This is a genomic window from Fodinibius sp. GM21 (assembly GCF_058386955.1).
The window spans coordinates 115,344-173,014 of sequence record NZ_JBYEIQ010000003.1; the positions used below are offsets into that span (position 1 = coordinate 115,344).

Below are 57,671 nucleotides of genomic sequence, written 5' to 3' on the forward strand. Positions count from 1 at the left end.
TGGGATCGATATAGCTGATTTCGGCTTCAAATGCTTCCCCGGGATAAGCTTCCACTGTAAACGTAACTACATCACCTTCTGCCAAACTGGCCAGATCATGTTCATACGCCTCAAAAGTCACCCAAACCTTCGAAAGATTCCCAATTTCATACATCACGGTTCCCTCCATCACATGATCCTGCTCCGAGATATTCCGTTCCAACACATAACCCTCGGCAGGTGATACAATATCGAGCTCATTTATAACCTCTCCGCTTTCCTCTATTTTCTGAATCTCCTCCTCGGGCAGCTCCCATAATTCCAGCTTTCGTCGCGTAGACTGATATAAAGCAGGATTGCTTTTCTTATGCTTTTGAGTTTCAAGAAGTTCACGCTGGGCAGACAAGAGTTGTGGAGAATAGATCGAAGCCAATCGTTCTCCTTTCTGGATCCGTGCGCCCGTATAATCCACATAAAGTTGGGTAATACGACCGGGAAAATGTGCTGTCACATTTGAAACGCGGCGCTCATCCACCGCAATTTTTCCGGGTATGCGCACTTTCTTCACGGCCACATCTATAACGACTTCTGTCGTTTGAACTTGTGCCAGACGCGCTGCTGCTTCAGTCATTTTTAACTCGTAATTATTTGCCTCAGCGCCACGCTTGGAACCCTCTTCATTTACCGGAATAAGCTCCATCCCACAAATGGGACAATTGCCCGGTTCTGATTGTCTTACGCTGGGGTGCATGCTGCAGGTATATAGCACTTCACCCTGCTCGTTGGTATGTGTTTCTTCAACATGTTCATCCGTACTTTGCGACTGATCGGCAGATGATCCGCCAAAGAAGAGCCAGCCTAATAGCAGTCCGACAACTAATATTCCTGCTGGCTTTCCAATTTGTTTTATGTTCATCAAACTTTTCATCTTTTTATTGTTTTCATGTCATCCTGAACTCGTTTCAGAATCTCATATTTTAAATACTACCGGTTTTCTCAGATCCCGGATCAGGTCCGGGATGACACGTGGTTATTATTTTTTTATTTAAATTTCTTCAGGGTTTGCATTGTGCTTACCATATAAATATTCAACGCATGCTACCGCCGTATTCAGATCCACCAATGCCTGCTGCTGGGCAAGTTCATAATCCAGCAATTTGCGCTGGAGCCGCAACAACTCTTCAAAATCTGTTGCAGATGTTGAATACTGCTCGGTCAATATATCGATGGTCTGCTGGGTGCGCTGAATCTGAATATTCTTGTATAGATTCAATCGGCGTTTGCCGTCGCGGTAATCCCGAAGTGCCTGACCGAGCTGCGTTAACAGCTTATTTTCTGTTGCCTGTTGATGATCTTGTACCGAACGCAACTGGATTTGGGCCTGCTTTTCCTTCGCCCGATATTTTTTTCGATATAGCGGAATCTGAACACCCACGCGAGCAAGAATCGCATCCTGTCCGTTATCCGTGAGCGCCATATCGCGTTCGCCGGTTATCATGTAATCGATGCCAAGCCCAAACTTGGGCATTCCTTCTTTTTGAGCAGCTTTAATAGCATTCCTTGCCGACGACGCTTCAAAATCAATTTTTAACAACTGAGGATTTTGTCGCATGGCCACCTGCTCGAGTTCACTTTTTGATCTCTCCAGAAGCTTCCCTTCCAAACTATCCGGGATTACTACCTTCGAATCGGCCTGACGATTGAGCAGTTCATTAAATTGCTGCGCTGCCACCTCTCTATTATCTTTTTGCAATTCCAACCTTGACTTTAGGTCTTCCTTCTCAATTTGTACCCGCAACACATCAGCCTGACCAACCTGGTTGGTCTCGTACTTCTGGATAGCCAGGGACTCAAAAATTCCCAAGAGCTCTATATTCTCCTCCAGTATTCGGATCGATTGCTCAATCTGATAAAGATGATACCAGCTTTTCTGCACCTCATAGAACAATTTATTTCGGGCATTCTGGAATGCCTCAAACTCAGCCTTTGCTTTCTTTGTCGCTGCATTACCACGAGCATTGAGCGTTCCAAACCAAGGGAACATCTGTGTGATGCCAAAACGAGCTTGCTGTGGACCGACTCGCGTCTCAATTGGATTGACAAAATATCCGAATGCTAATTCAGGATCCGGTAGCATACTAACCTGGGGCGATCGCTGCAAGGCTGACAAATATTGCCGGTATTGTGCTTTTAGATCCGGATTGTTTTGAGCGGCCTGTTGTAGGTACAGCTCTATTTGGGTGGCTTCGCCTTCTAAATGATTCTGCTGTCCCCATGACAGTGAGATCCAACTCATCAAAAAGATTAAGCATAACCACACACCTCGAGTCAGCATTGCTTTATTGATCCATGCTGACTCCCCCCTCTCGAGAGGGAGATTTTGGGTTGTTTGAAATTTCATTGTTCTGAATATCCTAGGAGTTATCATATTAAACCTCATTTCTTTCTGCCTGATGTTTCAGCTTCCGCTCTTGCCACATGGCATAGAGTACCGGCACTACAAATAGCGTAATAATCTGCAGGAACATCCCACCCACACTGGGGATTGCCATTGGCACCATAATATCGGCACCTCGTCCAGTGGAGGTAAGTACGGGTATCAGTGCCAATATGGTTGTGGCGGTGGTCATCATAGTGGGACGAATTCGTCGGCCGGCCGCTTCCTCCACGGCAGATTTAATCTCCTGCAGTGTTCCGGGATTATCGCGGTCAAATACCTGATCCAGATAGGTAGCCATCACTACTCCTCCCTCGGCGGCAATACCAAATAGCGCAATAAAGCCCACCCATACGGCAATACTAAGATTTACAGTTCCCATCTGGAACAACTCACGCATATTGGTTCCAAACATGCTGAAATCCATAAACCAGCCCTGCCCATATAACCAAACGAGAATAAATCCACCGGCCCAGGCCACAAAAATGCTGCTGAATATCATCATGGAGGTCGGCACCGACTTAAACTGGAAGTAGATGATCAAGAAAATTAGCAGCAGAGCAATAGGCAGAATAACAGCCAGACGCTCGGTAGCCCGTACCTGATTTTCGTAATTGCCGGCGAACTCGTAGCTGATACCCGGTGGGATGGTTAGATTTCCGGCCTCGATCTGTTCACTTAGATAATTCTGTGCATTCTCAACGGCATCGACCTCCGCTACCGAATCCTTGCTGTCAAAAATTACATATCCCACCAAAAAGGTATCTTCGCTTTTAATCGCTTGGGGACCCTGACGGTAACGTATTTCTGCCAACTGCCCCAGCGGCACCTGTGATCCCATGGCTGTTGGTACTAACATACGCTTAATTTTCTCCGGATCGTCGCGCTGCTCACGGGCATAACGCACCCGCACCGGATACCGCTCTCGTCCCTCTACTGTGTTCGTGAGCTGAATACCGCCCAACGCCACCTCCAGGTAATGCTGCACATCCTGCATCGACAACCCATAGCGTGCTATCTTTTCTCTTTTCACATCGATTTCCAAGTACGGTTTACCCACAATGCGATCCGCAAACACTGACGACGGCTTGATGCCCAGAACTTGCTTAAGCTGATCCTCCAGCCGTAATCCAAAGTCTTCGATTGTCTGCAAATCCGGTCCCTTCACCTTTATCCCCATCGGTGCGCGCATACCCGACTGTAACATTATTTGTCGCGTTTGAATAGGCTGCAACTTAGGCGCCGAGGTCGTCCCCGGAATATCAGCAGCTTTGACAATTTCATCCCAGATATCATCGGGTGATTGAATGTGATCGCGCCACTGCCGGTAATACTGTCCGTCAGAATCGGGAATAAGTTCACCCTTATCATCACGGGCAAAGTTACCTTGGGAGTCTGTACGAAATCGCATACGATGCCCGTTTTCGTCGGTTTTGTACTCTGTTTTATAGGTGATAATGTTCTCAAACATAGAGATGGGAGCCGGGTCTAAGGCGGATTCGGTACGTCCCATTTTGCCCACGACGATTTCTACCTCGGGGATCGAAGAAACACGCATGTCCAGCTTCTGCATTACATCTTTGGCCTCTTCCATACCGGCATGGGGCATCGTCGTCGGCATCAACAAAAACGAGCCCTCATCCAGTGGCGGCATAAACTCTTCACCCAATCCCGGAAAAGTAGACTCGGCCGCCTGCCACGCTGACGTTTCTTCGACATCGAGACCAACGGAGTTGAATCCACTGGCTACAAAACCAAATACCCCAGAAAATCCAAGCCAGATAACCATAGACAACACCACAAGCGATATGGGGATAGAGAGAAAGAGTTTTTTATTGGTCAGACACCAATCAAGAATAGGTCGATAATAATAAATGACCAGCCAGAAACTTCCCATGACAACCGTGAGTAACAGTGCTACCGTGATAAAGTTGCCGGCAAAAGAAACACCCGGTCCCAAGGGCAACCATTCACTGGTGAGTAACCATGCAACTCCTACGACAATCAGACTCATATTGAGCGTAGGCAACCACTCCTTATATCGATCATCGCGCATGAACAGCGCCAGACCATTTATCAATCCAAAACCAACGAGAACAACCCCTGCCCAAGTCATCACATTCACGGCCACAAACAGTCCGCCGATAATCAACAGCGCATTCCAGGCTATTTTAAACGGACGCTTTTTAATTTTGATAGAGAAAAACCAGTGGGCGAACGGAGGGATAAGCGTAATCACAATGATGATTGCCGCCACCAGCGCAAAAGTTTTGGTGAAAGCCAGCGGTCGAAACAGCTTTCCCTCAGCGGCCACCATCGTAAAGACAGGGAGAAAGCTGACAATCGTCATGGTAATGGCTGTTATTATCGCATGCGCCACCTCACTCGATGCCCTATAAATAACTTCAAGCAGCGACTCCTCCGGGTCGGCCCGATCCATGTGCTGCAGGATATTCTCTGAGAGCACGATCCCCATATCCACAATAGTACCGATGGCAATAGCAATTCCCGAAAGGGATACAATATTGGCATCCACTCCGGCCAGCTTCATGGCGATAAAGGTCATAAGTACGGCAACGGGAAGCATTCCCGATATAAGGATGGACGTCCGAAGATTTAGCACCATCACCACAATCACGATAATGGTGATTAGCACCTCCAGCGAAAGCGCTTCTTCGAGTGTACCGAGCGTTTCCTGGATCAGTGTGCTGCGATCATAAAAAGGAACAATAGAAACTTTCGATTCTGTGCCGTCATCCAGTGTTTTAGAGGGCAATCCCGGCTCAATTTCCTTGATCTTGGCTTTTACATTTTCGATCACCTGCATGGGATTGGCACCCTCACGAGCCGTAACGACTGCTCCCACCACTTCGGCCCCGCCCTTGTCAAGAGCCCCGCGCCGCAGTGACGGACCGTGACTGACTTTCGCAATTTCGCTGATGCGCACGGGTGTATTTTCGACTACTTTCACCACCGCCTGCTCGATGTCTTCCATATTCTCTATATAACCGAGTCCCCGCACCAGGTACTCCACGTTATTCATCTCGATGGTTCGGGCACCAACCTCGGCGTTACTTTCTTTCACGGCCTTAAACACTTCCGTCATTGAAATGCCGTATTCCTGCATCTTCTCGGGATCTACATCAACCTGGTACTCGCTGACATAACCGCCGATGGGTGCTACTTCTGCCACACCTTCAACGGCAGACAATCCGTACCCCACGTAAAAATCCTGAATACTCCTTAACTCCTGCAGATCCCAACCGCCGGTGGCATTGCCTCCACTGTCGCGCCCTTCGAGCGTATACCAGAAAATCTGTCCCAGCCCTGTGGCATCGGGACCCAGCGATGGCTGCACACCCTGTGGCAATGTTCCCGATGGCAGAGAGTTCAGCTTTTCGAGAATGCGCGAACGGCTCCAGTAAAAATCGACATCCTCTTCAAAAATGACGTAGATGCTTGACGTACCCATCATGGAACTACTCCGTACCGTTTTGACCCCGGGCACCGTCAGCAATTGCGTGGTAAGCGGATAGGTGATCTGATCTTCCACGTCCTGCGGCGACCGTCCCGGCCAGGAGGTATAGACAATTTGCTGATTTTGTCCCAGATTCGGGATAGCATCTACGGCTACGGGGGCCTGGGGCAGCATATCGATATCCCAGGAAAAAGGGGCCACGGCAATTCCCCAAACAACCATCCCCAGTAGGAGCAGAACAGCGATTAATTTATTTTCAAGAAAAAAGCGTATGGTTTTGTCGAGCATTGAATTAGCGATGAATTAATTGACCGGTAAAAATGAATACGAAACATGCAATACGTGGCAATACAGATATAATCGTATTTCGTAATGCGAAGGTTTGCCTGAAAAGTGATTCAGGCTAAAAAAGAGTGGTCAATCGCTAATTCAGAAAAGCGCTGTTCATCAAAAAGAGAGGGGACGCATTATTGTCAGTTGTGGATTTATCCCTATGTGGGACGGAATAATTGGTTTCCAGTGGTAGGGATTCAATGTCATCAGTCAGCTCTGCAACAACAAGACTTTTGACGTGCTGCATAACGGCCGGCGTATCCGACTGCGGACTGTCAACAACCTGCTCGCAGAATGATAGCATCACACAATCAGCAGCATCCGCCTGTTCATGATGATCCATCTCGGAGCCATCACAACATTCGTGGACGCCCTGCTCTTCCATATCCATATCGCAATACAGATTCACGGCCGATGCTCCCACAGGCAACAGAACATTGCTTGCAAGCAACAACAGCGTAAACACTGCTGCAAACCGATATATCTTTTTTAGAGTAGGCAAACTGTTATTAACTGATAGTTTCAAAAATCGAAATTAATATAGTCAAATTATTGACTATAGTTCAATGCATAAAATATTCGATTGATTAAACCTTTTTGCCCAAGGAAGCGTTTGGAATAACTAAAATTCCCTATTTTATTTTGTGAGAAGAATCTACAACAGCACTAAAAATAACTACTGAAATATGCGAATCGTTTCCCTTTTGCCCAGCACTACCGAAATTGTCGCAGCTCTCGACAAAAAGGATGAGCTTGTAGGCCGATCCCACGAGTGTAATTATCCCGAGGGAATAGAGAAGCTTCCCTCTTGTACCGAGCCTAAATTTAATCCCGACGGCAGTAGTTATGAAATTGACCAACGGGTCAAAGCACTACTTCAGGAGGGGCTTTCGGTGTATCGGGTGGATGAAGAACAGCTGAAAGCCTTACAGCCGGATGTCATTCTAACCCAGGATCACTGCGCAGTGTGCGCGGCTTCGTTTGATGAGGTGGAAGAAGCCGTGCAAACCACCCTGGGTGCTAATGTTGAAGTAATTTCGGTGTCTCCCACAGATTTATCAAGCTGGGTCCAGTCCATTCGAACGATCGCAGAAGCTATTGATGCTGAAGGAGCTGCCAACGAACTTACCGGCCGCATGAAGTCAGAACTGCAGGAGATCCAGCAAAGAACCATTGAGCTTACTCCGCCTAAAGTGCTTTCTATCGAGTGGATGGAGCCGCTGATGACGGCCGGCAACTGGATTCCCGAGCTGGTACAAGTTGCGGGCGGTATTCCCGTGGGCGCTGAGGCGGGAGATCATTCTCCTAAGATATCATGGAATACCGTTCAGCAACTCAATCCTGATATCATCACAATCATCCCCTGCGGATATTCTATCGATGAAACGCTTTCAGAAATTTCGGCGCTTACTTCTCGCAATGGATGGAGTCAACTCCGCGCCGTCAAAAACAAACAGGTTTTTATCGCTGACGGTGATCACTATTTCAATAGGCCGGGACCTCGCCTTGTAGATTCAGCTCGCATACTGGCCGAAATCATTCATCCATCGTTATTCCGAGAAGAAGAACACCCCGAGTGGATCAACCTGGCCACTCATCAATTTCGACAAACCATTAGCTCATTAGCATGAAGAAAAAAGTTGCGATCATTGGAGCTACGTCCGGTATCGGTCGAGCGCTGGCAGTAGAAATGCACAATCGTGGATATTCGGTTGGAGCCACGGGGCGCCGACTCGAACGACTCCAAGAATTAGAACAGCAACTCGAAACCCGCATTCATACGCAATTCATGGATGTTGTGGAATTAGAAGATGCCATTACCCAGCTCGATCAACTTAAAAAAGAAATGGGCGGAATCGATGTCATTGTGCTCAATGCCGGGGTTTCAAACTATCAAAAAGAGTCGGTAGGGCGTCAGACTGATCTACACGTAGTCGATGTCAACGTCCGCGGTTTTGCCAACCTGGCCAGCTACAGCTTTAATTTGTTTGAGGAACAGGGACACGGTCACATCGTGGGCATCTCATCGGTGGCCGGGCTTTTCGGATGGGGATTAAACATCCCTTATAACGCCTCCAAGTCATTTGTAAATACCTATCTACAAGGATACCGGCAAAAAGGAAATCACTCAGAGGCAGATATTTCTGTATCCACTATATTGCCCGGCTTTGTAGAATCCGAGATGACTGAGGGTAAAAAGGACCTGTTCTGGGTACAGCCCACAGAAAAAGCGGCAACACAGATTGGCGATGCCATTGAACATAAAAAGAATGAAGTCTATATCACGAAGCGCTGGCGGCTGGTGGGATGGTTCGTAAAACTGATACCTAATTGGGTTTGGAATCGGATGTAAACTATACGTACTAAAATAATTATTAGAAGAAGTGTCAAACATCAGCGCCGGCATACTGCTCTTTAATCGTAAACCAAGCTTAGAACTGCTACTGGCCCATCCCGGTGGACCCTACTGGTGGGATAAAGACGAGGGGGCATGGTCAATCCCAAAAGGAGAAGTGGAAGATGATGAAGATTTGCTGGATGCCGCAAAAAGGGAATTCAAGGAAGAACTTGGGTTTATCCCAGAAGGTGAATTTATTGATCTGGATTCGGTCAAACAGAAAGGCGGCAAAAGTGTTTACTGTTGGGCAGTGGAATATCAAATTCCCGATGATTTTATCTTTGCCCCCAATGAATTCGAGATCGAATGGCCGCCCAATTCGGGGAACACTGAACTATTCCCCGAGATTGATCGAATCGAATATTTTGGACCTTTTGAAGCCCGCAAGAAAATCAATCCTGCGCAACGTGAGTTTATCAGCCGGCTTATTGATTACTGCAGTCGAAACCAATAATTGCTTTATCCATCTCAATTAATAAGCCCAAAGGCGCAGTCCCATCCAATCCCAGTAGATTAAAAACAAGGTAAACCCTATTAATATGACTGAAATTAGGGAGAAGTACATTTTCATGGCAGGATGAATCTCTTTTGTCCAGCTACGCAGACTTGTCCACAATGCACCAATAGAACTTATCCCAAATAGATAAGTGGCGACGGTAATTGCCATCGCTTCGGCAGTGCGTTCACCAATCGTCAACAACTCAAGCTGTGAGGCTCCTAATACCAGCAACCCAACGCTGCACAATGCAACAAACGGCCACCAGAAAAGTGACTGATATGAAAAGGGAGTATGCTTAGAGCTGTATTTGCGATAAATCTCAAACGGTATCCAGAACAGGCTGAATAACAATAACGTTGCCAACACACCCAGACCGCCAAAAAACGCTCCACGGTAAAGATATATCTTCCAGCTTTCAGTTTTGACATAGAACGTACCATCATGCTCCATTACTTGTCCATACTCTTCCGTATCCATAAAAAAGACAGAGGCCGTTTTTTTATCTTTTCGGCGAAATTTCTTTTCCGAAACAGGCAACAGTGGCTCGGGAGATTCCATAAATTCTTGGGTATGCAGCGTATCATCCAATACTTCAAGTGTTTGTCCGGCCGATAATTTATTTAGCGGCATAAACAGTTGATTGCGCGGACTCCGATAGGCATAATATCCCTCGTACTGTTCTAAATATTCGCCGGATAAATCAACAATGGGTTGTGGCTCCGGCTTTTTAACATTTTGCAGTAAAAATTTTGTAATCGCTTCCCGGATATTTCCAAAACCATTAGAGCTATTCAACAGCAGTACGTAGCCTAACTCATATTGCGGAAAATACATGTATTGAGAAAGAAATCCGTCAATACCGCCATTATGATTTAAATTAGGATATCCGGCCATTTCAGAATGCTTAATCCCCAATCCATAGCCCTTAGTAAATCCATGTTTGGCAGCCAGTGTAGTTTCGGTTGTTTCCATCCTGCTAAGCAAACTGTCAGCAATTATTTTTTGTCCATCAAGCGAACCATCATTTAGTAACAGCTGCACAAATTTCCCCATATCAGCGGGGGAAGAATGCAACATACCGGCCGGACGCAAATAGATATGCTGATATTCCACCGGATTATATTTTCCTTTATAGCCCGTAACCATTCCTTGCTTCACCGAGTCACTGTAAACAAATGAAGACTGCATCATATCCAGTGGCTTTAAAATACTTCTTCGCAAATATTCTTCGTACGACTGGCCGGTTATTTTTTCAATGATATAACCCGCCACCGCATAACCGGGATTGGAATAAGAAAACCGCGTGCCCGGCCGCCAGCGCACTTCTCTAGATTTAGGATTAATACTCAGTGCTTTTTTAAGAGATATTTTAGGGTCATGCTGCGTATTATAAAACTCACTGAAGTGCATATCATCAAATCCCGAAGTATGCTCTAGCAGATGTTTTACCCGAACCGGATCTGATTCTTTCCAAGGATTTTTAATTTCAACACCAGGCACTAACTCCTGTACCTTGTCATTGAGGCTTAGTTTGCCCTCTTCCACAAGCTGCATAATACCCATAGCCACGAATGTTTTTGAGATAGATCCAACCCGAAACAGGTGATCAGCCATTACCGGTTTCTTATCTTCATAATCTGCATAGCCTATACCGCTAGACCAAATAACAGAATCTTTATGCACCAAGGCTATTCCCGCTCCCGGTATATTATTTTCCTGCAAAAGTGAATCAACGGTCGCTTCCAAGGAATCAATATCGGAAACTATTGATTCTTCCTGTGTTTGTTGGGCAACAATATTACCGAAAGAAAAGCCAAAAAATACCAACAGAAATGCGATCGAAAACCAACATTTTTTAAACATAATCTATTTTATCTGCATCCTATTCCTTATTCAGTTATAGTTACGTCCATCTAATTTCATTGTTACAATTAGAATTTGGAATACAGAACGCTGGTTATCAATCTAAAGTTAATACAATAGCTACCGAGAATAAGCGACGATAACACTATTAATCTTAACAAATCAGAGATTTATTATGGATGGTAAAAAATTATTGATGCTTGTAGGAGATTTTGGAGAAGATTATGAAATTATGGTGCCATTTCAGGCATTACAAATGGTAGGTCATACCGTGCATGCGGTTTGTCCCGGCAAAAAGAAAGGGGACACCGTAAAAACGGCTATTCACGATTTTGAAGGCGACCAAACCTACACCGAAAAGCCGGGTCATAATTTTGCCCTCAATGCTACATTTGATAAGGCTGATCCCGCCGATTATGACGGTCTCATTGTTGCCGGCGGACGCGCTCCCGAATACCTGCGTCGCGAAGATGGCGTGTTGGATATGGTGCGTCACTTCTTTGAGGAGGATAAACCCGTTGCCGCTATTTGTCACGGGCTTCAGATTCTATCTGCTGCCGATGTGATAACCGGCAAAACCTTAACAGCCTATCCCGCATGTGGTCCGGAGATGGAGGCCGCCGGAGCCAACTACAAAGATGTAGAAGCAACCGAGGTGGTGATCGATGGCAACTTAGTTACTTCTCCAGCCTGGCCGGGGCATCCCAAATGGCTCAGTGCTTTTCTTGATGTACTTGGGACAAAAATTTCACATTAAAACTATTCACAATAAAAAAAGCGAGGAGTTCAACACTCCTCGCTTTTCATTTTCAGGTAATTGCAATACTAGTAACCTGACTCCATATCTTCTTTCTCCTCATTATCAGATGGCATAATCACTGCATCAATAATATGCACAATGCCGTTTGAAGCTTCAACATCAGCCTTCACAACATTGGCACCATTAACCATCGCTCCGTCAGATAAGGAAACCTTGATTTTGTTTCCTTGAACGGTTTCGACCATTTGCCCATCCTTAAGATCAGAAGACATAATTTTACCGGAAACCACGTGGTAAGTTAAAATACCCTGCAGCTGTCCTTTGTTTTCTTCTTTCAGTAGCATATCCAACGTACCGTCGGGCAGGTTACTGAATGCCTGATTGGTAGGCGCAAAAACCGTGAAAGGTCCTTCCCCATTCAATGTTTCTACCAGATCAGCTGCTTTTACAGCAGTTACCAGAGTAGACAACTGATCGGTACCCTGTGCAATAGATACAATCTTATTGTGGTGATCAACCTTCTTATTCTTGTCAGGATTTTGTGTAAACGCCAGCAACACAACGGATGCCAGCATAATGGTTAAGATTCTTGTAAGCTTCATAATTACATTGTATTTTTATTTAGGATTGTGATAGCACAAAACATTCTTACCAATGTTTTGTGATGTGATGGTCTAACGCTATTAGGCAATATACCATTCACGAAGGCCGAAGTTTTCTTCGGCCTTTTTTATTTCTTGCTATTTCAACCTGACAAAAACGAAAGACAAATCATCTCAATAGTTTCTTTAATCTTTCTCTACAGCCCCAAGAACTTCCTGACCGGAGGGCATAACCACACCATCAATAATGTGAATGACACCATTTGATACTTCTATATCAGCATCTGTAACAAAAGCATTATTAACCATTATATTATTCATCGCTTCCGACTCATCGCCCATATAATCATCGGTTGTTTTTTGGCTTAATACTTTAAGTTCGGATCCTTCCAGCGTTTCGACCATTTGCTCCTCATTAATATCAGAAGCGAAAATTTTCCCTGCTACTACGTGATACTTGAGAATTCGGGCCAGTTCTTCCTTATTCTCAGGTTTCAGGAGATCTTCGAGTTTTCCTTCAGGAAGCTTGTCAAATGCTTTATTTGTTGGTGCAAAGACCGTATAGGGGCCTTCTCCTTTGAGGATCTCTACCAAATCAGCAGCTTGTAAAGCTGTTAACAATGTTGAAAGATCTTGCTTTTCGGCTACCTTTTCTGATATCGTTTTATCAGGATTTAATAGGGAGGCGAATCCTAATATCATAAGTGATACTACCAATAACAGTATAATTTTTAAAGCTTTCATAGTGTTTAACCATAGGTTAATTATTTAATATAATACTACTGATACTGTTCTTGAGTTTAGTATCAATAGCTGTTTATCATTTAACCAGCTATTTCTCATACGGTTCCAGAGGGACAATGCATATTATACTTTCCCTGTCACGATCATAAGAGATGACATTACAGTGGATTGGTATTTATCACTATCTGAATGTATCGATGTACCAATATTGACGTTAAATTCATTTCCTAGTCTCGATTTTTTATCTCTTCGTACGAGGCCTCCAAATCAATCATAGGTTTCGGATAATCTTTTCCTAGTTCTATTCCCGCCAATTTCTGTTGCTCCACTGCCATGCGATGCGGTTCATGGATAAATTCCTGCGGTACATCAGCCAATTCGGGTAGCCAGTGACGTACATATTCCCCTTTTGTATCATACTTTTCAGCCTGATTAACAATATTGAAATAGCGATTACGCGGATCTTGACCAACGGTTGAATTATACATCCAGTTGCCGTAATTGCTACAAACATCATAATCGATCAGTTTCGATTCGAAATACTCCGCTCCCATCCGCCAATCAATATTCAGATTTTGCGCTAAGAAACTCGCTACATTCTGCCGGCCTCGGTTCGACATATATCCCGTTTTATTCAGCTCACGCATGTTTGCGTCTATAAACGGGACACCTGTTCGTCCATCAGCCCAACGTCTAAAATCTTTTTTATCGCGCCGCCAGTTGCGGTCTTTTTGCTGAATACCTCCCTGCTTAAAAATAGCATCGCCGTACTTCATGGCCGAATAGCGGAAAAAGTCACGCCAGATCAGCTCAAAAATCATCCAGTACGTGGAAACGTTTTTCTTACGTTCCTCCTCATATTTTTTTACCTCCCAGTAAATTCGGCGCGGAGAGAGCGAGCCGTTGGCCAGCCAAGGCGAGAATTTTGAAGAATAGTTCGATCCCAACAAACCGTTGCGGGTAAATTTATAATTTTTGAGCTGATCTTCTTTCCAGAAATACCGCTTAAGTCTTTTTAGCGCCTTCTCTTCACCACCTTTAAATGGCAAAACAGAACGATTATCCGAAGGAGGTAGAGAAACGACAAACGCCTCAATCGAAGGCAGATCACCCGGTTCATCCACTGTGGGTTCAGGCAAAACTTCAGGCGTGGGAAACTGCTGACGCACCGAGCTCTTTTTTTCAAGCTGTTTGCGAAAATTAGTAAATACCTTCGGAATATTGGCCGGATCGTACGGGATATCATCCGGGTGAAAAAGCGTTCGCCCGTGGGTGTATTCAACCTCCGCATGTACACGATTTGCAACAGCTTCTTCTATGCCAACTTCCTCTGAGGCAACTTCTTTTTCCGAAAAAATAATGGAAGCCTCATGTGCAGCAGCCAATTCAGCTAAAATCTCGTCCGTTTTGCCCTGTCGCACAATTAGATCTGATCCCCGATTCTGCAAATTTTCTCTCAGGTTCTGCAGCGTTTCCAATAAAAACCGAGCACGTTGAGCCCCTGTTTTTGGAAATCCGAATGCCGTTTCTCCAAACCATTGGGGATCAAATACATAAACCGGTATAACTATATTATAATCCAAAGCTCGATACAGCGCCTCGTTATCGTGGAGTCGCAAGTTATTTCGAAACCAAACTATTGCCGTTGCCATCTGATATTTTTGTATTCATATTTACAATTACTAAACAACAAAACGGCCAAACCGTTCGATATTAATAGCAAAGCATTGTATAATGCCAAAGTCTTACGGTAGCGGCATCTATTAACATTGGTAACGAGTTGAAAATGTCCTTTATATGTAAAACCTCCATACAATGGGTGCTTCTCTTAACGTTCCTATCAGCAATTATCGGGGGTTGTGAGATATCACCTAGAGACGGCAACCAAATTATATCCAAACTACAGCTCCCGGGTGGCTTTAAAGCTGAAGTTTTCGCAGACAACGTACCCAATGCACGTCAGCTTGCCATGGGAGAAAACGGAATCATTTATGCAGGGAGCCGAGAAGCGGGAAACGTTTATGCTGTCGTAGACGAAAATAATGATTACAAAGCAGACACCGTTTATAGCATTGCCAAAGATTTGCGCATGCCCAGCGGCATTGCCTACCGTAACGGATCGTTATATGTAGCTGCCGTAAGTACCGTTTATCGGTATGATGATATCGGAGCCAACCTTACCAATCCGACCGACCCTGTTGCTATCACCGAAAGCTATCCTGAGGATGGCCATCACGGCTGGAAATTCATTGACTTTGGCCCCGATGGCAAACTTTATATTCCGGTAGGGGCACCCTGCAATATCTGTAATCCTGCTGATGAAATTTTTGCCACCATCACTCGCATCAACCCCGATGGAACCAATCGCGAAATTATTGCTAAAGGTGTTCGCAATTCGGTAGGCTTCGACTGGCATCCAAAAACAAACAACCTGTGGTTTACAGATAACGGTCGCGATTGGCTGGGAGATAACCAACCGCCCTGCGAGCTGAATCATCTATCCCAAACGGGGCAACATTTTGGCTATCCCTACAAGCATGGTCATGATATAAGGGATCCAGAATTTGGTAAAAAAGGCAAGGCAATGGATAAAGATTTTAAAGATCCCGCCCAGGCTTTAGATCCACATGTAGCACCCCTGGGTATGATTTTTTATACCGGGGACATGTTTCCGGAGGCCTATCACAACCAAATATTGATTGCAGAACACGGAAGTTGGAACAGAACTGAAAAAATCGGGTATCGTATAACAAAGGTTACGCTTAAAGACGGTGAAATCATTTCGTATGAACCGTTCATTGAAGGTTGGCTTCAGGATAATGAATCGGTATGGGGACGTCCCGTCGATTTACTGCAACTGCCGGATGGATCAGTTCTTATCTCTGACGACCACAGCGGCGTAATTTATCGCATTAGTTATCAAAAAGATTAAATAAACATCTATACTCCACGAATGTCACCACTCCGAAAACGAGGTATCTATCGCAATGTTGGACTTTTAATTATTCGAATGGGATTAGGTATCATGTTTATTTTACATGGTTTCCCAAAAATGTTCGGCGGACCCGATACCTGGGTTGAAGTGGGGTCGGCCATGCAGTATCTGGGCATCGATTTTGCGCCTATGTTTTTTGGTTTTATGGCCGGAGTTACCGAATTTTTTGGAGGTATATTTTTACTAGGCGGCCTGTTCTTTATGCCGAGTGTTGTATTTCTTTTTATTGTAATGCTGGTAGCTACTGTCCAACATATTGGAGCCGGGGATGGCTTTGTAAGCTATTCTCACAGCATTGAAATGGCCATCGTTATGATTGGATTGTTATTCATCGGTCCCGGGAAATACAGCCTGGATCGAAAACTCCAAAAAAGAAACAGACGACGCTACTAACTCTTGTTGATATGAGATTGTTATTGACCATATTTTCGTTGTTGCTGGTGGGCAGCCAACCCGATCAGGCTAGCAAATCACAAAGTAGCAACCGCATAATTGTACTCAACAAATCATCCCATTCGGCTTGGCTACTTGATGCCCAAAACGGAAATAAATTAACGGAATTCCCAACAGGCGTAGCTCCGCACGAAGTGGCCATCTCTCCTGATCAGTCCAAAGCTGTTATCACAAATTATGGAGACCAACATCCGGGTAATTCCCTGACGGTTATTGATTTAGATAATCAAAAAGTCCACAAAACAATATCACTTGGACAATATACCCGCCCACATGGCGTAGAGTGGTTTTCTGATAATGAAAAAGTAATTATTACGGTTGAAGATCAAAAAACTGTTATCACTGTTAATATTGATAGCGGAGAAATCCTTAAATCTATCAGAACAAACGAGAACGTTTCCCACATGGTTGCTCTGGGACCAGATGAAACCAAGGCTTATGTAACAAATCTGGGTTCCGGCTCGGTAAGCATACTTGACCTTAGAAAAGAACAGGTTTCTACCACCCTTGAAACCGGAAATGGAACCGAGGGCGTAGTAGTGATTCCAAAAAGCAATGAAGTCTGGATAACCAACCGTAGTGCCAATTCCATATCCGTTTTAGATATTGCATCCCAAAAAATTATTCAAAGTTTTAAGAGTGCAGAATTTCCCATTCGTACCGAAGTATCAAACCATCAGAAATGGGTAGCCGTATCCAATGCACGGTCGAGCGAAGTATCTATTTTTGATGTAGCCTCGCACAGCCAAATCCAAAAAATATCTACCGTAGAAAACGCTAACCCGGGAATGCCCATTGGCTTAACATTTTCGGATGACGACCGTCGCCTTTATGTAAGCAACAGTGAGGGTAACAATATTTCCGTCATTGATACACAAAGCTGGCAGGTAATAAATATGTTTGAAACCGACCAAACACCTGACGGTATTGCGTTCATTTCAACTGAGGAGTGATCATCTATGAAAGCAATGGTATTACATACCGCCGGCAAACCGCTGGAATTACGGGATATTCCGACTCCCAGCCCCGATAAAAATCAGCTACTGTTAAAAGTACTAACCTGCGGCGTTTGCCGGACAGATCTTCATATTGTTGATGGTGAGCTGGAACATCCCAACTTACCGCTTGTATTGGGACATCAAATAGTAGGAATAATAGAAAAAGTGGGTGAAAATGTAACCGGGTTTAAAAAAGGCGATAAAGTGGGGGTACCATGGCTGGGCTACACTTGTGGAAATTGTGAATTTTGTCATAAAAATCAGGAAAACCTCTGTGACAATGCCGAATTTACCGGATATGATATCAACGGGGGATTTGCTGAATATACTGTGGCCGATGCCCGTTTTTGCTTTCCCATTCCTGAAAATTATCCTGCCGTACAAGCAGCACCGCTACTGTGCGCCGGGCTTATCGGCTATCGATCGTTACGTAAAACCAACAATGCGCGGCGGTTGGGATTTTATGGCTTTGGTTCGGCGGCTCATATCCTTACACAGGTTGCCCTACATCAAAACAAGGAGGTATACGCTTTTACTCGTCCGGACGATAAAAAAGGCCAAGAGTTTGCTGAACGTTTAGGAGCCAGGTGGGCCGGAGGATCTAATACACTGCCTCCCGATAAATTAGACGCCGCTATCATCTTTGCACCTGTTGGTCCGCTTGTCCCACAAGCACTAAAAGCAGTTAAAAAAGGAGGTAATGTCGTCTGTGCAGGCATTCATATGAGTGATATCCCAAGTTTTCCATATAGCGATCTGTGGGAAGAGCGATCTATCGAGTCCGTAGCTAACCTTACGCGTCGCGATGGAACAGAGTTCATGCAGCTGGCTCCCGAAGTCCCGATTGAATCCCAAGTTACCACCTATTCCCTTACAGAAGCCAATCAGGCACTTGATGATTTACGAGCCGGTAACTTCGAAGGATCGGCTGTACTTTTGATCAGCGATGAGTAACATTGCTTGCCCAGATAAGTTATGACATAAACTCCTATTATTTGTATCTTTGCGGGCTGTTATAGCAGATAAAAAATAATCCGAGTTCTTCTAAATACATTTATTCTCATGCATGATATTGTTTTAATCCCAGGCGATGGAATTGGCCCCGAAATCACTAAATCTGTAACTACCATTTTGGATGAAGCCGGTGCAGATATTAATTGGATTGAATGCACCGCCGGACTTACAGCACAGGAAGAGCTTGGTAATCCCCTGCCCGATGAAACCCTGGATGCCATTGATCAGTATCGGCTTGCACTTAAGGGGCCTCTGACGACTCCTGTAGGAGCTGGATTCCGTTCCGTAAATGTTGCCATGCGCAAAAAGTTTAACCTCCACAGTAACATTCGTCCGGCCAAAACACTGCCTCATATCCACAGCCGATACGAAGATGTTAACCTGGTAATGTTCCGTGAAAACACGGAAGGACTTTACATAGGCAAAGAACAATGGGTTAAAGAAAACAGTCATGCCGAAAGCATCGCCGTTGTTACCCGTGAAGCCAGTGAAAAAGTAATACGTTCAGCTTTTGAATACGCTAAAAAGAAAGGACGCAAAAAAGTTACCTTGGTACACAAAGCGAATATTCTAAAATTTACCTGCGGCCTTTTTATGGAAGTGGGAGAAGAAGTTTCCAAGGATTATCCAAACATTGGATATGAAGATCTGATTGTCGATAACATGGCCATGCAGATGGTCCTGGATCCGAAACAGTTTGATGTCATAGTTACCACAAATTTATTTGGAGATATCCTTTCTGATCTTGCCTCGGGACTTGTAGGTGGACTCGGACTTACCGGCGCCGCCAACATTGGTGATGATGCCGCTATGTTTGAAGCTGTTCACGGCTCAGCTCCTGACATTGCAGGACAAAATAAAGCCAATCCTATCGCATTCTTACTCTCTGCCTTGATGATGCTTGAGCATATTGGAGAAGATGATTTAGCTGATAGAATTAGGCAAGCAGTATATTATACACTGGAAAATAAAGAAGTTTGCACACCCGATATTGGTGGAAGTGGTACCACCACTTCCTTTACCAAGGCCGTATGCCACAATCTGCGCAAGTAGTTGCTGGCTTTATCCCTATTAGGTTTTCAGCTATTACGTAATCAAAGATTGATAAACTGCACATCCATAGCCTTGGTATTTAGCAGGGCTATGGTGGCTTCTTCGTCAAATCCATGAGCCGTTCCTGGATTAACCGCTAAGGTGTTGTCGACAAATTCGACCTTCTTTTTGTGGGTATGCCCGGATACCACTACATCATACTTGCCGCAATGTTCTAACGCATCAGTAATAGGTACATCAGTCCCGTGATACAATGCAATACTTTTATTACCAACCGTTACTTCGCCAAAAGTTCCCAAATGCCTCGCTCCTATCTCGCTGAATTTTTGCAAGATCAAATAATGATCTCCATCGTTATTACCAAAAACGCCTTTTAGCGATAGTCCTTTGAAAGGAGGAATGGTAAAAGGACTACAGAAATCACCGGCATGTAATACAAGCGCTACGTTGCGTTCTTCGAATATTGTGACTGCTTTTTCGATATTGCGAACATGATCATGAGAGTCTGAAATAAGTCCAATCAACATAGTTTTTTCACTTTTTTGTTTTGTAATTAGTTATAAGATTTATGACGAGATTTCAAATCATTGGAACTGACTAATATTATTGGCTTTAAAAAAAGTAATTTCTATTATTATCACTCTAATTGACTAATAACTTTAAACAGAGGCGCTATCATTATGAAAAAACAATCACTGTTTTTATTGGCTTTATCCATTATCTGTTTCGTTGGGATGCCAACCAACACAACAGCCCAAGATTTTGAAGGTATTATTTATTTTGAGATGGCAGACTTAGCCAAACAGGGCATGGGCGAAATGCCGTATATGGTAAAGGGAAATAAAGGCCGCATGGAGATAAACCATCAAGGTCAAAAAAATGCCATGCTTATGCTGCCCGGGGAGTCTAAAATGGTGATGATTATTGAACAGATGAATGGCTATATAGAAATGGATCTCAATAATGATGACATCGGCAAATCAGAAATGGATAACGCTTCTGAGCCGGACATGACTAATACCGGCGAAACCAAGACCATTGCCGGCAGAACCTGCGAAGTTTGGAGAATGCAATCGGAAGACGGCACTTTTGAAACCTGTATGGCCAAAGGTATGGGTACGTTTATGATGCCTCAAAACCAAATGCAAAAACGAAACGCGCCGGCCTGGGCTAAAAAGTTTGCAGAAGATGGATCTATGCCACTTGAAATTGTTGAAATAAAGAACGGAAATCGCACTGTTCAGATGAAGGCAACAAAGATTGTAGAAAAATCACTTTCTGATGACCTGTTTGAAGTCCCGGAAGGATATCGCGATATGAGCAGTATGATTAAGGGAATGCAAAACCGGAACTAAACCTCTGCATATTTGACCTATTTTATTAAAAGCGATACCTAAAATGAGGGTGTCGCTTTTTTTATTCGTTACTCTAACTCTGCAAGCAACTCCTCAGCTTGTCGGCGATAATCTTTTTCGGTCTCCGCTTCTATGACATTATTTAAGATGTCTTTCGCTTTATCCTTACTTCCATTTTTAGCTAACAACTTTCCGGCTAAGTAACCTGAAACAACGTAAAAGGAGCGATTTTTTGTATCCGGCAACTCATGCCCTAATGCAAAAGCTCTGGTATAACAATCGATGGCCTCGTCGGTACGTCCTCTCTTTTCCAAAATGCGCCCCTTCCACGTCAGCAACTCTTCCTGCACTACCTTCAGGTCCGCAAGGTCTTTATCCCTCCATCGCTGCAGGTTGCTTTCAATTAATGCTAAGGCTTTATCAAAACGAGATTGTTTATAATAGCTCTTTATCAAAATCCGGATATAATAACTGTTATTGGGATATTGATGATGTAGCTTTTCAAAATTGCGAACAGCCACTCCAAAATTATTTTCATAGTTGTAATGAATATTACCCAGAAAATAAGTGGCTTCTGCTCGTGCGAAAATTGCGTTTTGTGATGCTTCCTCGATCGCTTCCAGCCCTTTTTGTTTATCACCGTCCGGCAGTGCCCAGCTAACGGTCTTTACTGCGGGATATGCATCAGGAATATAGTCCAAATAATAGAGCTTTAGCCCCTCTGCAAGTTTTAAATCATTTAATTCGGGCTGGACATCAATAAGATAGTTATAGGCCTGTATTGCCTTGCGACCATAATTAAGGCTGGTTATCCACTGCTCACGGTTTGCATATTGACGCGCCATGTAACCATTACTTATTGCTCGAATCAACAGTCCGTCGACATGTTTAGGCTGGCGATGCAGTAATTTGCCCGCTTGATAATCAGTCTTTTTCATCATCTCAAAAAATTGGTCATCGTGCGAGCGATCATGGAGATCAGTCAACACTGTCCACCAGAGTTGCATACCTTCAAAAAGAGTCCAAAGGGGATGATTTGGAAATTTTTCTTGCCATACAGCCAGCTGTTCTTCAGCACCCTCAAAATTTAAATTGTAGACCGAATCCACAGCGGCCTTTGCATCCGTCCTAAAATCCTGATTGTTAATCAATTCGGGGACTTGGGCTTTGGTCGGATGGGCAATTGCTAAAACAAGGAATAGAAAAAATATGTAGCGGATAATCTTCACTTTTTTACTGTAATAACTAATCCGGAGCCAACTTATTTTAAATGGGCTTGAAACCAGTCCCTAGTTATATTTACAACCTTCGCAAATGGTTCCGGCAATGTTTCCGCTTCGAATGGATGTGCAGTATCAAAGGTATGGCCAGAATCAGGAATTAACTCTAATTTCTTATCCTCAGCATTACAATGCTTGTACAGCTTTTCCGCCTCACTGTAGGGTACTCCCTCATCGCCTTTAGAATGAACAAAAAGAGCCGGTATATCTAATTCCCGGACTCGTTTTATAGCCATCAGGCGATCAGCATTTTCTATAGCATCTTTATAAACTACGTCTTTAACCGGCATTATCTGCCCTGTTCGTCCATTTTTAATTTCAGTGACGCCCTTTTCTTCCCAGTCAGTAATCATCTCATCGCTCCAGCGGGCATTGTAATCGGCTACTGCCGACCATGTAACTAAACATTTTATTTCGGGATATTCGGCCGATGCGGCCACAGCTGTATGTCCACCCCGAGAATGTCCCAACACACCAATTTTATCGGTATTTAATGAATAATCTTGAGCCCTAATATCTTTGTCTTTCAACACCTCGATGACTGTCCCCACATCTTCCAAATCCTGACTCAGAGTTTCACGGGCAAACAGATCCAGCTGATCAAATTCAGTCATACTTTCACCTACTCCATTCAGTGAGAAGTTCATTGCCAAAACGGCAAAACCTTTTTTACTGAGTTCGCTACATGCATCAGGAAAGGCGCCCCAGTCTTTGAATCCCTTAAATCCGTGCAGAAATAAAATTACCGGCAAATTATCCTCTTTGTTATCCGCCGGATAGTATAAATCGTAATATACAGGAAGGTTTTCGTTTGAAGGTACCGAACCTGTAATCTTTGATATCTTAATATCCTTCATGAATATAACTATGCTTATGTAATTTTTATGCTCGTTTACGATCTAAAACGACATGCTTATTTCACTCAATCAAAATCCAGCGGATCAAGCTTCACCAACTTTCGCAAACCGTTGATCTCACTTTTCTTAAGATAGCGCCAGCGACCCATTTTAACGTTATTGAGCGTTAATCCGGCATATTCAACGCGTTTCAGCTTCGTTACTTCTGTGCCGAAATATTCCACCATTCGACGTACAAGACGATTTCTTCCCTCAAAAATGGAAAGTATAAAACCATCCGGCGTGCGGGCAATGTTATGCGCTTGCGCTGTACCGTCTTCAAGCTCAATACCTTGAGAAAGCTTCTGGAGTTCATCATCTTTTAATCCGCGTTCGGTTTCCACCTCATAGGTTTTTCGCACCTCGTAGCTGGGATGCATTAACCGGTTCGCCAAGTCCCCGTCGTTGGTTAAGATCAACAGTCCCATAGTATGACGATCAAGTCGCCCCACAGGATATACGCGTTTGCCTGTCGCATTTTCAATCTTATCCATCACTGTATCACGATTGCGGGGGTCGTCTGTAGTGGTAATAGTATCTTTTGGTTTATTAAGAAGGATATATACAAACTTTTCAAGGCTTAAAGTCTGTCCCTCCACCTCAACCTTATCCGTTCGCTGGACTTTCACTCCCATCTGGGTAACCACCTCGTCGTTCACTTTCACCTTGCCGGCAGCGATATAATCATCTGCCTTACGACGGGAGGTAAATCCGCAGTGCGCAATATATTTGTTCAGACGAATCTCCTCGTCTTCACTATAATTCTGGTCAACCTGATGATCAGGTTCTTCAATTTTTCCTCGATTATTCCTCTTCTTTCTTCGTCGACTCATCCTCTAAATTTTCCTGGGTATTATCCGATTCATTTTCTAATTCCTTCTTGATCTCGTCATCCTCCTCACTTTCTTGCTCTTCATCTAGCTGCAAAACATCCGCTGTATATTCATCCAGATCGGGGACTTCATCCTCATCAATTTTTTCAACAGCCTCAATTAATGACATTGCGGTTTCCGTTGCATCCTCGTCTTCCGCCGTTTCCTGCAGCTCTTTAAGCTCCAGCTGACGATCAAACAAAAACTGACGATGCTCAGCCATATCATCATCTTTAAGAATCTCATTTATTTCGCGCGGCTTTGGCAGCTCATCAATAGAGTTAATGCCAAAGTGCTTCAAAAAGTGTTTGGTTGTACGATACAAAAGTGGCTTTCCGGGTGCATCCAAACGACCCGAAACTTCAATGAGCACCTTCTCCAACAACTGGCGCAACATATACCCTGAATCCACACCGCGAATATCATCCACCTCGGGCTTGGTAATCGGCTGTTTATACGCCACAATAGCAAGCGTTTCGATGGCCGACTGGGATAACTTTCGGTAGGCACTCTCATGTTGAAATATACTGAGCCAGGGTTCAAAACGCTTCTTGGTCGAAAAAGTATATCCACCCGCCACGTGCTCAATATTAAATGCTAATCCGTTTTCTTCGTAACGCTGATTCAGCTTTTCTACAAAAGGGGCTATAGCATCCACTTCCAGACCCAAATTCTCTTCCCCTTTGGCAATAATCTCACAAATTTTTTCTTCAGAAATAGGTTCCGGACTGGCAAAAATCAACGCTTCTATTACGGAAGATAATCGTGTACCGTCAACAAATTGATAGTCTTGCATAACTGTTCCCGCTGTAGGAAAAACTCTTCTTTAGATTACGGCTAAATTTACAAGGGCCATAAAATAATAAAATTTTTACCCTTCATTCTCTTTAATGATAAAAAAGCCGTCGTTACCCTGTTTCTGATACAGGGGCATCAAAATATAGCCGTCTGTTTGTGCGATAATTTTTCCCTCATTGTCATTAGCCAGCCACTCTCCTTTTTTGATAGGCTGAAAGTTTGTATAACCCGGTCGCATAGCAAATCCATCACCGGGCTCAATGATATGCTGATACACCAATTCGGTTTCTACAGGTAGGTTTTTTGTATGATCCTTCAGGTGTCTTTCAAACTCTTTAATTTTTTCTACATATTGTTTTTTAATGGAACCCACAGCATGCAGCAAAAGCAATAGAGAAGCCGTTATGTTATACTCTGTCAGCTCATTTTGATGCTGGCCACCCTCCAGCCCAAATGATATAAATCCCCGATTTTGATAATATCCCAGTGCAGTACCGCGGAGGGATTGCTCGATCCCAAAAACCATAGGCACATATAAGTTGGACAACAGTTCGCGTTGACGGGGATCAGAACTGGTAATGCTGAACATACTTCCTTCAGCAGAAAACGTATGAACATCCGCTAATACAACCGGAGCATCACTACGCTCTTCAATATCATCAAGAATAGGAAGCAGCCGCTTCATCTGCCTGCGCTCATTCGACTTAATCTGCGCTTCCGGGGTATCACGTACTTTTTCTATTATCGAGGGGAACCACAGTCGATTCATGTCCTCGTCGAGATAACGGACATTATTTTCAAGCGCCGGCAAGTTAGCACGAAGCAGAACCACTCGTCCGAAAATGCGTGGGCGAATACCGTCGAGCATATCAAATAAATTCTTGGCCGAATCAACGCCCGCAGACTCATTGCCATGCATCCCGGTTATCACCACTACAGTAGGTCCACCGGGATCTCCTTCAATGACTCCTAAAATCCGATCGTCTTCTGTTTTTGGTGCGATGTTACTTTTCGTCGGATTCCTCATTCTCCTCGTTATTCAAATGCAATACTTTCAACAATCTGCGTGCTATTCTCATATAATTTTGTTCGGTAATAATTCCAACAAGCCTGTTATTCTTTACGACGGGAAGACACCCTATCTGTTGGCTGTCCATAATCTCCATTGCTTCCATAATCGAAGCCTCCGGATGAATAGTAATGGGGTTCTCAATCATGATATCTTCAACCGACTCTACAACATTTTCATCATGATTGACGGCCTTTGAGTAGGCATTGAAAACCATTCGCATGGTCACCAAACCGACAAGATGTTTTTTGTCGTCCTCTACCGGAACATACCGGATACGCCTCCAATCTATCAAGTTTGCTGTAAACTCCAGCAGGTCGTCTTTTTGTACCGTAAACAAGTCGGTAGTCATAAATTCTTCGACAATCAGGCTAGACGGTTTCCAGTGCTCCAGATCCTCCATGCGGGCACGTCCCCATTTGTGTACCGGCTCACCTTTTTTCTGATTTTTGATCATCGCCGTAGTTATGGCCGCCAGAGTCTGCTCTTTAGATCCATGCTCCTTCATCAGCGAAGCATAATTATTCAGCATCCAGTGCGATGGCGTTTGCCCCGAAGTTACTCGCTGCTCGATAATATCCAGATATTCTGTAATATCGCTGCTATTAATGTCGACTTCCTCCAATCCTTCTCTGGCGATGGGCAGTAGCTCTTCTGTTATCAAATCCACCGCATTAATACGTTGATCATCGAACCATCGAAACTTCGTATCGAGTCCCATTTTGGAGGCCGCTACAAAATTCATCCGGGCATCATCAAAATCCATCTTCTCAGAAACATCGGGATAATAATCTCCCATTTTGTTCATCAGTCCCAGCCAAAAAGCAGAATTGGCCACTTCGTCCGTAACTGTCGGACCAGAGGGGCAAACCCTATTCTCAATACGAAGATGGGCCCTGCCATCAGTAACGCCGTAACAGGGGCGATTCCAGCGGTATACCGTTCCATTATGCACCTGCAAAGCCCGCAATGCCGGAGGCGTACCTTCATCCAATAACTTTTCAACATCCTCAGTAACTTCGGAACTTAGCATAACACGATAGCGGGCAGTATCTTCCTGGAAGATCTCAAGAATACTCTCGTCCACCCATTGATTTCCAAACGTTACGCGCGGGCTACTTTCGCGAAGGTGATCTCCCACCGTTCGCGTATCTACTGATTGCTGGAAAAGTGCAATGCGAGTCTCATTCCAAAGCCGCTTACCAAACAGGATGGGAGACCCAACCGTTGAGGCCAGCACAGGCGCTGTAACCAGCTGAGCGATATTGTATTTGGGAACAAATTCGTCGGGCCCTACCTGCAGGTGCACCTGGAAACCGGTATTACATGCTTCGAGCAGCGGAGAATCAAATTTCATGAGCAGCTCATCCATGCCCTGAATACGCAGATCATAATCACCGCCGCGCAGCTTATTGATGGCTTGGGTAAGGGCCCGGTACCGCTGCAAAGGAGTCTGGTTTTTCAGGTCGATGTCAACCTTGCGAATGGTGGGCAAAATACCCGTTAATACGATCTCACCACCGAGCTCTTCCGTCGCGGTTCGTACCTTATCAACCTGCTGCTGCAGGTTCTTCTCCATTCTCGAAAGGCAATCCCCCTTAAATTCAAGGGGCTCCATATTTATTTCGAGATTGAACTTTGCATATTCCGTAGTAAAGTTGCCATTTTCAACTTCCTGCAACTTTTCAAGCACTTCCATATTATGAGGCCAGGCCTTAGCCTGTTGGTCAACCAGACATAGCTCCTGCTCAGCTCCGATGCGTATGGGATCAGTTTCAAACCAACCCCCTTCGTTTAGCATACGGTCCAGCGCTCGAAGATCCTTCAGCACATACTTCATAAAGCGCTGCACTTCTTCCTGACTGTCGGCTAATTTTACCCGCGATTCGCCCATAGGCACCTCATTATTAATTATAACGGTATCTTACCGCTGTAATAATCGAATTTATTCAACAGAATGCAAGCGGTCGACGTTGCAATTTATAATTCGTATTGCCTAACAAATGTTCATTGCTAATCATTTAATAACCTTTTGGAATCGCGATTACTCCAGCGCGTCCACATTTACATTAATACGGACAGAGCTGGCTCCTTTTGGTTTTCGGTCATCAAAAAGATCAAACGTTCTATTAAGCATTTGCTCAATAGCCGAAGCTCCATTAGTAGGATTTATTTTGATAAAACTCTCCCATCGATAGAAATTCTGCATTTTGGAAATTGCTGCCGGTGATGGGCCCAATACTGATTCAAAACTGCCTAATACCTCGGTCAGGCATTCGGTATAAGTTTCAGACACGCTCCGAACGCGCCCCTCTTGCTTTCCCTTAAATACAAACCTGATAATGCGCGAATATGGAGGATACTGCAGCATTTTGCGATAAGCCAGCTCCTGCCGAGCAAATGATTTGTAATCATGATCCTTCGCCTTTTGTATAGCCGGATGATCGGGCTGCCAGGTCTGAAAAAATACCTTTCCTTCCTTGTCAGCGCGCCCCGAACGCCCCGCAACCTGACTCAACAGCTGGTACATCCGCTCTCCGGAACGGAACGAAGGGAAAGCCAGCTCGGTATCGGCATCAATCACTCCCACTACTGTCACATCAGGAAAATCTAATCCCTTCCCCACAATTTGAGTACCGACTAATATATCTGCTTCTTTTCGTCCAAAAGATTTTAAAATTTTTGAATGGGCATCTTTTCCAGACGTCGTATCAAAGTCCATGCGCAACGTTTCTGCATTTGGAAACAACTCAGCAATCTGCTCTTCCAGCTGCTGCGTCCCACTTCCCCTGGCTTCCACCGAATCATTTCCGCATTCTTTGCATCGTCTGGGCTGACGTTCGGAATAACCACAATAATGGCAGCGCAGCTGTTTTTTGGATTTATGAAAAGTTAAACTCACGGAACAGTTCGGGCATTCGGGAATTTCTCCGCATGTAGCACACTGCAGATACGATGCAAAACCCCTTCTATTATATAACAGAATTGCTTGTTCATTTTTGTCAATGGCCGCATTAATTGCTTCAAAAAGAGGAATGGCTATCGGTCCTTTCATCGCGGACCGATATTGTTTAAGGTCAAGCAATTTTACTTCAGGAAGTTTTGCATCGAAGGGACGCTCGCTAAGCTCAAGGTATTCGCTTTTGCCCTTCTTCGTCCCGTATAGAGAAACCATGCTTGGGGTCGCCGACCCCAAAACTACCGGGATATCGTTGATATGAGCGCGCATGATTGCCACATCTCGTCCATTATAACGTGGGGCCGGATCTTCCTGCTTATACGACATATCGTGCTCCTCATCCACCACAATGAGACCCAAATTCTGTACGGGGGCAAATACCGCTGATCGTGCCCCTATAGCAATTCGTTTTTCTCCCTTCTGCAACGCACGCCAGGCATCATACCGCTCACGGTCGGTCAGCCTGCTGTGCAGTACTGCGATGTCGTCCCCGAATATCAGATGAAAGCGTTTTACAATCTGCGGAGTAAGCCCAATCTCGGGAACTAACACCAATCCACCCTTCCCCTGTTCCAACACTTTCTTTAAGGCATGAATATAGACTTCTGTTTTACCGCTTCCGGTTATACCATACAGCAAATAACTGCCAAACCGATCGCTATATATTGATTCCTTAATCTCATCGAAAGCTGCCTGCTGCTCATCATTCAATGTTTTTAGCTGTGCCGGGTCATATTTCAGCTTCATACTAAGATTCGTGGTCTCAACCTCATCAAATGTAATTACCCCTTCTTCGGCAATTCTGTTAAGCGTATAGTGTTCCAACAGCTCAAAGTCCGTGAGCTCCTTTTGAAACTCTGGTAGACCTAAGTCGGTCAATAATTGTAATGCCTGAACCCATTTATAATTTTTCCCAGCTTTTTCATGCTCTTCGATAATTCTCTTCGCTTCTATTCTACCTTTTTCTTCATTCCATTGCCACAATTTATCCGTACTTGGATCCATCTTCATGGCAGGCTGTTCCCAAACTTCAAAGACCTTCTGTCCTACCAGTTTATCAATAATTTTTTCGCCCCACCTCTTTTGGGCTTCAACTAACAAATACGACTCATTCTGCTTGATTTCATTAGCAATTTCAGCTTCCTCGCCATTAAGAAATTCGGGAAGGTCGCCCTCTTTTGCTTTTAGATGTTTTTGCGCATAAAAATTTAATCCAACCGGCAATGCTGCTTGAATAACTTCGCCCCAACCACAGAAATAAAAACGATGTATCCATTCGGTAAGCTTTAATAGTTCATCAGAAATAATCGGCTTGTCATCAAGCACCTGCTGTACCGGACGAGTATTAAACTCAGGTTCCTGCTTATGGATATTAACTACGATCCCAATTTTTTTATGCTTTTGAAGGGGGACCCATACACGTTTACCAATTTCAGCATTCTTCTGATATTCCTCCGGCAAGCTGTAGGTAAACTGCCGACGAACAGCGGTGGGAAAAACGATATCTGCGTATGAAGACAAACCGAATGACCGTAATTAATTTTTAAAAGACTTTTCTATAGCTATCCATATGATACTGAACTTGGCATCTCCATTTATTTGAGATCTCAGGATGACGCGTTGAATTTACCAAACCTACTTTGAGTTGAAACTGCTGCAAAGCATATTCATTCTATGGCTCTGAATCAATAGATAATGCAAATAAAAAAGGGCTCCGATTGCTCGGAGCCCTTTTAATTTGATACTTACCGTAGAACGATAAGCTAAGTTTTTCTGACTGCTAGTTTACAGAACTCGCATACCCTGTATCCCAGAAGAGAAGCGTACTTGTTTCATCTCCTCCTATAGCAGAAGCAGCAGCTTCATAGTTAGACTGGTTCAGGTTCTGCTCGTCTACTGGATAGATAAAGCGAACGGGAATATCATCCTCGACATCAGCGTTCGGATTATCATCGGCAACAAACCATGTCGGATGATCCAATCGTCGCCAATCAGTCCATGCTTGCAGATTATCATTCATGTACTGACCTAACCATTTCTGTTCGGCGATAGCCTTTAGTTGTTCAGCTTCACCTTGTCCAACAGGATAAGCAACTTCAGGTTGCGTTAGATAATCAGTGATTTCACCTGAATCTATCTCCTTCTCCGAGGCAGACGGTTCTTGCTCCCAAATACCACCGGCTTGTGCCGCTTCACTCCAATATTGCATATCGGCTTCGATAGCATTGTTGTAGTGTGTAGCTGCTTGGGCCGCAGTACCGGTTAACCAACCTCGAGCATTTGCTTCTGCACGGATGAATTCAACCTCCTCATAACCTAAGAGGACTCCTTCAAAGGACGGTTGGATTAACGGACCTTGAACATGGGAGTAATCAACGTAATCGTTGGATTCACCATAGATCCCACCAACATAGTTCCCATCAACCTGGGTGAACTGTATTGGTCGACGCGGGTCATCCAGGCTATTCATCATTTCGATAAGGGTGTTTGCAGCAACAAAGTCGTTACGACCTGTGCTGATTACATCTTCCCAAACCGGGTTGGTATGAGGCTGTGCAGATTGAAATTGTATTGCCAACTGCTCAGCTTTTGACTGAAAAGCATTGGGCGATGCGGCTTCAATTGCAGTCTGTGCTGCACCCGGATCTACATCGGACAATTGAATTGCCATGCGCATTTTAAGCGAGTTGGCAAATTTTACCCATGCATCAACATTGCCACCGTAGTAAAGGTCTGCGGTAGCAGAGAAGCCCGAGCTCCCAGAATTCAGATCGCTGATAGCCGTATTTAAACGACTCATCAGATCTGAGTAAATGGTTGCATCATCGTCGTAAGCCGGTGCTGGGTTTTCAGCATCCAAAGCTTCTGTATAAGGAATATCACCAAATACAGAAACAAGCTGATGGTATGCCATCACCTGCATAACCTCGATTTGAGCCTGCATAACCGTTTTCTGCGACTCTGAAATAAGCTCATCTTCAGCAACTAGGTTCGAGGACTCCTTCAAATCATTGAGAACATCGCGATAAATTTCGCTCCAATAACTAGAAGGAATAGCACGACCGGTTAAGTTATACTGGGATTCATCAGCATATGTGGTCGCTGCCCAGTACTGAGACATGAACATAAACATGTTCGTGTTGTAATTCACACTTGTATTCAACGTTCCCAGACTAACGAGAGCGTTGGAAAACAAGGGATCAGCCGGTACATCAGTTGCGCCTTTAGGATCGTCATTCAAGCTGGTTAAATCATCCTCGCACGAACTGAGTACCAGTGCAAATACTAATAAAGGTAATAATAGTTTTCTCATGGTATTCAATCCTAAAATTCAAGTTTCAAGTTAAACGTGAAGTTGCGTGTAGCTGGATAAGCACCACCTTGATAACCCTGCACGTTACCTGCAACAATTCCCTGCTCAGGATCTGCATGAGGTATGTTTTTGTGGATAATCCACAAGTTACGCCCAATAGCAGAAACAGAAGCACCTTTGATCGGTCCTACCTTGTCAAGCAGGTTCTGTGGCAAGTTATAGGTTAATCCTACTTCTCGAAGCTTCACATAACTGCCGTCGTACAAGTACTGGGCAGCAGGATTGGTTACCCAACCGTAAGCTCCGTAGTAAACATCAGCACGCGCACGTACATCGTTTTTACTTCCGTCAGCTTTGTAACCGTCGAGGATAACTCCTCCACCATTAGCAACAGGATCACGTTTAAGATTGCCTAACTCATTGGTTCCGGCAGTAATTGGATACTGTCCCGTTCCCTGACCGTAATATTGGTCAAGTGAGAAGATATCTCCTCCCCACCGCACGTCAACCAAGAAGTTGAGCGAGAAGTTCTGGTAATTTAAACGGTTTGAAATACCACCTGTCCAATCAGGATTCATATTCCCGATAATATTATTGGACGATGAAGTGACTGCATAATAACCACCTTCTACCAGCTTTTTGCCGCCATTTTCACTCCAGGCTTCACCATCAAGATTGACGAAGTCAGTACCACGGATTGCACCGTAGGCTTCACCTTCTGCCGCACTAATGGTAACAGCACCCTGTGGAGAGGCAAGCTGATAATTGGTAATTCCCGGAGCCAATTCTTTAACTTCGTTGATGTTTTTGCTCCAGTTTACATTCATAGTCCACGTAAAGTCGCGGCTTGTAACCGGACGTACTGTTGCAGAAACTTCCCAACCTCGGTTTACAACGCTACCAGCGTTTACAAACTTGGTTGAATAACCGGTAGATCGAGAAACCTCAGTAGCAAGAATCTGATCAGTGGTGTTCTGGTCGTAGTAATTCACGTCTAACGTAGCACGGTCGTTAAATACGCCCAACTGAACTCCAACTTCCCAACTCTTGGTACGCTCTGGTTTCAAGTCAGGATTGTTCTTCGTGGATGGCAGTGTATAGAGACCTGCAGATCCAAAGTTAGATGGACGCGAGTAGGTATCACGTATACTGTGCGGAGGTGCAGTATTACCAACCTCAGCCCAGCTACCGCGTATCTTACCGAATGACAACCAGTCTGCGTCAACAAACTCACTGAACGTAAATCCGGCAGAAACCGATGGGTAGTAATACACGTTTTCGCCATCAGGCAAACTGGAAGACTTATCTCGTCGGCCGGTAGCCTCCAAGTTAAAGAATCCACCATAGTTCACGTTCAAGCTGGCAAAATAACCATTTACACCCAGTTTCTGGTCTGTTTCATCCGGATATTGGATTGAATTAACAGAGTTACTCAAAGAATACAAACGGGGAACTACAAGTCCGCCATTTGTTTGAGCAGAAATAGACTCTCTATGATTACGACGCAAGTTCATACCAACCACACCGCTAACACGAACATCTTCGTTCAGCTGCTTTTGGTAATTGGCAAGAACGTCGTAGTTAAACTCCGTAAAGTTCTCTGTCATTCGATAGTATCCGGCATAGTCAGTACCATGGCCGATACTACCAACGTTATTACGCTCTTCAATAAGCTGATTATAACTATCAATGCTGATTCGACCGGTGAGGCTTAACCAATCAAGCACTTCATAGTTTGCCTCAACATTACCGAAGTAGCGATCACGTTCATCAGTGGAGTAGTTTTCGTAGCGATCCCAATATGGGTTGTTCCAGTAAATGGGACGCTCGCCCAATCCACCTTGTGCCCAGTTCCAAGTTGCGTTGGTACGATTGCGGAAATAAGCACGTTTTTGATCTTCAATATCAACGGACGTGTTCCACCACTGGCGAAACTCACTCATCATGGTACTATAACCACGAGAAGGTCGGGCATAACCTGAAGTTTGAGAATATTGAATCTTACCGGAAACGGAAAGCTTGTCGCTCACGTCATATCCAGCAGCAAAGTTCAACTTGTTCTTATCAAGCTTTGCATTTGGAACAATACCGGTAGTATTCGTTTGGTTGTAGCCCATATTATAGTATCCGCCGTCAAAACCACCATCAATCTGGATACTATTGGTAAAGTCTGTACCCGTATCAAAGAAATCCATAGGTGTGTTTTCGGGAGCTTCCCAAGGAGTAGGCGTCATAAAGTTCGGCCCTCCTTCAACAAAGGCATCCCATTGATACACTGGCTGCCCTTCGAATTTAGGACCAAAAGATCCATCATCCCAGGGATTACCAATGGTTTCGTCGGTACCATCTCCATCGATATCTATTTCTCCAAAAGAAGGCACATATCCACCACCGTACTGCATCTGGTGATCGACAAATGTATTCTTATTGATCTTCTGGATTGTAGCACTGGAGTTAAACGTTACCTCAACCGGTCGGTTTCCTTTGTTTCCACCCTTGGTTTCAATAACAATAGCACCGTTCGATGCACGAGAACCATAAAGCGCTGCCGCTGCAGGCCCCTTCAATACGTTAACAGATGCAATGTTATCCGGATTAACATCAATTCCGGTGTTACCATAGTCATAACCGGCAAAACCAGCTTCGACATTTGAACTGTTGAATTCCTGGTTTGCATAAGGCACACCATCAACAACGAATAGTACCTGGTTATTTCCGGAAATAGACTTGTATCCACGCATTACAATGTTCGTGGACCCGCCCATTCCATTAGACTGGCTAATTTTTAGACCCGCCACACGACCGCTCAAAGATGCAGCAAAATTATCGCTTCTATTTTCAGCGACAATCTCACCGTCTACCTTTTGAGCAGAATAGGGAAGATCGTTCATACTTTGTTCAACGCCATACGCTGTTACTACAACATCATCAAGCTGTTGCATTGATGATGAAAGTGGAATATCAAGCGTAACCGTTGATTGGTCAACCGTAACCTCTTGTTCGAAGGTGTTATAGCCTACGAAGCTGGCCCGCACGGTATATGTACCGTACTCAACCCCTTCGATAGTAAACTCACCTTGTGCATTGGTAGCGGCACCCCGCTGCAACTCCACAATGTAGACGTTTACACTAGGCAATGTTTCACCCGAACTTTCGTCGGTTACTGTACCTGTTATTGTCCCGGACTGCGCGAAAGCAGTAGCGGAAAATATCAGGCATAACGTGAATAGAGATAGTAGTTTTTTTACCATAGCCCTGATTTGTTTTAGTTATGATTAGAATAAATCCAAAAGAGTGTTAAGAAAATAACCTTAACACTCTCTTGAACGGCTTTTAAGCCACCCTCTTATATATGTAAAATTGTGCAAAGAAGAAAATATTTCATATCGAAGGCTCGTTGTGCCCATCCTTAGTGTAATATAGGCCAAATATGTAGCTATATCTTTTTGCAAGGCAATAAATTAAACCACTCTTTATTCGTTACCGTGATTCACAACTTATTTAATAATCAATATTTCGTTCTAGGAAATGGTCGTTAAAGTGTTCATATAAATAAACTGTAGAGAGGATATTTTCAAGGCTTATAGCTTATTAAAGCCGATTGATCCCAATAATTCAGCATGACACGCAATTTAAAAATAAGAATAGTTCAATTAATTCATTTCAAGATGGAAATTTGCTGATATCCCTACATATTTTTGAGGGAAACACCTACACAATGAAAAAGCACCGAAGCTTGTATAGTCCGGTGCTTAAAACTGTCAATTTTACTGACTAGTTATCGTTACTTGCAGCTTTAGTAACAATTTCAATGACCCCACTCCCCCCTTCACTACCATATTGTGAAGCTTCAGATTCGGGCAGTAATCGCACGGACCTTATCTCTCCCGGAGAAAACATCTGAGCTACATTCGGAAAATTACGTCCTACTTTTTGACCATCAACAACGAATAACGGCTGCCGTTGATCGCTATCTCCAAGAGCATATTCTCCTTTTCTGTCACTAGTTGCCCCTCTACTAACGCCCGAAAATCCCCTGGGTCGTAATACAACCTTGGCATAATCACCACTCCCTGTTATTTGCACACCATTAATCCGACGAAGATGATCTTCTAAGGTCATGTTTTCTGTTCCTTCAGTCCCAGCCGTACTTTTTTGGCTTGTGCTACTGGTGGCACATCCAGTCATAACTAATAGTAATGCAACAACAAGCAATTTTATTCCTTTGTTTACCATTTCCATAACAATATTCCTTTGTTTTTAAGTTTATTCACCAAAAATGGTACAAACTTATTATCAACAAGTAAAGACGGCTCATCACATTTATTGGTCATTCTCCCAAGGAGCTTTAATAACTTAGATTAGGATATTTCTTTGCTCTATTTAATTATCCCAACCATCCTTCCCGATCCAAACTTCTATATTGAATGGCTTCCGCAATATGGTTCGATCGAATATTTTTCGACCTTTCAAGATCCGCAATGGTTCTGGATACTTTGAGAATGCGATCATAAGCGCGTGCCGATAATCCCAATGAGGTAATGGCCTTTTTGAGCATCTGCTTGCCGGCATCATCAAGTGAACATATTTTACGCGACATTTTGGTATTCATCTGCGCATTACAATAGACATCCGCTATACCCATAAAGCGTTGGGTTTGTATTTCTCGAGCCCTAATGACTCTTTTTCTTATTTCATGAGATGGCTCTCCCTTTGATTTGCTTGACAATTCATCATAACTGACTTTTTCCACTTCAATATGTAGATCGATTCGATCAAGCATGGGACCACTTATCTTACTCAAATAGCGCTGCATTTGTGACGGAGAAGCACCACCTGGATCTGCAGGATCATACCAATCTCCCGTGGGTGAGGGATTCATGGAAGCAACCAACATTATCCTACTGGGATAGCTAACACTCATGCGCGCACGCGATATACTAACAGACCCGTCTTCGAGCGGTTGCCTCATCACTTCGAGAGCACTACGTTTAAATTCGGGTAACTCATCTAAAAATAACACCCCGTTGTGTGCCATGGAAATTTCGCCCGGCATAGGAATACTTCCTCCTCCGACAAGAGCAACATCAGAAACGGTGTGATGAGGAGATCGAAACGGACGCTTTGTTACCAACGCTTCACCCGTGGGCAACAATCCCGCTACGGAATGAATTTTTGTAGTTTCCAATGCTTCATCAAGGGTTAATGGAGGTAATACGGCAGGTAACCGTCGCGCCATCATAGTTTTTCCCGATCCAGGTGGACCGACCATAATAACATTATGTCCGCCGGCCGCGGCAACTTCCAACGCACGTTTAACGTTTTCCTGCCCACGCACATCACTAAAGTCAAGTATCTCGGCCTCCCCATTTTGTCTGAACATCTTTTTCACATCTACATTCAATGGCTGATAAGAATCCATATCATGCAACCATTCCATAACCTCTGTTAAATGTTCAAACGCATACACATCAATTCCATCAACCACAGCTGCTTCGGGCCCATTTGCTGCCGGAACCACCATATTTACTAACCCCTTATCACGAGCCTGAACGGCCATTGGCAACACTCCTTTTACGGAGCGCAGCTTACCATCCAGCGCCAATTCTCCCAAGATTAATGTTTCCTCCAGTTTATCCGTTTTAATCTGTCCCGATACATTTAACAGCGTTACTGCAATAGGCAGATCAAAAGCACTGCCTTCTTTGGGCAGATCGGCCGGTGCCAGGTTAACCGTAATACGTCCCCGTGGGAATTCCGCATTCGAATTTTTTAAGGCTGCCTCAATCCGATCACTTGATTCGCTTACGGCACGATCCGGTAATCCCACTAAAAAATACTTGGGCACGCCGGTAGACATATTTGTTTCTACTTCTATCAGGCGGGCATCAACTCCAATGGTAGAAGCGCAATAAACACGTGATAACATATTAACTCCCGATGAATCATTTACAATTATTTAACGTAGTAAGACCTTGAAGCAAATGATTCCTTACAAAAGGAGTTTATTTTTTTAATGTAATCAGCATAAATTTTAAGATGAATACTCACATTATGAATACTTCAAACTCCCGAAAAACTTTTACGGAAGAAATTCAGGGCACCGTTTCTGAAATTATCAGCCAAGTCAAAAAATTGATCAGGGAGGGGAACGCTCGACGGGTAATGATCAAAAACTCCGAAGGGAAGGTCTTATTTCAATCTCAACTTACGGTTGGCGTAGGCGGGGCGGCCGTTTTGACAAGTATTGCCCCGGTGGTTTCAGCTATTGGGATGTTTGCTCTGTTTATGAACGATGTGAAAATTATTGTCGAACGCTATCCCGAAGACGAAACCAAAGAAAATGGCGATGAATATGAGGTTGAAGCCGATTTTATCGAAATTCGAGATGAGGAAGAGCCCGATACTTCTGATGAACAAGAAGAACCCAAATCAGAAGAAAAGACGGATAAAACGGTCGGCAAAAATAACAGTGACCAGTAACACCAGTTAACAGTAAATTTCGTACTGCTAAACTGACATCTGATCACTGTTGCAAAAATTATTTCCAGTGCTCTTCGGCCATGGCTTCTTTGGATACTTCCATTTCAGCCAGATAGCTTTCAGCATCGAGGGCAGCCTTACAACCGGTGCCCGCTGCCGTAACGGCCTGGCGATATACCGCATCCATGGCATCACCGGAGGCAAAAATGCCCGGCATATCTGTTTTGGTTGATTGGCCTTTGGTTTTGATGTATCCGACATCATCCATTTCTAATACACCTTTAAAAAGGTCAGTATTGGGCTTATGTCCAATAGCAATAAAGACTCCTTTTACATCATCAAGCGTGGTAATCTCCTGGGTCTCATTGTTGATGACTTTTACGCCCTCAACAGCATCTTCGCCCAGTACTTCTTCAAGCTCGGTATCCCACATGAACTCAATTTTATCATCATTAAAGGCACGCTGCTGCATGGTTTTTGAAGCGCGCAGCTCCTGCCGTCGATGGAGTACGGTAACTTTGCTGGCAAATTTTGTCAGGAATGTTGCTTCTTCCATAGCTGTATCGCCACCGCCTACCACAATCACATGTTGATCACGGAAGAACGCACCGTCGCAAGTGGCGCAGGCAGAAACTCCCTTTCCGCGCATTTTTTGCTCGCTGTCAAGTCCCAGCCACTTGGCAGATGCACCTGTAGAAATAATAATAGCCTTGGCTTTTATATTCACCTCTTCGTCTATAGTCATTTTGTAAGGACGCTCATCAAACTCAATATTTGTGACCATTCCGTAGCGGGTATCGGCGCCAAAGCGCTGTGCCTGTTCGCGGAAGTCCTGCATCATCTGAGGTCCCATAACACCTTCCGGATATCCGGGGTAGTTTTCCACATCAGTCGTCTGCATTAATTGCCCCCCGGGTTCGGGCCCTTCAAAAACTATCGGATTTAAATCGGCCCGCGCCGCATACAGCGCACCCGTTAATCCTGCGGGACCGCTTCCCACGATGACAACATCAAACGTTTTTCCTGCAATATCTTCCATGAGTAATTTTACCTGTTTTCGCTTAATAATTTCATCTAAAAGTACAAAAATAAGAAGTAAGAATTGAGTCGATATTTCCTATCTCCTTCATAGGGCTCATCAATTAAAATCCTTCTTGTTATCTTCGATAACTTGACCAACCCAAATCTTACGCTGGAAGTTTCCACGAACACAATGCAGTCCTAAATATAGATTTACGACGATTCAATTTTTAAAAATCTCATTTGCAATACTGTGACTTTTCAATAAGTTGTGCTTTAACCTTAAACTTTTCGGGTATCTATTGTGATTATTGCTATTCCAAAAGAAACGGCGGAACGAGAAAAACGGGTGGCCCTTATCCCAGATACAATTTCAAAGCTTGTTGAAAACGGCCACGAGGTTTGGGTTGAACCTGATGCCGGCAAGGCTTCCAGCTATTTAGATGAAGCCTATCAGTCGGCGGGGGCTGACATTATCACCGATCGCAGCAAACTTTTTGCTGATTCTGATATCCTTATCAGCATCCAAACGCCGCCAAGAGAAGATCTTGCACAAATGAAACCTGAAAGCATACTAATCTGCTTTCTGTGGGCGCTTCAAAACGAGGAAACGGTTTCTTACTTGCAAGAAAATAAAATTACGGCATTGGGGATGGATGCCATCCCGAGAATTTCACGCGCCCAGAGTATGGATGCACTTTCTTCAATGAGTTCTATCGCCGGATATAAATCTGCCCTGATCGCGTCCAACGAATTAGATCGGTATATGCCGATGATGATGACGGCAGCAGGTACCGTAGCTCCGGCCAAAGTTTTAGTGCTTGGAGCGGGGGTTGCCGGACTTCAGGCCATTGCCACAGCTAAACGACTGGGAGCAAAAGTAGAAGCATTTGACATACGTCCTGCCGTCAAAGAACAAGTTGAAAGTTTGGGCGCTACCTTTGTCGAGGTCCCTGACTTGGATGAAGAATCTGAAACCGAAGGCGGCTATGCCAAAGAACTGGCTGAAGACGAACAAGAACGGCAGCGACAAGTTATTCACGAGCACGCGAAAAAATCAGACATCGTTATCACCACAGCACTCATTCCCGGGAAACCCGCCCCCCTTTTAGTAACCAAAGAGATGGTTGAAGATATGCACGCCGGGGCAGTCATTGTGGATTTGGCCGCTGAACAGGGAGGAAACTGTGAACTTACCGATCCCGGAGACACAGCTATTATGAATGAAGTAAAGATAATCGGTCCACTGAATATTGCCAGTCAGCTAGCCTATCACGCAAGCCAATTATATTCGAAGAATATGATGTCCTTATTAAATCACTTACTTCATGACGGCAAACCAACATTCGACTTTGAGGATGAAATAACGCTGAATACTACCATTACGCACCAGGGTGAGATTATCAGCCCAACACTTAAAAAAGAATAGAAAAACATGTCATGCCAGATTCCTTTCAGCATTTATAATTTAAAAGAATGATACAGATCCTGAATCAACTTCAGGATGACATGAGACATTAATAAAATTCACAACTATGTCCGGACTAATATTTAATCTTTTTATCTTCGTGCTGGCCTCATTTATAGGCTTCGAACTCATCTCAAAAGTTCCTCCCACGCTGCACACTCCACTGATGTCAGGAGCCAACGCCATTTCGGGCATCACTATTTTGGGTGCGCTCATCGTTGCCGGACAGGCCGATCACCAAATCGCCCAATATATCGGATTTGCTGCCATCGTTTTTGCAACTATTAATGTGGTAGGCGGATTTATGGTAACCGACCGCATGCTGGAAATGTTTAAGAAAAAAGACAAAGACAATGAGTGATTTTTTACCACCGTCCATCCAATCGATTCTACCTGATCTGATCCAGCTGATCTACCTGGTAGCTACCGGAATTTTTATTATTGGGATTAAGCGACTCGGTTCTCCCGCAACTGCTCGTTCGGGCAATCAACTTGCTGCGCTGGGTATGTTTATCGGTGTTGTCGTCACGTTATTTGATCAGCAAATTATCACTTACGAGTACATTATTGCAGGTATTATTGTTGGGGCAGCTATTGGTGCTACGGCTGCCAAAAAAGTTGAAATGACCGCTATGCCCGAGATGGTTGCTATTTTTAACGGTTTTGGCGGTGGTGCATCAGCCGTAGTTGCCTGGGGCGAGTTTACCCGATTCGAAGCCGCTGCTATTGCAACACAGGACTTGGTAACGATCGGACTAAGTATCCTAATTGGGTCTATTACTTTTACCGGTAGTTTTATTGCGTTTGGAAAACTCAAAGGTTTTATCAGCGGAAACCCTATCACCTTCCCCGGTCACAATATTTTTAATGGATTATTAACGGTCGGTACCCTGGGGCTTGTTGGCTGGCTTACGTATGATCCCACAAGTCAACTAACTTTTTGGCTTTTATTTGGAATAGCACTCCTGCTTGGAATCCTAACAGTTATTCCCATCGGCGGTGCTGATATGCCGGTCGTCATATCGCTATTGAACTCTTACTCTGGAATTGCTGCTTCGATGGCTGGTTTTGTGATCAACAACAACCTGCTCATTATCAGTGGTGCATTGGTGGGAGCTGCAGGCCTCATTCTTACAAATATTATGTGTAAGGCGATGAATCGCACGCTCGGCAATGTGCTTTTTGGTGCCTTTGGCGGTGATGGTGGCTCGGGAAGTGGTCCGGCCGCAGACACCGACAAAACTGTCCACGAAACGACCCCTGATGATGTGGCCCTGCAGTGTGCCTATTCTGATCGTGTTGTGATTGTGCCCGGTTACGGACTGGCTGTTGCTCAGGCCCAGCACGTACTCAAAGAAGTTGCCGACAAACTTGAAAAACGAGGGGTACAAGTAAAGTACGGCATCCATCCCGTTGCGGGGCGAATGCCCGGACACATGAACGTGCTTTTGGCCGAGGCCGATGTCCCTTATGATCAACTCTATGATATGGAGCAAATTAATCCGGAATTTAAATCAACAGATGTAGTGCTGATTATCGGCGCCAATGATGTAGTAAACCCAGTTGCCAAAACAGAGCCCGGCAGTCCCATTTACGGCATGCCGATAATGGATGTAGATGAAGCTGAAAGAACGATTGTCTTTAAACGAAGCCTGAGCCCCGGTTTTGCCGGCATTGATAATCCGCTTTTCTACAAGGAATCCAACCAGATGTTCTTTGGAGATGCGAAGGAATCGCTGCAATCCCTGGCAAAATCGTTGGATGATGTCTAACAAAAATACCCTCTTGCTCATACTATTATGGGCATTGAGCATTTTGTTCGCAGGTTGTAACTCAAACTACCATATTCCCCGAAATACCACTATTCCCGTTGATTCTCTGGAAACTTATTCTATAGCCGAAGTAGATACGAAACCTGAACCGGTAGGCGGCTACAAATATTTGTTATCGAAAATGGAATACCCTCGGAAAGCCAGAGATAGAGGAATAAAAGGAAAAGTGGTTGTTAACGTGTTAGTTACTAAAGAGGGAAATGGAATCGGACATTATATTGAATATTCTCCCCATCCAATGCTATCAAAAGAAGCTCTCCGGCTCGTTAAAGAAACAACATTCACTCCCGGCAAGATTGATTCCCAACCCGTACATACCTGGTTTAGCATACCTTTTTATTTTAGGATGGCTAAAAAGTCAAATCTTCAGGGTGAATTCTGATATCCATGACAAATAGACTCCCCCAAACCAGACTGTATACTTTCCTGAAAAACACTAAATCTTGTCTTACTCAAACTCCACACATCCTTCGGTAGGCTGATATACGGCAGCCGATTGCTGATAGACAAGGGTACTGCCCAAGTGTCCCACGTATCCTAAAAATCCACATCCTGCAACAAGCAAAACCGCCAATCCGAAACGCAGATATCGCTTTTTGAAAAAATCTAAGTACCCTTTCAAAACCAGCCAATCAATCATTACAAAAGCCGAAAACAAGTATCCTACGATATAAGCCAAGTTTTCGTGCTGTTCTACTATTGTTGGATCACATAATGTGCGTGCAACCTCAGTGTCTGCAAGCGAACCCGTATAAACCGCAATCCAGGCACTAATTGTACCAATTAACAGCAACAATCGCGCTGACGGGCGCAGAAAATCATATCGCTTGTGCAGCCAAAGACTACCAATCCAAAATAAGCTTCCAACTATCAGCAGGGCGATAGGAATATGAATAACAAACGGGTGGATCAACTCCACCCGCCACATGCTCAACGGTTCTTGCATCAGATCAAAAACTCCTATTCAAGAATCTCTACGCGTAACGGATCCAAACGCTGCCCTACTTTTTCAACCTCCACGCGCACTTTTTGTCCCACTGCCAAGCTATCAAACGGAACCGCAGTAGTATCTTTTACAAGCTCGGTCTCATCAATGAAATAGAGTTCCAAGGTCTGCTCATCCGAAATGTTTACATATATTTCAGATTCTTCTGCATTAACCTCCTGAATAGTACCTTCATAGGTTCCGCTCTCCACCGTGTCTGTGGACTCACCTCCACATGCCACCATAAATACCAGCAACAAAGCGAAGCTTCCTAGTTTTGTGGTCAAAGATTTCATAGTCATTTTTTTATTGAATTAATGATGATTAGAAATTCACTTATAGCACTCAAAAGTTAACAGCTTTGTATTTATAAACAAATGTATTGATCACGATAAAGAACATTTGTTACCGCCAAAAACTCTTTTTGCCGTATAAATTGCGGATTAACCTTTTTCCGCATCCCGATCATAATACTGCATAGCCATCCAAAAGAAAACTGTTGCCAATATTCCACAGCAGGTAAATACTGTCATTAGTGCCTTAGCTGCACCGTAATCTCCGGTAAAAACCGTATCCATCAGCCAGCCGGTAAGCGGTGGACCTATCCCAAAACCTACCACACTAATTACAAACAAGTACAATCCACTGGCCAACGCTCGCATATTTGGCTTCACGAGGTACTGTAAAATAGCCGCAGCAATACCGTTATAGGAGGAGGAGATCACATTCGCCAATCCAATTAAGATCAGTGCTGTCATTGCTGACTCCGCAAACAGTCCAAAATAATACAGTGGCAGACAGCCCAAAGCTGCCGCGATACCCGGCACAAACCGATACGAAGCTCCAAACTTTTTTGCCAGCCAATCAGCGGCTTTGCCCGAGGCCATTACGCTGATTCCCGTTGCCATCATAAACCACCCGTACTGCGGAACAAGCGAACCCGCCCCGTGAATATCGGTAAGGACAATCCCGATAAAACCTAAAATGGTATAACCGGTAAATGCCATGAATGAGAAACCCAGAAAATGGTACCGTACCGTTTTTTTGCGGATAATATATCGTACTACTTCACCAAAACTCTGCTCGATATTAAATCGCCGATTTTCTTCGGATCGCGTCACTCCTCTAGGAAACTCTTTTACGACAACCCACGCTACGGCAGCAATCAATAGTCCCGGAGCTCCCACGGCTATCAACGAGGTACGCCAATCATAGACTTCGGCAATGCCCCCGCCCACCAAAAATGATACACCAATCCCTAAAAAAATTCCGGCAGCATATATGGAAAAAACGGTCCCCCGCTGCTGAGGTTTAAAATAATCCGAAAGCAAAGAATACACCGCCGGACTCAAGGCCGACTCGCTCATGCCCACAAAAAAACGAGCAACGATTAAAAAGGTGAGGGAAGTCGCAAATCCACTTAAAACGGTCATTAGGCTCCATACTACCAAGCCGGAAATAATCATCAGCTTGCGGGAATAAATATCAGCGAGCCGCCCCATCGGGATGCCACATAACGCATAAATAAACGAAAAAGCAGTCCCATAGAGAATGCCCACCTGGAAATTGCTGAGCGAAAGCTCATCCTGAATAGCCGGTGCCAGAACTGCAATAATTTGTCGGTCTACAAAGCTTGAAATATAGATAAGCGTCAACAATCCTAACACTAACCAGGCATAGGGGCTTGCAACTAATTTTCTGGCTTTTTCTTTTGGTAGAGACATTCCGTTTGTTTTCATTTATTTAGTGAAGCCAAAGGTAGGACAAAATAATTATTGATTTCCACCTTAAATACGATGGACTTCTACTACTTTTGATCTTCTATTCGGTATCGATTTGGTAGTAGATTCTGAAAGAAATACTGAGATAAACTCGGTATATGGTTCAGAATGACATCAAAAAAAATCCTTCAACACAGAATCATCACACATGGCGAAAACCAAGCAGTACGAAGATTTACCTAAACTTCCCGAAAAAACGACAGAGCAAAAAGCCCATGCCAAGAAAATTCTAGACACGCTTTATGAGCACTATCCCAATCCGCATTGTGCATTGGACTACCGAAACCCTTTTGAATTATTATGTGCTACCATTCTGAGTGCCCAATGCACCGATGTTCGAGTGAATAAGACGACCCCTGACCTGTTTGAATCCTACCCAACTCCTGAAGCTATGGCCGAGGCGCCTCTCCAGGAATTGGAGGAACTGGTTCGCTCTACCGGATTTTACCGTAACAAAGCCAAAGCATTAAAGCGATCAGCACAGGCTATTGTAGAAAAGCATGATGGGGAAGTTCCACAAAATATCGATGATCTGCTGGAATTTTACGGTGTGGCCCGTAAAACGGCTAATGTAGTGCTCGGCAATGCTTTTGGGATTAATGTAGGTGTTGTTGTGGATACCCATGTACGTCGTTTTTCGAACCGGTATGGACTTACCCAACACGAAAAAAATACGGATAAGATTGAGCGTGACCTTATGGCACTATTTCCAAGGGAACACTGGACCAATCTTTCGCATTTGATGATTCATCATGGGCGAAATGCCTGTAAGGCACGAATTTCTGATCCGCCCGACCATCCGCTATGTAAAGAGTATGGAATTAACTGCGAGTGCCAAGCGATGCGGGAAAACAAATAAATTGCACCGTGTCATCCTTAATTTATTTCAGGAGCTATGCGATAACGAACATTAAAGATGCTAAAACAAGTTTAGCAGGACACATGCTCTTAAAACGATTATTTCATGAATGAACAAAAGCTTTTCGATTCTAAATCAAAACCAATCCCTCCATTACGGCAAGATCTGCAACTCATCCCCATACAAGACAATGGGGATGCACTCCTCTATTTTCATGATCAACGGGAATATGCTACCGCAGACTTTGCTTTAAAGCGGGGAGCGGGACAGATTATTTCATTATTCGACGGGCAAAAAAGCATTCACGATCTTGCACCTCATTTGGGGAACGGAATCAACACAGATGATCTGCTTCAATTTATCCAGCTGTTAGACAAAAACCGGGTATTGGCTTCTGATTATTTTGAGCAGCATTCAGAGAAGATCGAGGCTGGATATGAGAAATCAACTGTTCATCAATCCGTAACAGCCGGCAGCTCCTACCCTGCTGATCCCAAAGAGTTAAAAGATTATCTGGATGAGGCTTTTGCCGAGCATGCTCAAAAAGATATCGAGTCAACCAGCAATGCCAAAGCTCTGTATGCTCCCCATATCGATCCTCGCGTAGCACTGAACAGTTATGTAAAAGCTTTTGCTCCCATCCGTTATCTAAAACCCAAACGCGTGATTATGCTAGCTACGTCGCATTACGCCGGACTCTTTCCCGATCTCTATCAAAGTGATCCTTTCATCTTAATCAATAAGGATTTTGAAATGCCATTGGGGACCGTCCACAGAGACCAGCAAGCTATTGGGGAATTACAAAATTTCAAAACTGATGCAGGAATCTCTATCCACGATCGTGCCCACCGTATGGAGCACAGCCTTGAGCTCCATCTGTTATTTTTAAGCTATCTTTGGGATCATGAATACGAAATTGTGCCTTTCGTTATTCGAGGACTGGATGACTTATATTACATGGAGGATGGGCACCTAGCTCAGCAACTTGATAACTTTTCCGCATTATTAAACAAAAAGTACGGCAACGACAGCGACACTTTTTTCCTGATCAGTGGTGACTTAGCACACGTCGGCAAAAAGTTTGGAGATGACGCTCCTGCTGCAACGATGTTTGATGATATAGAAAGCTTCGACAAGCAATTCTTGAAATACGGTACTAACAATGACCGGCAGTCCATGCTTGCCCTGATGAAAGAAGAGTATGACCCCTATCGCATTTGTGGATTCCCACCTCTTTATACTTTCTTGCAGACGATGCCCCAAGTAGAAGGGGAAGTGTTAAATTACGATTTATGGGATGAACGGGAGCGCGAGAGTGCCGTAACTTTCGGTTCCATTCTTTATCAATAATAACATTATATTTCCTCCTTTTTCAGTTGCTGCTGTTTAATTCCTACTGATCCAGAATTTCCATTTTTTCAGCGAAGTAGGAAGTAAAGTCCCGCATATCTTCGGCCATTCCCTCTTCTTCAGTAGAATTTTCCAGGGTATCAGCCATCGTTACCAACGTCTGATGAAAAAATATTTTCATTTCGTCTTTGGTCATCTCTTTCGTCCATAAATCCAGTCGCAGCGTATCCTGTTTTTTGGGATCCCACATTGATAAAAACATCGCCTTACAGTTGGCAATACCTTCGCCCTCTTTATCGGTTGCATTCCAATCGATTTTTTCGGGCACATTATTGTCGTCGAGTTCTACGGTTATGCTAATTTCTTTCTTGTTATCAGACATAAATCAACCTATTACTTACAAAGACTATTGTTATAGAAATCCTGAAACAAGTTCAGGATGACATGTTATGATCAAATAAAAAGGCCTCATCCATCGCAAAATGAATGAGGCCAAAATTACAAACTGCTATAGAAAATTAATAGCGGTAATGATCAGGCTTATATGGTCCCTCTTTGGGAACATCAATGTATTCCGCCTGTTCGTCAGAAAGCTCTTCAAGCTCCACGCCAATTTTCTTGAGGTGCAGACGCGCTACTTTCTCATCCAGATCTTTTGGAAGTACACTTACTTCCAAGTTAAAATCTTCCGGACGATTCCAGAGTGCAATCTGAGCCAGCGTCTGGTTGGTAAAGCTGTTTGACATCACAAAAGAAGGATGTCCTGTTGCATTACCGAGATTCATCAGTCGACCTTCGGAAAGGAGAATAATCTCTTTTCCATTGTCATCGAGCTTAAACAGATCCACCTGCGGCTTGATGTTAACACGCTCAGAATTTTCTTTGAGCCATGATACATCAATTTCATTATCAAAGTGGCCAATATTACCGACAATCGTTTTATCCTTCATATTCTTGAAGTGACGCTCGGTAATAATATCTTTATTACCTGTTGCCGTAACGACAATGTCGGCTTCTTTAACAGCATCGTCCATCTTCATCACTTCATAGCCTTCCATGGCCGCCTGAAGTGCACAAATAGGATCAATTTCCGTAACAATTACACGAGCACCGGCTCCACGAAGTGATGCAGCAGAACCTTTTCCGACGTCACCGTATCCGGCCACCACTGCAACTTTCCCGGCCAACATGATATCAGTAGCACGCTTAACCGCATCCACACAAGACTCGCGACAACCGTACTTATTATCAAACTTCGATTTGGTTACTGAGTCGTTAACGTTGATTGCAGGAGCACCAAGCGTTCCAGTTTTCGCCATCTTATACAGGCGATTCACACCAGTGGTCGTTTCCTCAGAAATACCATTGATGCCGTCGAGCAGCTCGGGATAATCTTCATGTACTAATTTCGTAAGATCTCCGCCGTCATCTAAAATCATATTCAGCGGTTCGCCATCCTCAAAGAAGAGCGTCTGTTCTATCGCCCACCAGAATTCTTCTTCGTTCATCCCTTTCCAGGCGTACACCGGAATCCCTTGATCAGCAATAGCTGCTGCCGCGTGATCCTGTGTTGAAAAAATATTGCAGGAAGACCACTGTACCTCGGCTCCCAGCTCAATGAGTGTCTCAATTAATACTGCTGTTTGAACCGTCATGTGCAGGCAGCCCGCAATGCGTGCGCCCTTCAACGGTTGTTCATCCGCATATTCTTCGCGGAGCGCCATCAAGCCCGGCATCTCTGCCTCGGCTAAACGTATCTCTTTCCGGCCAAAATCAGCCAGTCCAATGTCCTTAACTTTATAAGGAAGTTTCTCTTTTACCTTCTGTGCCATGAATTTGATTGCTTAATTTCCGTTTTGTGAAAGTTTCTAAAAATACAAGATTTACTGACGTTACTCAACAACGGCAGCTAAAAATACATTCCTTCGCAGTACTACTTTTTATTTATGCTTCTCGATGATCTTCTTTAGCTTCTTGTAATCGCCCTTTGGTCCGGATGTGCCCAATGATTTTTCTATAAAATTCCCCTCTGCATCTACGTAAATTTTGTAAGGAATACCCTGTACTCCCAACTTCCGATGCAGGTTGTTAGAATCCATAAGGTACTCAAAAGTATAATCATGCTCTTGGGCGAAAGCTTCGGCATCTTCCCTTGTATCTGTAAATCCGGGAGTTACTGCTAATACTACAAAACTGTCAGAATATTCTTCCTGTACTTTTTGCATGGTTGGAAAACTTGCCAGACAGGGTTTGCACCATGTCTCCCAAAAATCGATAAGTACTACCTTTCCTTTAAAATCCGAAATGGATACTTCGTTCCCTTCCAAATCGGTAAATGTAGCCTGTTCCACATATTGGGCTTCCGTTAACTTTTGATCGGCCTTGTTGTCATTTTCAGTTGAGCTTGCTGCTTCCTTTTGCTGCTTATCCGATCCACCACAAGCAATTGAACTAATTGCCAATAAAAGTATAATCGCCCAAGAATAATTTCTCATCTTATCAAATCTAATTGAATGTTTGTTTGACCAAAGATACAAAACAGAGATCATAAGATAAGCATTCAAATAATATCATCTGTGGGATACATCAGCGACCCATCTGTGATATCCACACCATAAAAAATAAGGAAAAAGATCTTTTTCTTTCGTCTAATTTAGGAAAAAAGCTTAAATCCTTGACTTTTTTCTGTTTTTACACCTGCCGGCCAAAAAAAATTCTCCCCTATAGTTATTGCGAGTATATTGCTTGTAACTATAATAATAACACTAATTTATAGCTATGTATAACAGTTACAAATTCCTTTTCGCGCTGGCTATAATGCTATTGTATTCTAATATAGCTTTAGCACAGTTCACAGTAACCGGCTCAGTAGTAGACGAGCGCACCGGAGAGCTACTTGTAGGAGCAAATATATTTCATGCCGAAACAAGTATAGGCACGACAACAAATGTCGATGGAGAATTTTCAATTGAATTACCCGGAACTGAGGCCATTCTGCGCATCAGTTATGTGGGTTATATCGCAAAAAACATCAATGTAGACATCAATACAGAAGACCTCGTAGTTGAACTATCTTCTGATGTAGCTAATCTAGAAGAAGTAGTGGTAACCGGTCTTGCCAGCTCCATAAAAAGGGAAAACCTGGCTAATTCGGTCACCTCTATTTCATCCGCGGAATTGAGAGGAACCACACAATCACAAACGCTGAGTTCGGATCTGTATGGTAAAATTCCCGGGGCTAACATCAGTGCCAATTCAGGAGCGCCCGGCGGAGGTATCTCGATGAAACTGCGTGGTGTGACAACGATTAACGGATCTTCGGAGCCATTATATATTGTAGATGGCATCTATCTTAACAACGATGCTATTCCAAATGGATCCAATGCTGTAACAGCGGCCGCAGCCGGCGGTAGTGCTTCCAATCAAGATAATCCCGTAAATCGAATAGCTGATCTTAATCCCGATGAAATTGAAAGCATTGAGATCTTAAAAGGAGCCTCAGCTGCAGCCATTTATGGACAACGAGCCTCCAGCGGAGTGGTAATCATTCAAACAAAACGTGGTAGTGGAGGACAACCACAATTCAGCGTTTCTCAGTCTGTCGGTTTCAATACCATCATCAAAAAACTGGGTGCACGTGATTTTACAGCCCAAACAGCTGAAGATGCCTTTGGTCCAACCGGGTTGGCGCTTTTTAATGAAGCCCAAAACTCAGGAAGATTCCTAGATTACGAAGAGTTAATGTACGGTCAAGAAGGTATGCTTGCACGTACTCAAATAAGCAGCAGTTTCGGAAATGAATCTACCAGCTTCTTTATCAGCGGAAGTTTGCAGGATGATGAAGGAATTATTCCGACGACGGGATATGAGAAGCAATCAATACGAGCCAACATAGATCACCGGTTTACCAATAATCTAAACGTTAAAGTATCCTCAAATTATATCCACTCCGAAACGTTTCGAGGATTAACCAATAACGACAACACCGGCACGACTTTCGGGGTATCGATGGTAGCTACCCCCAACTTCATTGATTTGCGTCCCGATGCCAACCGAATATACCCCAACCATCCGTTTAACTCGGCCAATCAGCTACAAACACGCGACCTGTTTTCTAACGGTGAATTCGTGAATCGAGTGTTAACATCGGTTGAGGTAGATTACAGCATCATACAACAATCAAAGCATGCATTAAACTTTAGATTTACGGGCGGTGTGGATCACTTCAGTCAAAATAACAAGCTTGTATTTCCCAGCGAATTGCAGTTTGAGCAGGCCAGTGGAGCACCCGGCACCCTAATCGAAACCAACACCAATAATTTAAACACCAACACCTCGGCACTGCTGGTTCATAATTTTACGGCAAGCGACCGACTTTCATTTGTTTCACAGGCCGGATACACCTCTTTTAATAATGACCAAAACCGGGTTTTGAATGTATCAAATGGAGTCTTGGGTACGCAAACCAATGTAGATCAGGCCGTATCTGTGCGAGTAGATCAGACTAAAATATTTCAGCGCGACCGCGGTTTCTTCCTCCAGGAAGAAGTAAACTATGCCGATACTTATATCGCAACGGTGGGATTACGCGGTGATAAGTCCGATCGAAACGGCGATGTCAATAAAATATATCTGTACCCGAAAGCCTCACTGGCATGGAATATTACCAACGAAAATTTCTGGTCAGCCGATGCCATTGACAACCTCAAGTTCCGTGTTGCTTACGGGCAAACCGGTAACCTTTCCACGTTCGGAGCTAAATTTACATCCCTGGCACCCTCCAATACCGGTGGATTGGGAGGCGTTTTACTGACCAATATTCGTGGGGTCGAAAATATCAAACCCGAACGCCAGAAAGAGATCGAGGCAGGTTTTGATATCTCCGTCAAAGATGGACTCGCATCACTCGAACTTACAGTCTATCAAAAACAGATTGAAGACATGTTATTACAGCGCGAGCTGGAACCATCAACCGGATTCAGTTTCGAAAGCTTTAATGCGGGAAAAATGAGAAATCGAGGTGTTGAGGTGAGCTTGAACCTGCTCCCTGTAAACAGACGAAACTTTAATTGGAACGCTAACATCAACTTTTGGAAAAATGTCTCCGAAGTAACCGATCTACCTGTGCCCGCCTTTGATGTAGGGGGGTTCGGTACCTCATTAGGAGTATATCGAATCGAAGAGGGTAAATCAGCTACTCAAATCGTAGGCCTTGATCCAGAGGTCGACGGTAATGGAAACCTTGTTACCGATGCAAACGGCAACCCTAATATTCTAACGAAAAAACTGGGTGATGGGGAGCCTGACTTCCAGATGTCGATGCAGAATGAGTTTAAAATATTCAGAAACGTAGACTTTTCATTCCTGCTCCATTGGAAACAGGGCGGCGACATGATCAACCTTACGGAGTTGCTGTTCGATCTCAATGGAACAACACCTGATTATGATGATACAGACTTGACCTTTGCCGAATACCAGAATCAAGCGGCAGAAATTACCGATGATACGCCTAACGGTATTAAACGACTAAGTCTGCTGGGTATCAGCACCGACCAATTTGTACAGGATGCTTCGTATCTGCGCCTGCGGGAAATAGGATTGTATTACAACGTTCCCAGCACATGGCTGGCTAACGTCAGCAACGGCATACGCGGTGTTCGGCTGGGTGCTTCGGCAACCAACCTCTTTACCGTGTCGCCGTATCGCAGCTATGATCCAGAGGCCTCCAACTTTGGAAACCAACCTATTGCTCAAGGTATTGAGGTAGCGCCCTATCCCTCATCCAAGCAATATTATTTCCACTTCAAGATCGACTTTTAATCAAGCAGGTATATTATTATGAAACTATCAAACCAAGGATTTACCAAAATTGTACTGTTAACTGTCGTTATGATGTTTTGGGGCTTTAGCTGTGATATCGTCAATATCAATGACCGTGCCGATCCCAATAACTCAGAACTTCAGAGTATTCTTGACAACCCATCACGAGCAGATATTAGCACTCTTGCTGTGGGAACCGAAGCCGGACTCCGTACTGAACTGCGCATCTACCATATTAACATGGGGATGATTGGCCGCGAAATGTACCGTTTCCTTTCTGCTGAACCTCGTAATACCGGAGATTTGCTCGGTAAAGGAAATGCACAGCTTGATGCCGGCTCGTTCTATATAACGAGAACATGGGCCTCATTCTATCGGGTCATCCGGAACGCTAACATCACCATCCAGGCTGCTACCACACTCAATAATGATGGTGTTTATTCGGATGAAGAATTCAACAGCGTACTGGGTTATGCCAAAACCATGAAAGCCTATCAATATTTGATGGCTCTGACACAAACAAACGAAAATGGTCTTCGTCGGCAACTCGAAACGGATATTTTTAATGCCGGCGAATTGCTAAATACTGCCGCATCGTATCAGCTTATTGCTGATCTCCTGGATGAAGCCGCAACAAATCTGACCAATGCAGGAGCGGTATTTCCCTTTAACCTATCGGGTGGCTTTGATGGATTAAACACCCCGGCAACGTTCAGGGAGTTTAACCGTGCCCTGCGCGCACGCGTCGAAGTATATCGGCCGCAGCCAGACTGGAATACCGTTCTTACGACCTATCTGCCGGAATCGTTTATCGACGAAACGGCAGACCTGCGTTTTGGGTCGTATCATCTATTTTCAACCGCTACCAACGACCTGCTCAACCAGGTCTTTGCTGATCCGCAATCGGGATCACGTGACAGCTGGGTAGCCCACAATTCGTGGGTAGAAGATGCCGAGGCCGGTGATCTGCGCATCGATCAGAAAGTTCAGTTGCGCAATGAACCTGCTACTCTTGATTCACTTACCAGTGACTACGGACTGTTTGTTTATCAGTCGCAAACCGCTCCAATGCCCATTATTCGCAATGCCGAGCTCCTGTTAATTCGGGCTGAAGCACTGACACAGCGTAATAATGCAGGTGATTTGGATGCTGCGGAAGACGATCTGAATGTCATCCGCAATGCGGCGGGACTTGGTGACTTCAGCCGTGGTACGGGAGGCCAAGCCGAAGTTATTGACGAGATGCTCAACCAGCGCCGTTACGAACTTTTCTTTGAAGGTCACCGCTGGGTGGACATGCGTAGATATGATCGACTCGATGAACTTCCTATTGATCGCCAGGATGATAATGTTTGGGTATCGTTCCCCATTCCCGAGAATGAAAATATAAGCCAGTAGTTCTACCCCACCTTAGCAGGCCATCTCAAGAAACTTGGGATGGCCTTTTTTATTTATCCCCAGTCTGCATTTTTGTATTTTAGGCGACTAATTTTAGGGATGAACAAACTTTAGCTCATGTCAACTTACGATTTTATTATAGTAGGAGCCGGCATCGTCGGTCTTTCTACGGCCTTTAAAATTTCAGAGTCTTACCCCGATTTAGATATTCTGGTACTCGAAAAAGAAGATAATGTTGCTGCTCACCAGACCGGTAACAATTCAGGTGTTATTCACTCAGGTATCTATTACAAGCCCAACAGCTATCGCGCAAAAAACTGCGTGGACGGGCGTCACCAACTCGTTGATTTTTGTGAGCAATACGGTGTTGAGTATGAAATATGTGGTAAGGTTATCGTCGCTACCGAAGAAGACGATATCCCAAGACTGGATAATATTTTTGAAACAGGCCAGATAAACGGAATCGAAGGCATTAAGAAAATCGACCCAGATGAAGTTACCGAAATTGAACCTTACGTGACCAATAGCGTGAAAGGCATTCACGTACCCTGCTCAGGCATCGTGGATTACGTGGGCGTTTGTCAACAACTGCGTACACTTATTGAACAAAACGGCAACCGGGTCGCATGTGGGCAAGAAGTTACAAATATCGATCAAGACAAAAGCGGACTATCTGTTAACACAACTACTGATACTTTCCATGGGAACTATCTAATCAACTGCGCCGGATTGTACAGTGATCAGGTCGCCGAGTCGGCAGGTGTACAACCGGATATACAAATTGTGCCTTTCCGAGGTGAGTATTATGAACTTAAGCCCGAGGTCCAGCATTTTGTTAACGGATTGATTTACCCCATGCCCAACCCGGCGTTTCCATTTCTGGGCGTACACTTTACCAAGATGGTGCGTGGGGCTGTAGAATGTGGACCCAATGCCGTTTTTGCGTTCAAGCGCGAAGGGTACGATAAGCTTTCATTTGATCTGGATGAAACCATTGAAACACTCAACTTCCCGGGGTTTTACAATCTGGCCCGAAAGTACTGGAAGATGGGCTTGGATGAGTGGTACCGGTCATTCTCCAAAAGAGCTTTTGTTAAGGGACTGCAAGAACTCATTCCAGCCATTCGTCCCGATCATCTAAAGCCCTCTCCTTCTGGCGTGCGGGCCATGGCACTAAAGCCCAATGGCGAAATCCTGGATGATTTCCAGTTTGAAGTTACGGATCGTGAAATTCATGTACTCAATGCCCCGAGTCCTGCCGCAACGGCCGGCCTTGCCATCGGTGATGAGATCCTGAAACGCGCCGAAAACACTTTTTTGTAGCCATAAAAGTGTTCCGGAACATTGAAGCAATTTTTTGCAAAGGCATCCAAATATTGGTATATCTTTCTCCTATGGATATATCTCTCGAACCCCCCACTCCCGACATTCATACCAACGAGCAAACACGCCGCCTGTACGCCAACGACGCCTCCAGTTATGAAGAATTGCCCGAAGGCGTAGCTTTTCCAGAATCGCTACATGAAATTACCGAAATTGTTCGATGGGCACGGGAAAATCACAAGAGCATTACCGCACGGGGAGCGGGAACCAGCCTTGCGGGACAAACCACCGGTGGTGGTATTGTTATGGATGTAGGTCGCAATATGAACCGGATTATTGAACTTAACGAACGTAAACAGTTTGCTAAGGTACAGCCGGGCGTAATTCGGGATACCCTAAACCGGAAAGCCAAAAAATATAACCTGCTCTTTGGACCTGATACCGCCACTACGAATCGCTGCATGATTGGCGGAATGATCGGTAATAACTCCTGCGGTATCTTTTCGATCAAACATAAAACCACGCGGGAACATATTCTTGAGATTGACGCTGTACTGAGCGACGGATCCCAGGCTACTTTTAAGCCGCTGACCAAAACCGAATTGGCGGCCAAGATGGAGCTTGATACGCTCGAGGGTTATATCTATCGAGAAATGAGTACGCTTATCCGTAAACACCGAGATCAGATTTTAGAAAACTATCCCCATCCCGAAATTATCAGGCGAAATACCGGTTATGCGCTTGATCGTCTTTGTGAAATGCAGCCATTCCATTCGGACGGCAGAAAGTTTAATATGGCCGAATTGCTTTGTGGCAGTGAGGGCACACTGGCCATGACCGCTTCGGCAAAACTCAGGCTCGTCTCTCGAGATCCTGAATCCATCATTTTAGTACCTCATTTTTCAACGATTCGAAAAGCCCTTGAAGCCACGGTCGAAATCGTCAAAGAAGATCCTGCTGCCGTAGAATTGGTTGATGATATTATCCTAAACGCAACCAAAGGCAACATCGAACAGCGCGAAAATCGTTTCTTTTTGGATGGCGATCCCAAGGCAATTCTGATTGTACAACTCGACGGTGATGACGCCAGCGAACTTCACCAAAAAGCTGAAAAGCTATCTAAAAAATTACAAAGATTGGGTCTCAGCGAAGCCACGCCTATCATCACTGAAGAAAATAAAATGGAACGTGTCTGGAACCTGCG

The 57,671-nt window shown here is 44.2% G+C and carries 48 protein-coding genes (2 of these 48 cut by a window edge); 21 read left to right on the forward strand and 27 right to left on the reverse strand.

The genetic code is table 11. The annotated features are described in order from the left end of the window. From ACT3IB_RS07665 to ACT3IB_RS07680, 4 genes are all read right to left on the reverse strand, one after another. On the reverse strand, positions 1 to 895 hold the beginning of the coding sequence (locus ACT3IB_RS07665) for an efflux RND transporter periplasmic adaptor subunit (protein WP_491538416.1). 938 nt of this gene lie to the left of the window's left edge; the window shows 895 of its 1,833 coding nt (coding positions 1–895); it begins with the start codon at positions 893 to 895; its stop codon lies off the left edge, out of view. Between the two features lie 129 nt (positions 896 to 1,024). Continuing rightward, positions 1,025 to 2,275 carry a TolC family protein gene (locus ACT3IB_RS07670; protein WP_491538417.1) on the reverse strand — a complete coding sequence of 417 codons (1,251 nt, stop codon included), beginning with the start codon at positions 2,273 to 2,275 and terminating at the stop codon, positions 1,025 to 1,027. Positions 2,276 to 2,408: 133 nt separating this feature from the next. Further along, on the reverse strand, positions 2,409 to 6,182 hold the full coding sequence (locus ACT3IB_RS07675; protein ID WP_491538418.1) for an efflux RND transporter permease subunit: 3,774 nt from the start codon (positions 6,180 to 6,182) through the stop codon (positions 2,409 to 2,411). Between the two features lie 136 nt (positions 6,183 to 6,318). Then, a complete protein-coding gene (locus tag ACT3IB_RS07680) occupies positions 6,319 to 6,729 on the reverse strand; it encodes a hypothetical protein (RefSeq protein ID WP_491538419.1) in 411 nt (136 codons plus the stop codon). Positions 6,730 to 6,913: 184 nt separating this feature from the next. On the opposite strand from ACT3IB_RS07680, the gene ACT3IB_RS07685 reads away from it, so the two are divergent. From ACT3IB_RS07685 to ACT3IB_RS07695, 3 genes are read left to right on the forward strand one after another with little or no spacing between them, the layout of a single operon-like run. After that, positions 6,914 to 7,858, forward strand: a complete 945-nt coding sequence (locus ACT3IB_RS07685; protein ID WP_491538420.1) for a cobalamin-binding protein — start codon at positions 6,914 to 6,916, stop codon at positions 7,856 to 7,858. Then, positions 7,855 to 8,580 carry an SDR family NAD(P)-dependent oxidoreductase gene (locus tag ACT3IB_RS07690; RefSeq protein ID WP_491538421.1) on the forward strand — a complete coding sequence of 242 codons (726 nt, stop codon included), beginning with the start codon at positions 7,855 to 7,857 and terminating at the stop codon, positions 8,578 to 8,580. The genes ACT3IB_RS07685 and ACT3IB_RS07690 overlap by 4 nt, the downstream gene beginning before the upstream one ends. 31 nt (positions 8,581 to 8,611) lie before the next feature. Next, entirely contained in the window at positions 8,612 to 9,079 is a 468-nt protein-coding gene (locus tag ACT3IB_RS07695) for an NUDIX hydrolase (RefSeq protein ID WP_491538422.1), read from the forward strand. Positions 9,080 to 9,097: 18 nt separating this feature from the next. Here ACT3IB_RS07695 and ACT3IB_RS07700 read toward each other — a convergent pair whose 3' ends face one another. Continuing rightward, positions 9,098 to 10,987, reverse strand: a complete 1,890-nt coding sequence (locus ACT3IB_RS07700) for a serine hydrolase (RefSeq protein WP_491538423.1) — start codon at positions 10,985 to 10,987, stop codon at positions 9,098 to 9,100. Positions 10,988 to 11,162: 175 nt separating this feature from the next. On the opposite strand from ACT3IB_RS07700, the gene ACT3IB_RS07705 reads away from it, so the two are divergent. Further along, the gene (locus ACT3IB_RS07705) at positions 11,163 to 11,744 is read left to right on the forward strand and encodes a DJ-1/PfpI family protein (RefSeq protein ID WP_491538424.1); all 582 of its coding nucleotides are present in this window, start codon (positions 11,163 to 11,165) and stop codon (positions 11,742 to 11,744) included. Between the two features lie 68 nt (positions 11,745 to 11,812). On the opposite strand, the gene ACT3IB_RS07710 is transcribed toward ACT3IB_RS07705, so the two are convergent. The 3 genes from ACT3IB_RS07710 to ACT3IB_RS07720 form a co-directional block, all read right to left on the reverse strand. Further along, positions 11,813 to 12,349 carry a fasciclin domain-containing protein gene (locus tag ACT3IB_RS07710; protein ID WP_491538425.1) on the reverse strand — a complete coding sequence of 179 codons (537 nt, stop codon included), beginning with the start codon at positions 12,347 to 12,349 and terminating at the stop codon, positions 11,813 to 11,815. Positions 12,350 to 12,535: 186 nt separating this feature from the next. Further along, positions 12,536 to 13,093, reverse strand: a complete 558-nt coding sequence (locus ACT3IB_RS07715; RefSeq protein WP_491538426.1) for a fasciclin domain-containing protein — start codon at positions 13,091 to 13,093, stop codon at positions 12,536 to 12,538. A 227-nt stretch (positions 13,094 to 13,320) separates the two neighbouring features. Next, the gene (locus ACT3IB_RS07720; protein ID WP_491538427.1) at positions 13,321 to 14,745 is read right to left on the reverse strand and encodes a DASH family cryptochrome; all 1,425 of its coding nucleotides are present in this window, start codon (positions 14,743 to 14,745) and stop codon (positions 13,321 to 13,323) included. A gap of 134 nt (positions 14,746 to 14,879) precedes the next feature. Here ACT3IB_RS07720 and ACT3IB_RS07725 point away from each other — a divergent pair, with 134 nt between their 5' ends. From ACT3IB_RS07725 to ACT3IB_RS07745, 5 genes are all read left to right on the forward strand, one after another. Continuing rightward, entirely contained in the window at positions 14,880 to 16,025 is a 1,146-nt protein-coding gene (locus tag ACT3IB_RS07725; RefSeq protein WP_491538428.1) for a PQQ-dependent sugar dehydrogenase, read from the forward strand. A gap of 21 nt (positions 16,026 to 16,046) precedes the next feature. Beyond that, positions 16,047 to 16,481, forward strand: coding sequence for a DoxX family protein (locus ACT3IB_RS07730; RefSeq protein ID WP_491538429.1), 435 nt, complete (start codon positions 16,047 to 16,049; stop codon positions 16,479 to 16,481). Between the two features lie 11 nt (positions 16,482 to 16,492). Continuing rightward, on the forward strand, positions 16,493 to 17,494 hold the full coding sequence (locus ACT3IB_RS07735; protein WP_491538430.1) for a YncE family protein: 1,002 nt from the start codon (positions 16,493 to 16,495) through the stop codon (positions 17,492 to 17,494). 6 nt (positions 17,495 to 17,500) lie between these two features. Beyond that, on the forward strand, positions 17,501 to 18,493 hold the full coding sequence (locus ACT3IB_RS07740; protein ID WP_491538431.1) for a zinc-dependent alcohol dehydrogenase family protein: 993 nt from the start codon (positions 17,501 to 17,503) through the stop codon (positions 18,491 to 18,493). 108 nt (positions 18,494 to 18,601) lie between these two features. Beyond that, complete coding sequence (locus tag ACT3IB_RS07745) at positions 18,602 to 19,606, forward strand: isocitrate/isopropylmalate dehydrogenase family protein (protein WP_491538432.1); 1,005 nt, start codon at positions 18,602 to 18,604, stop codon at positions 19,604 to 19,606. A gap of 41 nt (positions 19,607 to 19,647) precedes the next feature. Here the strand turns inward: ACT3IB_RS07745 and ACT3IB_RS07750 are convergent, their stop codons facing one another. After that, positions 19,648 to 20,133, reverse strand: coding sequence for a metallophosphoesterase (locus ACT3IB_RS07750; RefSeq protein ID WP_491538433.1), 486 nt, complete (start codon positions 20,131 to 20,133; stop codon positions 19,648 to 19,650). A gap of 153 nt (positions 20,134 to 20,286) precedes the next feature. On the opposite strand from ACT3IB_RS07750, the gene ACT3IB_RS07755 reads away from it, so the two are divergent. After that, positions 20,287 to 20,961 carry a DUF4412 domain-containing protein gene (locus ACT3IB_RS07755; RefSeq protein ID WP_491538434.1) on the forward strand — a complete coding sequence of 225 codons (675 nt, stop codon included), beginning with the start codon at positions 20,287 to 20,289 and terminating at the stop codon, positions 20,959 to 20,961. A gap of 68 nt (positions 20,962 to 21,029) precedes the next feature. Here the strand turns inward: ACT3IB_RS07755 and ACT3IB_RS07760 are convergent, their stop codons facing one another. The 11 genes from ACT3IB_RS07760 to ACT3IB_RS07810 form a co-directional block, all read right to left on the reverse strand. Next, positions 21,030 to 22,190, reverse strand: coding sequence for a tetratricopeptide repeat protein (locus ACT3IB_RS07760; protein ID WP_491538435.1), 1,161 nt, complete (start codon positions 22,188 to 22,190; stop codon positions 21,030 to 21,032). 32 nt (positions 22,191 to 22,222) lie between these two features. Then, positions 22,223 to 23,098 carry an alpha/beta hydrolase family protein gene (locus ACT3IB_RS07765; RefSeq protein WP_491538436.1) on the reverse strand — a complete coding sequence of 292 codons (876 nt, stop codon included), beginning with the start codon at positions 23,096 to 23,098 and terminating at the stop codon, positions 22,223 to 22,225. A 65-nt stretch (positions 23,099 to 23,163) separates the two neighbouring features. Further along, positions 23,164 to 23,970 carry a pseudouridine synthase gene (locus ACT3IB_RS07770; RefSeq protein ID WP_491538437.1) on the reverse strand — a complete coding sequence of 269 codons (807 nt, stop codon included), beginning with the start codon at positions 23,968 to 23,970 and terminating at the stop codon, positions 23,164 to 23,166. Continuing rightward, complete coding sequence (gene scpB / locus ACT3IB_RS07775) at positions 23,942 to 24,805, reverse strand: SMC-Scp complex subunit ScpB (protein ID WP_491538438.1); 864 nt, start codon at positions 24,803 to 24,805, stop codon at positions 23,942 to 23,944. Before scpB ends, ACT3IB_RS07770 begins: the two co-directional genes overlap by 29 nt. 75 nt (positions 24,806 to 24,880) lie before the next feature. Then, positions 24,881 to 25,834 (reverse strand): hypothetical protein, encoded by a 954-nt coding sequence (locus ACT3IB_RS07780; protein ID WP_491538439.1) that lies wholly within the window; start codon positions 25,832 to 25,834, stop codon positions 24,881 to 24,883. Next, positions 25,812 to 27,770: a CBS domain-containing protein gene (locus tag ACT3IB_RS07785; RefSeq protein ID WP_491538440.1), complete on the reverse strand. Its 1,959-nt coding sequence runs from the start codon at positions 27,768 to 27,770 to the stop codon at positions 25,812 to 25,814. Before ACT3IB_RS07785 ends, ACT3IB_RS07780 begins: the two co-directional genes overlap by 23 nt. A gap of 150 nt (positions 27,771 to 27,920) precedes the next feature. Next, entirely contained in the window at positions 27,921 to 30,356 is a 2,436-nt protein-coding gene (gene priA / locus ACT3IB_RS07790) for a replication restart helicase PriA (protein WP_491538441.1), read from the reverse strand. Positions 30,357 to 30,615: 259 nt separating this feature from the next. Next, positions 30,616 to 32,148: a SusD/RagB family nutrient-binding outer membrane lipoprotein gene (locus ACT3IB_RS07795; protein WP_491538442.1), complete on the reverse strand. Its 1,533-nt coding sequence runs from the start codon at positions 32,146 to 32,148 to the stop codon at positions 30,616 to 30,618. Between the two features lie 11 nt (positions 32,149 to 32,159). Beyond that, positions 32,160 to 35,399, reverse strand: coding sequence for a SusC/RagA family TonB-linked outer membrane protein (locus tag ACT3IB_RS07800; protein ID WP_491538443.1), 3,240 nt, complete (start codon positions 35,397 to 35,399; stop codon positions 32,160 to 32,162). Positions 35,400 to 35,922: 523 nt separating this feature from the next. Beyond that, on the reverse strand, positions 35,923 to 36,390 hold the full coding sequence (locus ACT3IB_RS07805) for a TonB-dependent receptor (protein WP_491538444.1): 468 nt from the start codon (positions 36,388 to 36,390) through the stop codon (positions 35,923 to 35,925). 145 nt (positions 36,391 to 36,535) lie between these two features. Then, positions 36,536 to 38,077, reverse strand: a complete 1,542-nt coding sequence (locus ACT3IB_RS07810; protein ID WP_491538445.1) for a YifB family Mg chelatase-like AAA ATPase — start codon at positions 38,075 to 38,077, stop codon at positions 36,536 to 36,538. Between the two features lie 125 nt (positions 38,078 to 38,202). On the opposite strand from ACT3IB_RS07810, the gene ACT3IB_RS07815 reads away from it, so the two are divergent. Continuing rightward, positions 38,203 to 38,631 (forward strand): DUF4342 domain-containing protein, encoded by a 429-nt coding sequence (locus tag ACT3IB_RS07815; protein WP_491538446.1) that lies wholly within the window; start codon positions 38,203 to 38,205, stop codon positions 38,629 to 38,631. 58 nt (positions 38,632 to 38,689) lie between these two features. Here the strand turns inward: ACT3IB_RS07815 and trxB are convergent, their stop codons facing one another. After that, a complete protein-coding gene (gene trxB / locus ACT3IB_RS07820; RefSeq protein WP_491538447.1) occupies positions 38,690 to 39,670 on the reverse strand; it encodes a thioredoxin-disulfide reductase in 981 nt (326 codons plus the stop codon). A gap of 285 nt (positions 39,671 to 39,955) precedes the next feature. Between trxB and ACT3IB_RS07825 the strand changes: the two genes are divergently transcribed. The 4 genes from ACT3IB_RS07825 (at position 39,956) to ACT3IB_RS07840 (ending at position 43,333) form a co-directional block, all read left to right on the forward strand. Next, positions 39,956 to 41,080, forward strand: a complete 1,125-nt coding sequence (locus tag ACT3IB_RS07825; RefSeq protein ID WP_491538448.1) for a Re/Si-specific NAD(P)(+) transhydrogenase subunit alpha — start codon at positions 39,956 to 39,958, stop codon at positions 41,078 to 41,080. Between the two features lie 106 nt (positions 41,081 to 41,186). Next, complete coding sequence (locus tag ACT3IB_RS07830) at positions 41,187 to 41,480, forward strand: NAD(P) transhydrogenase subunit alpha part 2 (protein ID WP_491538449.1); 294 nt, start codon at positions 41,187 to 41,189, stop codon at positions 41,478 to 41,480. Further along, the gene (locus ACT3IB_RS07835; protein ID WP_491538450.1) at positions 41,473 to 42,891 is read left to right on the forward strand and encodes an NAD(P)(+) transhydrogenase (Re/Si-specific) subunit beta; all 1,419 of its coding nucleotides are present in this window, start codon (positions 41,473 to 41,475) and stop codon (positions 42,889 to 42,891) included. Before ACT3IB_RS07830 ends, ACT3IB_RS07835 begins: the two co-directional genes overlap by 8 nt. A gap of 13 nt (positions 42,892 to 42,904) precedes the next feature. Continuing rightward, positions 42,905 to 43,333: an energy transducer TonB gene (locus ACT3IB_RS07840; protein ID WP_491538451.1), complete on the forward strand. Its 429-nt coding sequence runs from the start codon at positions 42,905 to 42,907 to the stop codon at positions 43,331 to 43,333. Between the two features lie 66 nt (positions 43,334 to 43,399). On the opposite strand, the gene ACT3IB_RS07845 is transcribed toward ACT3IB_RS07840, so the two are convergent. The 3 genes from ACT3IB_RS07845 to ACT3IB_RS07855 form a co-directional block, all read right to left on the reverse strand. Next, positions 43,400 to 43,897 (reverse strand): DUF2231 domain-containing protein, encoded by a 498-nt coding sequence (locus ACT3IB_RS07845; protein WP_491538452.1) that lies wholly within the window; start codon positions 43,895 to 43,897, stop codon positions 43,400 to 43,402. 14 nt (positions 43,898 to 43,911) lie between these two features. Further along, complete coding sequence (locus tag ACT3IB_RS07850; RefSeq protein ID WP_491538453.1) at positions 43,912 to 44,232, reverse strand: hypothetical protein; 321 nt, start codon at positions 44,230 to 44,232, stop codon at positions 43,912 to 43,914. 147 nt (positions 44,233 to 44,379) lie between these two features. Beyond that, complete coding sequence (locus ACT3IB_RS07855; RefSeq protein ID WP_491538454.1) at positions 44,380 to 45,660, reverse strand: spinster family MFS transporter; 1,281 nt, start codon at positions 45,658 to 45,660, stop codon at positions 44,380 to 44,382. A 205-nt stretch (positions 45,661 to 45,865) separates the two neighbouring features. On the opposite strand from ACT3IB_RS07855, the gene nth reads away from it, so the two are divergent. Both nth and amrB read left to right on the forward strand, forming a co-directional pair. Next, complete coding sequence (nth, locus tag ACT3IB_RS07860; RefSeq protein ID WP_491538455.1) at positions 45,866 to 46,576, forward strand: endonuclease III; 711 nt, start codon at positions 45,866 to 45,868, stop codon at positions 46,574 to 46,576. 105 nt (positions 46,577 to 46,681) lie between these two features. After that, entirely contained in the window at positions 46,682 to 47,926 is a 1,245-nt protein-coding gene (gene amrB, locus ACT3IB_RS07865; RefSeq protein WP_491538456.1) for an AmmeMemoRadiSam system protein B, read from the forward strand. Positions 47,927 to 47,969: 43 nt separating this feature from the next. On the opposite strand, the gene gldC is transcribed toward amrB, so the two are convergent. The 3 genes from gldC to ACT3IB_RS07880 form a co-directional block, all read right to left on the reverse strand. Further along, positions 47,970 to 48,308 (reverse strand): gliding motility protein GldC, encoded by a 339-nt coding sequence (gldC, locus tag ACT3IB_RS07870; protein WP_491538457.1) that lies wholly within the window; start codon positions 48,306 to 48,308, stop codon positions 47,970 to 47,972. A 136-nt stretch (positions 48,309 to 48,444) separates the two neighbouring features. Next, on the reverse strand, positions 48,445 to 49,758 hold the full coding sequence (ahcY, locus tag ACT3IB_RS07875; RefSeq protein WP_491538458.1) for an adenosylhomocysteinase: 1,314 nt from the start codon (positions 49,756 to 49,758) through the stop codon (positions 48,445 to 48,447). 108 nt (positions 49,759 to 49,866) lie between these two features. Next, complete coding sequence (locus ACT3IB_RS07880; protein ID WP_491538459.1) at positions 49,867 to 50,421, reverse strand: TlpA family protein disulfide reductase; 555 nt, start codon at positions 50,419 to 50,421, stop codon at positions 49,867 to 49,869. 283 nt (positions 50,422 to 50,704) lie between these two features. Here ACT3IB_RS07880 and ACT3IB_RS07885 point away from each other — a divergent pair, with 283 nt between their 5' ends. From ACT3IB_RS07885 to ACT3IB_RS07900, 4 genes are all read left to right on the forward strand, one after another. Continuing rightward, entirely contained in the window at positions 50,705 to 53,746 is a 3,042-nt protein-coding gene (locus ACT3IB_RS07885; RefSeq protein WP_491538460.1) for a SusC/RagA family TonB-linked outer membrane protein, read from the forward strand. Positions 53,747 to 53,764: 18 nt separating this feature from the next. After that, on the forward strand, positions 53,765 to 55,144 hold the full coding sequence (locus ACT3IB_RS07890; RefSeq protein ID WP_491538461.1) for a RagB/SusD family nutrient uptake outer membrane protein: 1,380 nt from the start codon (positions 53,765 to 53,767) through the stop codon (positions 55,142 to 55,144). 117 nt (positions 55,145 to 55,261) lie between these two features. Continuing rightward, a complete protein-coding gene (gene lhgO / locus ACT3IB_RS07895) occupies positions 55,262 to 56,467 on the forward strand; it encodes an L-2-hydroxyglutarate oxidase (protein WP_491538462.1) in 1,206 nt (401 codons plus the stop codon). Positions 56,468 to 56,538: 71 nt separating this feature from the next. After that, a protein-coding gene (locus ACT3IB_RS07900; RefSeq protein ID WP_491538463.1) for an FAD-binding and (Fe-S)-binding domain-containing protein crosses the window boundary here: on the forward strand, positions 56,539 to 57,671 show its beginning. 1,753 nt of this gene lie beyond the right edge of the window; only the first 1,133 of its 2,886 coding nucleotides appear in the window; its start codon is at positions 56,539 to 56,541; its stop codon lies beyond the right edge, outside the window.

Excerpts from the sequence above, each read along its gene's own strand:
- ACT3IB_RS07670 (WP_491538417.1), bottom strand. The coding sequence starts at position 2,275 with ATGAGTTGGATCTCACTGTCATGGGGACAGCAGAATCATTTAGAAGGC.
- ACT3IB_RS07675 (WP_491538418.1), bottom strand. The coding sequence starts at position 6,182 with ATGCTCGACAAAACCATACGCTTTTTTCTTGAAAATAAATTAATCGCT.
- ACT3IB_RS07685 (WP_491538420.1), top strand. The coding sequence starts at position 6,914 with ATGCGAATCGTTTCCCTTTTGCCCAGCACTACCGAAATTGTCGCAGCT.
- ACT3IB_RS07690 (WP_491538421.1), top strand. The coding sequence starts at position 7,855 with ATGAAGAAAAAAGTTGCGATCATTGGAGCTACGTCCGGTATCGGTCGA.
- ACT3IB_RS07700 (WP_491538423.1), bottom strand. The coding sequence starts at position 10,987 with ATGTTTAAAAAATGTTGGTTTTCGATCGCATTTCTGTTGGTATTTTTT.
- ACT3IB_RS07705 (WP_491538424.1), top strand. The coding sequence starts at position 11,163 with ATGGATGGTAAAAAATTATTGATGCTTGTAGGAGATTTTGGAGAAGAT.
- ACT3IB_RS07710 (WP_491538425.1), bottom strand. The coding sequence starts at position 12,349 with ATGAAGCTTACAAGAATCTTAACCATTATGCTGGCATCCGTTGTGTTG.
- ACT3IB_RS07715 (WP_491538426.1), bottom strand. The coding sequence starts at position 13,093 with ATGAAAGCTTTAAAAATTATACTGTTATTGGTAGTATCACTTATGATA.
- ACT3IB_RS07720 (WP_491538427.1), bottom strand. The coding sequence starts at position 14,745 with ATGGCAACGGCAATAGTTTGGTTTCGAAATAACTTGCGACTCCACGAT.
- ACT3IB_RS07725 (WP_491538428.1), top strand. The coding sequence starts at position 14,880 with ATGTCCTTTATATGTAAAACCTCCATACAATGGGTGCTTCTCTTAACG.
- ACT3IB_RS07730 (WP_491538429.1), top strand. The coding sequence starts at position 16,047 with ATGTCACCACTCCGAAAACGAGGTATCTATCGCAATGTTGGACTTTTA.
- ACT3IB_RS07735 (WP_491538430.1), top strand. The coding sequence starts at position 16,493 with ATGAGATTGTTATTGACCATATTTTCGTTGTTGCTGGTGGGCAGCCAA.
- ACT3IB_RS07740 (WP_491538431.1), top strand. The coding sequence starts at position 17,501 with ATGAAAGCAATGGTATTACATACCGCCGGCAAACCGCTGGAATTACGG.
- ACT3IB_RS07745 (WP_491538432.1), top strand. The coding sequence starts at position 18,602 with ATGCATGATATTGTTTTAATCCCAGGCGATGGAATTGGCCCCGAAATC.
- ACT3IB_RS07750 (WP_491538433.1), bottom strand. The coding sequence starts at position 20,133 with ATGTTGATTGGACTTATTTCAGACTCTCATGATCATGTTCGCAATATC.
- ACT3IB_RS07755 (WP_491538434.1), top strand. The coding sequence starts at position 20,287 with ATGAAAAAACAATCACTGTTTTTATTGGCTTTATCCATTATCTGTTTC.
- ACT3IB_RS07765 (WP_491538436.1), bottom strand. The coding sequence starts at position 23,098 with ATGAAGGATATTAAGATATCAAAGATTACAGGTTCGGTACCTTCAAAC.
- ACT3IB_RS07770 (WP_491538437.1), bottom strand. The coding sequence starts at position 23,970 with ATGAGTCGACGAAGAAAGAAGAGGAATAATCGAGGAAAAATTGAAGAA.
- scpB (WP_491538438.1), bottom strand. The coding sequence starts at position 24,805 with ATGCAAGACTATCAATTTGTTGACGGTACACGATTATCTTCCGTAATA.
- ACT3IB_RS07780 (WP_491538439.1), bottom strand. The coding sequence starts at position 25,834 with ATGAGGAATCCGACGAAAAGTAACATCGCACCAAAAACAGAAGACGAT.
- ACT3IB_RS07785 (WP_491538440.1), bottom strand. The coding sequence starts at position 27,770 with ATGGGCGAATCGCGGGTAAAATTAGCCGACAGTCAGGAAGAAGTGCAG.
- ACT3IB_RS07795 (WP_491538442.1), bottom strand. The coding sequence starts at position 32,148 with ATGAGAAAACTATTATTACCTTTATTAGTATTTGCACTGGTACTCAGT.
- ACT3IB_RS07800 (WP_491538443.1), bottom strand. The coding sequence starts at position 35,399 with ATGGTAAAAAAACTACTATCTCTATTCACGTTATGCCTGATATTTTCC.
- ACT3IB_RS07805 (WP_491538444.1), bottom strand. The coding sequence starts at position 36,390 with ATGGAAATGGTAAACAAAGGAATAAAATTGCTTGTTGTTGCATTACTA.
- ACT3IB_RS07810 (WP_491538445.1), bottom strand. The coding sequence starts at position 38,077 with ATGTTATCACGTGTTTATTGCGCTTCTACCATTGGAGTTGATGCCCGC.
- ACT3IB_RS07815 (WP_491538446.1), top strand. The coding sequence starts at position 38,203 with ATGAATACTTCAAACTCCCGAAAAACTTTTACGGAAGAAATTCAGGGC.
- trxB (WP_491538447.1), bottom strand. The coding sequence starts at position 39,670 with ATGGAAGATATTGCAGGAAAAACGTTTGATGTTGTCATCGTGGGAAGC.
- ACT3IB_RS07830 (WP_491538449.1), top strand. The coding sequence starts at position 41,187 with ATGTCCGGACTAATATTTAATCTTTTTATCTTCGTGCTGGCCTCATTT.
- ACT3IB_RS07835 (WP_491538450.1), top strand. The coding sequence starts at position 41,473 with ATGAGTGATTTTTTACCACCGTCCATCCAATCGATTCTACCTGATCTG.
- ACT3IB_RS07845 (WP_491538452.1), bottom strand. The coding sequence starts at position 43,897 with ATGCAAGAACCGTTGAGCATGTGGCGGGTGGAGTTGATCCACCCGTTT.
- ACT3IB_RS07850 (WP_491538453.1), bottom strand. The coding sequence starts at position 44,232 with ATGAAATCTTTGACCACAAAACTAGGAAGCTTCGCTTTGTTGCTGGTA.
- ACT3IB_RS07855 (WP_491538454.1), bottom strand. The coding sequence starts at position 45,660 with ATGTCTCTACCAAAAGAAAAAGCCAGAAAATTAGTTGCAAGCCCCTAT.
- nth (WP_491538455.1), top strand. The coding sequence starts at position 45,866 with ATGGCGAAAACCAAGCAGTACGAAGATTTACCTAAACTTCCCGAAAAA.
- amrB (WP_491538456.1), top strand. The coding sequence starts at position 46,682 with ATGAATGAACAAAAGCTTTTCGATTCTAAATCAAAACCAATCCCTCCA.
- gldC (WP_491538457.1), bottom strand. The coding sequence starts at position 48,308 with ATGTCTGATAACAAGAAAGAAATTAGCATAACCGTAGAACTCGACGAC.
- ahcY (WP_491538458.1), bottom strand. The coding sequence starts at position 49,758 with ATGGCACAGAAGGTAAAAGAGAAACTTCCTTATAAAGTTAAGGACATT.
- ACT3IB_RS07880 (WP_491538459.1), bottom strand. The coding sequence starts at position 50,421 with ATGAGAAATTATTCTTGGGCGATTATACTTTTATTGGCAATTAGTTCA.
- ACT3IB_RS07885 (WP_491538460.1), top strand. The coding sequence starts at position 50,705 with ATGTATAACAGTTACAAATTCCTTTTCGCGCTGGCTATAATGCTATTG.
- ACT3IB_RS07890 (WP_491538461.1), top strand. The coding sequence starts at position 53,765 with ATGAAACTATCAAACCAAGGATTTACCAAAATTGTACTGTTAACTGTC.
- lhgO (WP_491538462.1), top strand. The coding sequence starts at position 55,262 with ATGTCAACTTACGATTTTATTATAGTAGGAGCCGGCATCGTCGGTCTT.